The following is a 57671-nucleotide window of genomic DNA, read 5'->3' as shown; positions in this document are numbered from 1 at the left end:
GTAACAGTATCATGATTGATATTGTGAATGATTTGCTTGATCTATCTCGAATCGAAGCTAATAAAATGGAAATCCACAATCATCCTTTTAATATTAGGGATTCTATTACCGCTGCGGAAAATATAGTTAAGCCTATTTTTACTACCAAAAATATTCAGTTAAACATCGAGGTAAGTGAAGATGTTCCGGAAATCATTATCACTGATGAAATTAGATATAAGCAAATCATCATAAACATTTTGAGTAATGCCATTAAATTTACCGATCGCGGCTGTGTAACGCTCTCGGTAAAATACTTGATAATTGACGGCAAAACCAATCTTGTGAGTGCCATTAAAGATACTGGGATCGGAATTGCCAATGATGATATGGAAAAACTTTTCCAGCCTTTTTCGCAGATAAACCCTTCTGCTACGCGAAAAGTGGGCGGTGTAGGTTTAGGTTTGGTTATCTGCAGAAAACTTGCTGAAATGATGAATGGGAACATCTCTGCGGTAAGCGAATACCATAGTGGCACCGAATTTACTTTTAATGTTCCGGTAGAGCCATACTTTTCGAATGTGATAGATAAAGAAAAAAGTTTTGTCCATCCGCAGACAGCCTTACCTGTGGCTGGAATGAATATTTTAGTTGCTGAAGATAATGTGTTCAATCAAATCATCACCTCCAAGATGTTGCAAAAATCCGGATATAAGAATACGATAGCAAATGATGGTATTGAAGCTTTCCAGAAAGCCAAGGAACAACATTTCAATATTATTCTAATGGATATGCAAATGCCTCAAATGGATGGCGTAACTGCTACAAAAGAAATTTTGTCTCTGTATACCGAAACGGATGTCATGCCCCCCATTATTATTGGTTGCAGCGCAAATGCGATGCAGAATGACAAAGATGAATGTCTGAAAGCTGGGATGAAAGATTTCCTGGCAAAACCCTTTACGCTTGATGATTTGCGTACCGTAATGATCAAATGGACAAAAAGTGCATCTTTCTCTTAATCAACTTTTGGTAAAAATTTAGGCATTTGTAAGCAAAGCTAACATACTGTTCTTTTATAGGTTACTTTTGCTGCTAACGGGTTAGTGATTTCAAATGAAAAGAAAACTAAATTTATTGCCATTCCTCTTTGTAACTTTAATATTTTTTGCTTTAAATGCTTACGTAATTTCTGGGCTCCAACTGGTTGCACCTGTTCATGGTTTCGTTAAGGCATTTTGGCTCGGTATTAACTTGCTCACCGGCGCTTTAATTTATGCCATATTCGGCACAAAATCAAGAACCAATCTTTTTTTTGTAATTGTAGCTCACGCTTTCTTAATTGTATTGGTTGGCGAAATTGTTTTTGCTTCTTTCTTACTCATAGGCGATGTGTACCGAATGCTCATCTCACTTATTACAATTTTTGGCGCTACAGGATATGAACTACCGGCACGGAGTTTCTATTGGGTAAATTTCGCATTTATAATGTTTTGCCTCACTTTAGCCGTATTTATTTTCGGAATCATCAAAGGTAAATATGCATACCGTACAATAAAACATACCTTGTACTTTGATGATCTACCAACCAATTTTGATGGTTTCACGCTAACCCAGATCTCTGATGTGCATGCAGGTAGTTTTACTAAACCTAAGTTAGTACAAAAAGGTATTGACCTGATTAATGAGCAAAAAAGCGATTTGTTTGTTTTTACCGGTGACCTCGTTAACAACGAAGCGAAGGAGATTGTTCCGTATATCAATCACTTCTCGCAGATTAATGCCAGGTTTGGTAAGTATTCAATACTGGGAAATCATGATTATGGCGACTATATCAAATGGCCGAGTGATGGGGCAAAAATTGAAAATTTGAACAAACTCAAAGCATATCATCATCAGCTAGGATTTAGGTTGCTACTAGATGAACATGTAGAAATAGAGAAAGATGGACAAAAAATTATTCTAGCCGGAATTGAAAATTGGGGCCTCGGTTTTGGTGAACGTGGCGATCTCGCGAAAGCTTTGAGTGGGACTGCTATAGACGATTTTAAAATTTTATTGTCGCATGATCCATCTCATTGGGAAGCACAAGTAAAAAATCACCCAAATAAGGTACATCTCTCATTGGCAGGTCATACCCATGGCATGCAGTTTGGAATTGAAGCTTTTGGTATTAAATGGAGTCCGGTAAAGTATAGATACAAGCACTGGGCGGGTATAAAAATGGAAAATGGCAGATACCTTAACGTAAACAGGGGATTTGGATTCATAGGTTTTTCTGGGAGGATTGGGATTTGGCCAGAGATTACTGTGATCGAACTAAAAAAAAGCATTAAACCTTAGTTTTTCAAATACTCGTCGGTTGATATTGAAAAATTAACTGTGATCAAACATAAAAAATGCTAAACAGATTTAAATTTATTGCATTGGTGGTGCATTCGTCTTGCCTTACAACTATTCGCAGCAAAATGCACACATTTTCTACGATAAGAGTGCTATTTAATCTCAAATATTTAGTTTAAATTCTTTGGAAATTTTGAGTTTTGGAAAGCAATGATGATAGTGATATATTCGTTTAAGGAGCGTTAATTTAGAATCGGGGAAAAGCCGCAAGGTTATTCCCCGTTCTTCAATTAAAGAGGCAACAAACCAATCTCCACTAACCCTACCCTGCATCCGCAGAAATTGAACAACCTTAATAACTATCGCAGGCGCTCTATATAACAATTGCAAAATTCACAACAACCAAATGTCGTAATTCTAAGCAAGTACGCTTTATACTGATGAATTTTCTTCGATGCAGTTTCCGCATCTGGAATGGCTTTACCGCATGTAGTTCACAAAAAATAGAATCTAGATCTGCTTATTATACAGCTGTTCATAATTGTGCGCATTATACAGGTAAAGCACCTCAATTTATACACTTATCAAATTAGAAAACTATTTCTTAATTAAAGAAATGATTTTCTTTACGCCCATAATAAGTCCTACCATGATTAAACCAGCAACTAAACCCAATCCGAATTCCTTAATTGTTGACGGTACGCTCGGAAAGAGATGATGAACGTATTCAATATTATGCGAGAATATGCCGCCAGAAACCAATATTAAAGCTACAGTACCTGCTATACTAAGAATCTTGATAATTACAGGAAGCGATTTAATTAACAGGTGGCCTATCTTAGCAAAAAAACCTTTATCTTTTGTACCTTTTATCAGTTTATATCCAGCATCATCCATCCTAACAATTAGTGCTACAATTCCATAGACGCCTATGGTGGCTAGAATGGCAACTATCGAAACTGTGAAAATTTGTAATGCTAATGTTTCGTCCAATACCGTTCCCAAAGCGATTATTACAATTTCTACAGAAAGAATAAAATCTGTAGTGATTGCTGATTTTATCTTTGCTTTTTCCGCATCTTCATCGCTTTGCACAACTGCCTGACCAGTGGTTTCGTGTGCCGGATGGGGGAAAAAATATTCTACAATCTTCTCTACTCCTTCATAGGCCAAATAGAGCCCGCCCAAAATTAGCACGAATTTTATAGCAACGGGAAAGAAAGCATTCAATAGAAGGGCAATCGGAACTATAATAATCTTATTGATTAAAGAGCCTTTTGTAATGGCCCACAATACCGGTAGCTCTCTCGAAGAAAGGAAGCCAGTCGCTTTTTCTGCATTAACAGCTAAATCATCACCTAAAATACCAGCAGTTTTCTTTGTGGCCAACTTAGCGGTAACAGCCACATCATCCATTAAGGCACCTATATCATCTAAAATCGCAAAAAAACCTGAAGCCATATATTCTTATTAAAAGGAATGCAAAATATAAATTCAAATTCAAAGATCAGCTAAAAATTTAAACAACTGCATATGTGAATTTAGTGGATTCAGACAGGTTTTATCTAGTTCACACAACATCAGGCTTTAAAATATTCTATAAAAGAGTGTTATAAATCGATTTAGGAAAACCCGAACCTTTAGTTTTTGCGTTTATTATCTAAACGAAGGGTAAAACCTCAACAGAAGAAGCTGAAAATCTATAACAGAGTAGGCAACATTTAAAACTTGAAATTATGAAAATGCAAGAATTGAATTTAAACGAAATGAAAGAAATTAACGGTGGTGGAATTTTTGGTAACAATGATTCTGCAAGCTCTGGTGGTTTGGGCGGTGCGCTGAATATTGGCAATCTGTTATCATTCTCTAATTCTTCACAGGATGGAGATGAGTCCAGCAGTACCTCGTTCTCATTAGGAAATAACATTGGTGGCAGCTTAGCTGGTATCTTTGATAGCCTAAGATCATAATTGCCTAGCAATTAAGTTCAAAAAAAATAGCACCCCAACCAGGGTGCTATTTTTTTTTGTATTCCTTTCAAGTTAGGCTTTATAGCTGGGTGAGGATGTTACTAATCGATGCTCTTTTCTTATAATTAGGATCAAAGTAAACAAATTTAATTTTTCCCGATCTATCAATAATATAGGTAGCAGGCACTGGAAGTGTATGTCTGGTGTTCCCATTATTCATTTCCAGATCTACGCCGAAGCCTTTATATTTAGCAAATGTAGCGTCATCCATCATAAAATTTACGCCATAGGCCTTCATAATCTCATCATCCTTATCTTGGATGATGGAAAAACCTGCTTTTGTTTTTTTAATAGTCTTAGCAATATTATCGGCAGTTTCTGGTGTAACACCAATTACATAGGCATTTTTAGCTGTTAGTAATTGTAACGAATCTTGCAACTCCTTTATCTGCTTATTACAATAAGGACACCATTGTCCACGGTAAAAAAATAACACAACAGATTGGTGCTTTTTAAGGATGTTTTGTAAGTCGATCTTGTTACCATTTTGATCTACGCCCATGAATGTTGGTGCCTTTGCTCCGGCAGCAAGGCCTTTCTGAGCGCTAACATTTAATCCTAAGATGCTTGTTAATACCAGGATAATTAAAATTTGCTTCATTGCTTTTTAAATTTTTAAAGTTAATTTGTTGTACTAAGGTGATTTAAGACGCCAGAACTGGCACGTTTTTCATTTAGTCGGGCAAAGTATAAAATCCTTACATCTTTTTTTAAATTAATATTCAAGCGCTATATAAAGTAGCGTATTTTTCTATTGTGCGCTATTCAGTTCATTAGGTGGCTGTTTTATCACACATCATATAATCTAATTTCGAAGTTTAGCTATGAAATGGCCTTATCAGTTATATTGGCTTCAAGAAATAGACTTTGGTATTCATTTTGATAAGAAATTAGAAATACTAAAACAAACTTCTATGACTCAATCTGAATTTAGCCAGCAAGCATCAGCTCTTACTCCATTACTTCGCCAATTTGCTATGCGATATACCAATGACAACGAGGATGCTAATGATTTGATTCAGGATACGATGATGAAGGCAATCAAGTATTACGCACAATTCGAACCTGGCAGTAATCTTAAAGCATGGCTTTTCACTATTCTCAAAAACACTTTCATTAATAATTATAGAAAGAAAACTAAAGCAAATGCGCTCATTACCCAGAATGATGAAATAAGTTCTGTAGATTTAAGTTACAGTGCTAGCCGCAATGAGGCTGAAGGAACGTTCATCATGAAGGATATCAGGAAAGCGATAGACACTTTGCCAGAAAGTTACGCTAAACCCTTTATCAGTTTTTTCGAAGGATATAAATACCACGAGATTGCGGAAGAACTTAATATCCCCATCGGCACTGTAAAAACGCGTATTCACGTTGCTAGAACCCTGCTTAAAGACTATCTTAAAAGCTACGCTAAATATAATTACAAAACCGGCGTAGCATAAAATCATATTTTAAGAACCTACACGCCTAACTTATTTACACATGCAACAGGTTCTTTTTTATCTGGGTATTTTCCTTATTGCTACTACTCTAATTCCGTTTATCAGGCACGATTTCTGGATTTTCAGGGTATTCGAATATCCACGGTTACAAAAGCTTTTCTTAAACCTAACTCTCGGTATTGCAATAGCTTTTTTTTATTTTCCGGCTACCCTTCCAGATCAGATTTTATTTGCAGCGTTGTTAATTAATTTGATCTACCTATCCTATTTAATATTTCCATATACCATCTTTAGCAGGAAACAAATTGTAACCAGTAATAATTTACAGGGAGACAATAACCTGAAATTGTTAATCGCCAATGTTTATCAGGAGAATAGGCGCTACAAAGATTACCTAAAAGTTATAGCAGAATGTAAACCTGATGTTATTTTACTTGTAGAGACCGACAATTGGTGGCAAAAAAAAATCGACATTATTGGCACTGATTATCCTCATCAATTAAAGGCACCGCTAGACAATACCTATGGCATGTTGCTCTATAGCAGGCTAAAGCTCGATGGCGAAATAAAGTTTTTAGTCGAAAAGGATATTCCATCTATTGAAGCAGAAGTAACATTACCATCTGGCACGCTAGTAAAAATTTTCTGCCTCCACCCACAACCACCTGTACCTCAAGAAAACCCCAGATCTACTGAAAGAGACAAAGAGATTTTAATGATTGGAGAGAAGGCCAAAGAGAGTAAAATACCGGTTATTGTAATGGGCGACTTAAATGATGTGGCCTGGAGTTACACCACCGATTTGTTTGGAAAAATAAGCGGATTGCTGGACCCACGCCGTGGAAGAGGGTTTTTTAACAGCTTTAATGCCAAATATTTTTTCCTACGCTTTCCGCTTGATCATATTTTTTGTTCCAGAGATTTTGCACTTAGTTCCATCAAAAGGTTAAATAGCTGTGGTTCAGATCACTTTCCTATGTGTGTAGATTTGGTTTATGCTCCGCAAATAAAAAATCAAAACGAGGTATTACAACCTACCGAAGCGGAAAAAGAACTGGCTGAAGAAAAGATAAATGCTTAAGAGATTGTTGTCCTACAATAGGTTGTTCTGTCTGTATTATTTGTTCATAATACATAACGCAAGGAGTTAATGGCTCTAGCGTTAGCGGATTGATGGCGTGCCGAATGGGGAAACAGCAAAACTTCTCACACTTGCTCCATTAGAAAAATAAATTATCAGTATTTTCGCCTACCAAACACAATATGCTAAAACTTATTTTCAACACCTATAAAGCCGCTTTTAGCGGTTTAAGCAAAGAAACCTGGCTCTTAAGTTTGGTAATGATGTTTAATAGGTTTGGAAGTATGGCGGTCCCCTTTATGGGATTATACGTTACCCAAAGCCTGCATAGGTCAGACATCGAAGCAGGATTCATCATAGCCCTGTTCGGCGTCGGATCTATTTTCGGATCGGCGACAGGTGGCCAATTGACGGATATTATCGGGTTCAGACCTGTTCAAATCCTATCTTCAATAATCGGCGGCTTATTTTTTATTTTATTTTCCACCATCACGCATTTTCCAACGCTGTGTATATTGGCCGTAGTAATCAGTTTCTTCTCAGAGGCATTTCGCCCAGCAAATTTTACTGCGGTAGCACATTATGCCAAAGAAGGTACACTAACCCGTTCCTATTCATTAAATAGATTAGCGGTTAACATCGGGTGGTCTGCCGGCATTAGCGTAGCAGGTATAATTGCCTCGATTAATTACCCGCTGCTATTTATCGTAGAAGGCTCTGTAAGTATTTTGGTAGGCATGGCTATTCTATTGCTCCTTCCGCAAGTGAAAAATTTCGGTAGAAATGACATTCAACTCAAACGCACCATGGTGGTCTCAAAACCCTGGCAAGATGCTTTCTACATGAAATTTATTCTTTTAACCACCCTTTTCATCACTTGTGCGTTTTTAATGTTTAGAGTAGTACCTGTATTTTTCAAAAAAGAGTGGCATATAAATGAATATGCCATAGGGTTAATTATTGGTATTAATGGCGCCATTATCGCACTGTTTGAAATGATTTTGGTAAATAAGTTAGAACACCGGAAATCGCCAATGTTTTACATCATTGTTGGCTCAGCCTTTTTCGCTGTTTCTTACCTATTGCTAAGTGCTCCATTTTCATTTCACATCATTATGGCGGTTTTCACAATCGTTATCTTCACCATTGGGGAAATGTTTGTGCTTCCCTTCATCAATACAATCGTAATAAGTAGAAGTAACGAGCACAATAGAGGTTTGTATGCGGCAGGCTATACCATAAGCTGGAGCTGCGCACAATTAATTGGGCCATTAGCTGGTTTTTTTATTGCCGAACAGGTTGGTTACAATTGGCTTTGGTTTGGTTTAGCCTGTATGTTGCTCCTTTGTGCGTATGGTTTCAGCGTTCTTAACAAAGAAGAGCTAAGTCCCTAAAGCTAAATATTTCAGTTTTTGGCCACTTGCCAAAAACTGAAACAAAAATTTATTTTACTTTCTGGGCTTTAACACCTTCATTGGTAATTTTAACTGGCAGAATCATGCCATCAGCATCGAACTTCATCTCATCAATACAGGTAACACGGTGATTACCATCTGTTTCTGTTAAAGGCCTGCGGTGGTATACAATATAGTAAGCACCTTTCTTTTCATTAATAATAACCGAGTGATGACCAGCGCCAGTAGCAATCTTCGGATCTTGTTTCAAGATTTTCCCAACCCTTTTGAACGGACCAAAAGGCGAATCGCCAACAGCATAAGCTACCGAATAATCAGGTCCGGTCCAGCCACCTTCGCTCCACATAAAATAGTATTTACCGTCTCTAATAAACATATAAGGCCCTTCCACATAATTATCAGGGGTAATCTCTTTAAAAATCGTTCCGTCTTCAAATGGTACAAAGCCGCTAAAATCTTGGTTTAGTTTTGCAATATTACAATGCTTCCAGCCACCATAAATAAGGTAATACTGCCCGTCTTTATCTTTAAAAACAAATTGATCTATGGGTTGTGCACCATTATGAAATTTATCAACCAGTGGCTTCCCTAAATAATCTTTATATGGGCCTTCGGGTTTATCGGCTACTGCAACCCCAATGCCGCCAACTTCTTTGTCGCTTTGAATGTCATTAGCACCGAAAAACAAGTAATACTTCTTATCTTTTTGTACAATTGCCGGTGCCCACATGGCCTTATTTGCCCATTTTACTGCTGCAGTATCCAAAATATGGTCATGTTTCTTCCATTTCACCAAATCATCAGAAGAAAATGCATCTAAAAAAACCTGTTCGCGATACTTAGCAGAATAAGTTGGATAAACCCAATATTTATTGTTAAAAATAGCAGCATCAGGATCTGCATACCAACCCTGAAAGATCGGATTTCCAGATTCCTTAATCGTTTTAGTAGTTTGGCCAAAAGAACTAATTCCGGCCAAAAGCATAAGAGAAGATAATACATATTTCATGCCCCCAATTTATAAAAAATTATGATGCATTAGCCAGGCTGGGCGATTTTATTTTTTGGAAAGCACTACCCATGCAGCATCGCTTGCTGTGGCCCCGCCCCCGTTTCTGCTCCCGGCATGCAGTGCGGTATCGCAGTAACTGCTAAAGACGAAATAGCCACGAAAATGCCGGGGAGCATTTCACTAAGGTCGGGTTTAGTTGGCCAGGATATAGCATATAGCAACGGACCCCAGCGCCAAAAGCTTCGGTGTAAACTAAACACATCGCCGCTGTTTCAAACAAAAAAAGTCTCGATTTGGTTGAGCCAAATCGAGACAATGCATTTTTATCGTATTGGGTTGTTGCTTACTTGCTCAACTCTGCGAAATACTTATGAAACAAAGGCAGTGTTTCAATTCCTTTGTAATAGTTATATATGTCGTACTTTTCGTTTGGCGAGTGCAATGCATCGCTATCTAAACCGAAACCAAATAGCACGGATTTAATTCCCAATACATCTTCAAATAAGGCCACAATCGGAATGCTGCCTCCTCCACGTGTAGGAATCGCTTTTTTACCGAAACTGTCTTCAATTGCTTTTTCTGCCGCACGGTAAGCAATGCTATCAGTTGGGGTAACAACGGGCTCGCCACCATGGTGCGGGGTAACTTTCACCTTAACATTTTTAGGTGCTATACTTTCAAAGTGTTTGGTAAATATCTCTGCAATTTCTTCAGAGCTTTGATTTGGAACCAAGCGCATCGAAATTTTTGCATTTGCTTTGCTTGGCAACACAGTTTTAGCACCTTCTCCAATATAACCACTCCAAATACCATTTACTTCTAATGTTGGGCGGGTACCGGTGCGCTCTAGTGTAGAGTATCCTTTTTCTCCCCACACCTCATCAATTGCCAAATCATCTTTATAGGCTGCTTCATCGTAAGGAGCAGAATTAAGCGCTTTCTTCTCTTCATCAGAAAGCTCAATTACTTTATCGTAAAAAGCAGGAATAGTGATGTGATTATTCTCATCGTGTAATGATGCAATCATTTTACACAATATTGTGGCGGGGTTAGCCACCGCACCACCGTATACGCCAGAGTGCAGGTCTCTATTTGGGCCAACAACTTCAACTTCCATGTAAGCCAAACCACGCAAACCAGTTTCTATAGATGGATCTTCCATACTAATCATAGAAGTATCAGAAATGAGCACTACGTCGGCTTTCAATCGGGCTGCATTTTCTTTAACGAAAATGCCAAGGTTGGCAGAACCTACCTCCTCTTCACCTTCAATCATAAACTTAACGTTGCACGCTAAGGTATTGGTTTGCATCATCAATTCGAAAGCCTTAACGTGCATGTAAAACTGGCCTTTATCATCGCAAGCACCGCGGGCATAAATTTTTCCATCACGCACAGTTGGTTCAAATGGAGGTGTGTGCCATAACTCGAGCGGATCTGCAGGTTGCACATCATAATGACCATATATTAGCACAGTTGGTAAGGCACTATCTATAATTTTTTCACCGTATACTATAGGGTATCCTGCGGTTTCGCATATTTCTACCGCATCTGCACCAGCATCTCTCAATTTCTGAGCTACATAATCAGCAGTTTTTAAAACATCCTCTTTATATTTAGGGTCGGCACTAACCGAAGGAAACCGCAAAAGCGCAAATAACTCGTCTAAAAAGCGTTGTTTGTGCGTTTCTACATAATTTTTAATCTCTTGCATATCGAAATGAATTTAGGCAAATATAGGGTTTTACAGCTAACCAAATCAACTCAAAACAAGTGCGATGTTAATTATAACTAAACAAACGCGTAGTTAAAATCTCTAATTACTAGGTCACGGAACTGGTGCATAAACGCATTAAAATCTTTACAAACAAACCAATTTAGGCACCTGATATTAATTACTTTTTTTTGTAAATTGCGGAATTAAACTTATCGTACAGCTCAGACAGAATGATTATTAGCAATGAAATGTAGTGCTCTCTTAACGTATTTATTGCTAGTGCTTGGGTTTTCACTTTATTTTAGTCAGGCTGAAGCGCAAAACACACCAAGAATAAGTTGCCCTGAGGCTGCCCAATTTTATGCGAAGGATAGCATAAACATTGTTACCTTCGGCGCCAGTACTGTTGAGGGTGTAAACGGCCTTGGTTTCCAAACATTCTTAAAAAATAATTTTACCAATTGCTACATTAACAAATCTATTAACATCACCAACGAGGGTATAGGTGGGCAAACTACGTTGCAAGGCTTATTGAGAATAGAAAAAGCCATTAAAGATCGTACTGGTTTCATTGTAATTTCGATGGGGATAAATGACGCACTAGCCATAAATAATGGTAGAGGCAGTGTGGCAGAAACGGAAGCTAACATGCGCCGTTTAATTACTTTAAGTATTAGCCAGAAGCTTGTTCCGATTCTCTGTACGCTCCAAAATGCCGACGACAGGAATAATGCTAATTTTGTAGCGGTAAATGCGACGATTAGGATGATTAACGGTGTTTACCGACGATTAGCGAGCGAATATAAAATTTATCTTGCTGATGTAAATGCGGCAATGCGTAGAGATTTTTCACTATACCAAGATCCATTTCATCCTAATCAGCGAGGCTATAGGCTTATTAGTTATGTAATATTCGACGCTGTTAACAAAGCCATTTTCGACAAGTTTTTGATGTTCGTGGTGTCGCAAAACTACCCAAACCCTGCAGGTACGCAAACCTACCTCGATATTGTGTTACCAGAAACAGATCGAATTAATATTCAAATTTTTGATATGATGGGCAGGCTGGTAAAAACTGTTGTTAACGAATATTTGAATACCGGCAAACACACACTAGAGATCAATACTTCCACTTTCGTTCCCGGAATATACTTTTACAAGTTAACTTCAGATTCGGGCCAGTTTAACGCAGCAAAAAAGTTTATTGTAGCACGTTAGAATAAGTTAATGGTTTAGATTTTACAACACCATTATCCCCTTAATATTTCCGGCCTTTTTATAAATATCAATAACTTCATCGGCGTTTTGCATTTCTTTTTTTACGGTAATAGAAACGTATTTTCCGGTTTTTGATGCTTGCTCTAAAAATTCGTCGTTAGGCAAAACCTTTCTTAATTCATCAACTTTATCGAGGCCGCCTGTAATGATAAACTTAAAATGATAGATACCTGGAAACTGTTGTACGCTTTCTAGCTTATCCTTTAAATTTGCGTATATATCGGTACTTTCACCTTCTGGAATACTGGTAAATTCAATGTCCTTATTCAATTTTTTATCGTCCATAACAAAATGATATCAAATTCTATTCCTAAACCAATATGATGTTAATTTGGCAGAAACGATACCTAGAATGCGACTGAATGGTTTTTTTACCTAACCACTTTTTTAAAATGAAACCTGCTTTTGCTACACGTTTGGGATCTTGAACGTTAATAGTTGCACTGGCAAAATGTACTAAACCTTGGCGTAGCGGATACCGGCCTTAGCGCTTAAGGCCTGCAGGCGTATGAGCAAAGCAAAGGACTAAATAACCTATACGTTACAGGTTTTGCTTTTCAAATAATAGCAGGCTATTTCTCCACAAATTCAAAAAGAAACTTTGGAATTGTTATTTTTGAACCTCAAAAAAACAGGAATAGATTTGGATTATTTAGCAGGATTAAACCCACAACAAAGAGCAGCAGTAGAGAATACAAAAGGACCGGTGATGATTGTTGCGGGTGCTGGTTCGGGTAAAACACGTGTAATCACTTTTCGGGTGGCGCACCTTATTCAAACCGGTACTGATCCATTTAACATCCTGGTATTAACCTTTACCAATAAAGCGAGTAAAGATATGCGTGAGCGTATTTCGAAAGTGGTTGGCGCTGAGGCTAAAAACATTTGGATGGGTACTTTCCACTCGGTTTTTGCGAAAATTTTACGTGTAGAAGCCGAGAAAATTGGCTACCCTAACAACTTTACCATTTACGATACCGACGATAGTAAAAGTGTAATTCGTGCGATTTTAAAGGAAATGCAGCTGGATGATAAATTGTATGCAGCAAATTTTGTGTACGGTAGAATCTCATCGGCAAAAAACAATTTAATTTCTTGGGGAGAGTACCAAGCCAACGATCAAATACAGGCGGAAGACATTCAAAATAAACGCCCATTGTTGGGTCAGATTTATGAGCAATATGCCAAACGTTGCTTTAGAGCCGGGGCAATGGACTTTGACGATTTACTATTCAAGACCAATATTTTACTGAAAGAACATCCAGATGTATTGAATAAATACCAGCAAAAGTTTCGGTATTTAATGGTGGATGAGTATCAGGATACCAACTTTTCGCAATATACTATTGTACGGAAGCTTGCAGCTGCATACCAGAATATTTGCGTTGTGGGCGATGATGCACAAAGTATTTATGCTTTCCGTGGGGCCAACATTCAGAATATCTTAAATTTCGAACGCGATTACCCCGATTTAAAGGTATACAAGCTGGAACAAAATTATCGTTCTACACAGAACATAGTGGATGCTGCCAGCAGCATTATTGCGAACAATAAAAATCAACTGGAAAAAAATGTTTTTTCTGAAAATGTTGAGGGCGATAGAATAAAGGTTGCCAGGGCCTTTACAGATAATGAAGAAGGCAAATTAGTTGCCGAATCGATTATCCAGGAACGCAGTTTGAAAGGCTACCAATACCATGATTTTGCGATTTTATACCGAACCAATGCCCAAAGCAGGGCAATGGAAGAGGGTTTGCGCAAACTAAATGTGCCTTACAAAATTTATGGTGGTACTTCTTTTTATCAGCGAAAAGAGATTAAGGATTTAATTGCTTATTTCCGCCTAACCTTTAATCCGAAAGATGAAGAGGCTATAAAAAGGGTTATTAATTATCCAAAACGTGGTATCGGAGACACCTCTATTGATAAGATTATTGTTGCTGCCGACCAAAATGGCGTAACGATGTGGGAGGTGATTTCGCATGCACACCAATATGTCGACGGCCGTTTGGCTAATCAGTTAAACGACTTTGCAACGATGGTGCAGAGTTTCCAGGCAGAAGCAAAAAAGCTAGACGCCTATGACGCGGCTTTATTTATAGCTCAGCATGCAGGTATCTTAAAAGAATTGTATACAGATGATAGTGTTGAAGGTAGGGCGAGGTATGAAAACATTCAGGAGCTATTAAATGGTATTAAAGAGTTTGCGGAGCGTGAAGATATTGAGGAAAAAGGTCTTGATATTTTTATGCAGGATGTAGCGCTGCTAACGAATGATGATAAAGATGGCGATAAAAACAAGGATACGGTTTCTCTGATGACCATCCACTCGGCGAAAGGCCTAGAGTTTAAAAATGTTTTTATAGTAGGATTGGAAGAAAATCTCTTCCCATCTCAATTATCGGTAAATTCGAGATCTGATTTAGAGGAAGAACGTAGATTGTTTTACGTAGCCATTACCAGGGCTGAAGTGAAACTAACCATAACTTATGCTACTTCCCGTTACCGCTGGGGAACATTAACTAACTGCGAGCCCAGCCGATTTATTAATGAGATAAACCCAAAATATTTAGAACTGGATGTTCGGCCGGCCAAAAGCAATGTTTTTGAAGGTAATTTTGATGATGAGCGTAAAACATGGACCTCCCAACCACGTGACTTTTTTAGCAAACCCAAACCAGCAAGCAGCCCTTCTACCCCACCTGCTCGTCCAAAAACAACCACATTGTTGGCTAAGGCCCATGTTCCTAGTCCAGGATTTACGCCTTCGCTACCCCACGAGTTTCAGGTTGGAATGGAATTAGAGCACGAAAAATTTGGTTTCGGTAAGCTGATTAGTTTAGAAGGAACACTACCAGATGTGAAGGCAACCGTATTTTTCCAGGGGTTAGGAAACAAGCAATTATTGCTGAAATTTGCCAAGCTAATGATTGTGAGATAACAACGCCTTTAATGTGGCAACACACCCATTATTAGATGATCGATTACAAATTTACCAGGCTTACAATTGCTTGAAAGTTAACTCACTTTAACACCCATTGCATTCGATATTTCTATTGAGGTTGTATAATACTTTAAGGTTGAGCTAGAAGTGCTGTCCTTCACTTTCGATCTTGCTTAGTGTTTGAAATTTAAGCAAAATCCGCAGCTTGAAAAACATCAAAATATTCCTTAATATTGAGGCTAGTTCGCCAGAACCTTAACCATGCAACTTACTCGATTAGAAATTAAAGGATTTAAAAGCTTTGGAGACAAAGTAACCATCAACTTTAATGAAGGTGTTACGGCTATTGTAGGACCGAACGGTTGCGGAAAATCAAATGTAATTGATGCCATGCGTTGGGTGTTGGGCGAGCAAAGCACCAAGGCTCTACGCTCGGAAAAGATGGAAAACATCATCTTTAATGGTACAAAGAACCGCAAACAGGCACAGCTGGCAGAGGTATCGCTTAGCTTCGATAACACTAAAAACATATTGCCTACTGCGTACTCGCAAGTAACCGTTACACGCAAATTATACCGAAATGGCGACAGCGAATACCGCCTAAATGACGTACAATGCCGTTTAAAGGACATCACTGATTTATTTCTCGATACCGGAATTGGCTCAGACAGTTATTCTATTATTGAGCTTAAAATGGTTGATGAGATTATTACCAACAAGGAACACAGTCGCAGGTCTTTATTTGAAGAAGCATCGGGCATTTCTAAATACAAGCTGCGCAAGAAGCAAACGTTTAATAAGCTAAAAGATACCGAAGCAGACTTAGAACGCGTTGAAGATTTACTTTTCGAAATTGAAAAAAACCTTAAAACTTTAGAAAGCCAGGCACGAAAGGCAGAACGCTATTACAAGTTAAAGGAGCAATACCGCGAATGGAGCGTACAATTGGCAACACATAGAATTGCCTTTTTCCGTACCGATTTAGATGCCTTGGAAAAACAAGAGCAGCAACAGCAAGTCTTTCGTACCGGGTTAAGCACGGCAATAGACACCCAGGAAGCGGATCTTCAAAAATTGAAACTCGGCAGCATCAACCAGGAGAAAAATCTATCTGTACAACAAAAAGCCACCAACGAGCTGGTTTCGAAAATCAGGGCCTACGAAAGCGAGAAGAAAGTTAAGAATGAGCAGATGCGTTTCTTGCAGGAAAAAGAAGGACGTTTATCTGCGGAGCTGGAAAAAGACAAAAATCAGCTTAACCACATCAAATACAACATCAAGCGTTTAAATGAAGAGGTGCATACTGAAACGGAGGTCTTTAACCGTTTGGATAGTGATTTGAAAGAACTGAAAAAGACTTTAGATACCCTTAGAGAGCAACAGCAGATAGAGAAAAATCGGGTCGATAATTTAGTGAAATCGGTTAACGAAATCCAAAATCAGGTTTATCAATCGCAAAAGGAAATTGATATTTTAAATATACAAAAAGACGCTTTGATGCAGGAAAGCAACAGGAATGTTGACGATACCGAGACCAAAACCCTTGAGCTAAAAGCGTTCGACCATGCCTTGGCGGAACTAGACATTCAGATTTCAGAGAAACAAAACCAAATTAAACAACTTAAAGAGGCTGAGGAAATTTTAAAGCAAAAGCTCGCAGAAACTGAGCAAGATTTGGGAACAAACAAGGAAAAACTTACTGCTGAAAATCGTAAAAAAGACGCGAAACAAAACGAATATAACCTCACAAAATCGCTTGTAGATAGTCTGGAGGGTTTCCCGGAATCAATCCGTTTCCTAAAAAAGAACAATGCTTTTGCTAAAACGGCATTGCTTCTTTCTGATGTTCTCTTTTGTAATGAGGATTATCGCATTGCGATAGAGAACTACCTTGAACCTGTTATGAACCATTATGTGGTCGATCAATATGCAGACGCGGTGCAAGCCGTTAATTTATTAACTGATGCCAGCAGAGGCCGGGCAAATTTTTTTATTCTTGAAAATATCCCCGATAAAACTGTTGCAGTTTTAGAGCGGGCAGACCTAATACCTGCCCTATCAGTAGTAGAAGTTGATAAAAAATACCAACGCCTGTGCAATTTACTTCTTCAAAATGTGTATATCTCCGTTGGAGATCAAGAACATCTTTTCAAAGAAACACCATCCGAAAGTTTAACTATCCTGGCTAAAAACGGCAAATATGCACAAACCAGGTTTACCCTTGCCGGCGGATCTGTGGGATTATTTGAAGGTAAACGAATTGGTAGGGCGAAGAATTTAGAAAATCTTGCGAAAGAAATTAAAGCTGCAGATGCGTTGATAAACCAATATAATACAGCAATTAAGCATGCGGGGGATGAAATTTTTAGACTTAAAGACGCTTCTAGAGCCAACCATATTGCCGCAGTACAGCAGGAATTAAACCGTTTAAGTAACGAGCAGATTTCCGTTCAAACGCGTAGAGATCAATACCAGGAATTTATTACCACCAGCGAAAACCGCAAAACCGATATTGCTCAGAGGATTGTATCGATAGAAAAATCGTTATCCGAAAAGTTGCCCGCTTTGGTGGCACTGCAGCAACAACAACAGCAAGACCACATCAACCTTCAAGAACAACAACTAAATTACCAAGAGCTTGCAGATCAGGTTAATGATTTGGCAGGGAAATATAATCAAGATAATCTCCGTTACCACCAGCAGCAAAACAAACGTTCTGGTTTAGAAAAGGATTTAGATTATCGCTTTGTACAAGAAGAAGCGCTAAACAAACGCATTGCCGAAAACGACAAAGAACTCCAGGAAACCCTAGCACAGATTACCGCAACCCTGCAACATACCGATTTAAGTGATGATACACTTTTAGAAATGTATCGGCAGCGAGAGGAAATGGAAAATGGCTTAGCCGAAGCCGAAAAAGATTATTTTGAAAGCAAAGGGAATATCAACGAGGTAGAGAACAAGCTTACCAGCACCCGCAAAACCAGGGAAGAAACAGACTATCTGCTTACAGAAATAAAAGACAAAAAGAATACGCTCAAAATAGATTTAAATTCGCTAAAGGAAAGATTGGCCGTAGAGTTTAATATAGATATTAATGACTTGCTTGAAACGGAAACGGAGGTCGATGGTCTGGAAAGTGAATTTGAAATTAGGCAGAAGGTAGAGAAAATGAAACGGCAGTTAGATGAGTTTGGCGCCATCAACTCTATGGCTATGGAGGCTTTTAAGGAAATGGAAGAGCGCTATGTCTTCATCCAAAACCAGAAAAAAGACTTAAACGCTGCCAAAACCGATCTTTTACAAACCATTAAAGAAATAGACGATACGGCAAAAGATAAATTTATGCAGGCATTTACACAGGCCCGCGAACATTTTATTGTCGTTTTTCGCTCCTTATTTAATGATGAAGACAGTTGTGATTTAATCCTATCTGATATAAATAACCCCTTAGAGGCAGATATCGACATCATTGCCCGACCAAAGGGTAAGCGCCCACTCTCAATTAATCAACTTTCAGGCGGGGAGAAAACACTAACTGCTACAGCCCTATTATTTTCACTTTACCTTTTAAAACCGGCACCATTCTGTATTTTCGACGAGGTAGATGCACCACTCGATGATACCAACATCGATAAATTTAATAACATTATAAGAAAATTTTCAGATCAATCTCAATTCATTATCGTATCGCACAACAAGCGCACCATAGCCAGCACCGATATTATTTACGGCGTAACCATGGTTGAGCAGGGCGTATCGAGGGTTGTAGCAGTCGATTTAAGAGAAGTAGCTGCATAAACATTGTATAAGCGTAACTCAAACACTGAAGTGCAAATAAATAGCCATTCTCGGTAGATGCCCTACCAAGTTGAAATGAAGCAGGAAGTTAATGCCTTAACATTTGGCTGTCTTCAGCCCTGCTATACATTCCAATCTTTTTATGTTATTGTGCTCCTTCGGAGGTTTTGGGAAATAAAAAGTATTTTCATTTCTATCAGGCTTACAAACGCAATACTGTAACCATTTACAACGTTTTCCTTGCGATATCCCAATAATTAATATCTTTAAGCAATTTATAAAACTTCGCCCTAAAATTGCTTAGCGCCTTGCAATAATTAAATAAATAAAAAATGAAAATTTCATATATCATCCCCTTAGCCATGATGCTAAGCTGCTGTTCTTCAGTTAAAAATCAATCTTCAACCGGTTCTGGCATAGTAGATACGCAGCTTTTAAAAGATGTAGAAGTGCTTTCGTCAGATGCGTATGAAGGCCGAAGAACCGGAACCAAAGGAGCTGAAATGGCAAGGGCTTATATTATTGATCGTTTCGAGAAGCTCGGCTTAAAATCCTATCCACAATACGTTAACTATGCGCAGGAATTTACCTTTAATTTACGGGCTGGGGCGAAAGCAAATGGTACAAACGTTATTGGTTACATTCCTGGCAAAAGCGCCAATGTAATTGTTGTTTCTGCCCATTACGATCACCTGGGTATTATAAAGGACCAAGTTTACAATGGAGCAGATGATAATGCTTCCGGTTCGGCGGGGTTGCTTAAAATTGCCGCCTATTTTGCTAAAAACAAACCAAATAATACCATCATATTTGCAGCATTTGATGCTGAAGAAATGGGTTTACAAGGCGCAAAGGCATTTGTTGCTAATCCTCCTGTTAGTATTAACACTATTGCCGTTAACTTAAATATGGATATGATTGGCCACAGCGAAAAAAATGAATTATATGTTTGCGGCACTTTTAAATATCCCAATTTGAAAAAATACATCGACACCACCAGGACAGACTTGAAAGTTAGGTTAGGACACGATGATCCAAAACTGGGTCACGACGATTGGACAAACCAAAGCGACCAAGGTGCATTTAATGCGAAAAACATTCCCTTTTTATACTTCGGTGTAGAAGATCACAAGGATTACCACCAGGAAAGTGATGAGTATGCTACACTTACCAAGCAATTTTTTAGCGATGCAGCCAATGCGGTACTCGACGTGGTAAAGCGCATTGATAAACAAAGTGGACTACAGCAATCGCTGAAAGATAAAATGATTATGAAAAACTAGTAAACTCGCGAGAAAGCTACCTTACTGTGGTACATAAACCACATATTTAGTTTCAAAAAAATCTTCATCAAAATAAGCTGAGAGCGGGTATAGTTCTGCTTTCAGCTTAGATTCTTTAATTTCCTCGGCCAAATCACCTCCCTTTAAATATAATATTCCATTAGGGATGGCATTTATAGAATCTTTTTTAAACTTACCTTGAATCCAAGGATAGAATTCGCCCAATCGGGTTACTGCTCTGGATATTATAAAATTAAATTTCTCTTTAATCTGCTCCGCACGAAGATGATCTGCTTTCAAATTTTCCAGGCCAAGGGCCGCTGCAACTTCTTTTACTACCTTAATTTTCTTACCGATAGAATCTACCAGGTAGAACTGCGTTTCGGGAAATAATATAGCAAGTGGAATACCCGGAAAGCCGCCGCCAGTTCCTACATCTAGTACGGTTTCCCCAGCCCTGAATGTACAAACCTTGGCTATGCCTAAAGAATGTAAAACATGGCGTTCGTATAATTCTTCAATGTCTTTCCTAGAAATTACATTAATCTGAGCATTCCAGTGGCTATATAAATCAAATAGTTGCGAGAACTGTGCAAGCTGCTTCGCTGACAATTCCGGAAAATATTTCAAAACGATATCGGGTTTTACTTCACTCATAAGTACTGCTATAAACTATAATCTATTTCCACGCCACCTTTTTCTTACCGAACATGGCTAAGAAACCATTTAAAGATAGAAACAGAAACAAAAGTATATCTAATATTGGGAACCACCAAAGCAAATCGGGATAGTTCAAACGTTTTAATAATTTAGGATAAACAAAACAGCGGATAATAATGCTCAAAAGTAATATTGCAGCAGCAGCATATTGCAGGTTTCTACTGAAAAAAAAGCATGCTATTAAGAAACCGTAAAAGAAAAACTGGGCCATGATTTGCAAGCTTAAAATAAACTTATGCTTCGCTTTATAGAGCCTTCCTGCACCAAAATGGCGTTTCTTTTGTCTAAGATATCCCGCCCAGGTTCGGTTAGGCTCACTCCAAACATGCCCGTCTTGATTTACCCTAACCTGGGTGTTAACTCGGTTTGCATGGGCATTTACGAAAAGATCATCATCACCCGAAGGAATATGCATGTGCGCTGCAAATCCTTTATGCTTAAAAAATAACGACTTTTTGTAAGCCATGTTGCGCCCAACGCCCATATACGGCATCCCTTTCAATGCAAAGCCTAAATAATTAACTGCTGTAAAAAAGGTTTCGAAACGAATAAGGGCGTTAAGCAAACCTCTCCGTTTTAAGTAAGGCGAATATCCTAAAAGAATTTCGATAGCTTCATCATCTGGTTGCTGCATTTCAAGTAACCACTTATCAGTAGCTGGATAGCAATCTGCATCTGTAAAAACCAACCAATCGTACTTTGCGGCTTTAATGCCCATGGTTGCGGCGAACTTCTTACCAGCTAAAAATTTTTCATTATCTAAAATTTTTACCACTCTTAAATTACTGTACCGTTTAGCCATATCATCCAGAAGCTCCTCAGTACCATCCCAAGAGCGGTCGTTCACCACTACCACTTCATACTCTGGATAGTTTTGAGTCATTAATAAGGGAAGGAAGGTACTTAAGTTGTCAGCTTCGTTACGTGCACATACCACAACACTCAAAGGCCTTGTAGCTTGGGCATAGCTATGGATTACAGCTACATTCCGCAAACGTAAATGCACAAAAAGTACATAGTAGAGCTGAATAAGCATACACAAAATCAATATTGAAAGCAGTATAATTTCGATGGTTGATAAAATCACGGTTATGAAATAAATAGGCGCAAATTTCTGATTTTTAATCTGTAATATGCTTTTATGTTGATAAAAAATTAAACAAAAATATGCCCCCGATTTTTGCTATTTTTGGCTGATTTTTGACGAGAATAAGCACTTATGAAATTTAGTTTACAGGCGAAGGATTCACAATCTAAAGCCAGAGCCGGAACAGTTACCACTGCACATGGTGAAATACAAACCCCTATTTTTATGCCGGTGGGCACTGCAGGAACGGTAAAGGCAGTTCATCAGCGGGAGCTTAAAGAAGATATAGATGCCCAAATTATTCTCGGAAATACCTATCACCTCTACCTCCGACCCGGCCTCGAGATCTTAGAAACTGCAGGTGGGCTGCATAAATTCATTGGCTGGGACAGGCCTATACTTACTGATAGTGGTGGCTACCAGGTTTATTCACTTAGTAAAGTACGTAAAATTAAGGAAGAAGGGGTAACTTTCCATTCGCACATTGATGGATCGAAACATTTGTTTACGCCAGAGTATGCAATGGATATTCAGCGTACCATCGGTGCAGATATCATCATGGCTTTCGATGAATGTACACCCTACCCATGCGATTATACTTATGCGGCAGAATCGGTTAAAATGACTCACCGATGGTTAAAGCGTTGTTGTACCCATTTCGACAATACGAACCCTAAGTATGGCTTCGAACAAACGCTTTTTCCAATTGTACAAGGTTCTGTCTATAAAGATTTAAGGGTAAAATCGGCCGAATTCATCGCCAGTATGAATCGAGATGGAAATGCAATTGGCGGTTTATCTGTAGGAGAACCTGCTGAAGAAATGTATGCCATGACAGAAGTGGTTTGCGATATCTTGCCATACGACAAACCTCGATATTTAATGGGTGTAGGCACACCGATTAACATTCTAGAGAATATCGCCTTGGGTGTAGACATGTTTGATTGTGTAATGCCTACACGCAACGCCCGCAACGGCATGCTTTTCACGCGAAATGGAATCATTAACATTCGGAACAAAAAGTGGGAGAATGACTTCTCTCCATTAGATGCCGAAAGTGATTTGCATGTAGATTTAGTAACCAGTAAAGCTTATTTGCGACATCTAGTGCACAGTAAAGAAATGCTTGGCGCACAAATTGCTACCTTGCATAACCTGCACTTCTATCTTTGGTTGGTAAACCAAGCACGCGAAAAAATAATTTCGGAAGAGTTTTACGAATGGAAAAACAAGATGGTAAAGGTTTTAGGTAATAAACTATAACATGAATTTGCTAAAGGGAAGAATTAAAATCATCGATCAACACATTATTGGGAAGTACCTGGGAACCTTTGTTTACACCCTTGCTATTTTCGTAATCATTATTGTGGTATTCGACTTATCAGAAAAGATGGATGATTTTATGAAAAGCGGGCTTAGCTTCTGGGGTATTTTAACTAATTATTACGCTGGTTCTATCCCGTTTTACGTGAACATGCTTTCCCCGCTAATTAACTTTATTGCGGTAATCTTTTTTACGGCGAAAATGGCCGACCAGACAGAAATTGTACCCATTTTAAGTGGAGGAGTAAGCTTTAATAGGTTTCTTTTTCCGTATTTTATTTCTGCCACGGTTATCTTCTCTGCGAATTTGGTTTCTAACCTGTACATCCTCCCCTATACCAACACGCTTAAAAATAGTTTCGAAAACACTTTTGTAAAACGTAATGACCCGTCAACAAAGTCTAATATTCACATGAAATTAGACAACAAAACCTACATTTACATAGAAAGTTTCGATAATAAGACCAATTATGGCTATCGGTTCTCGCTTGATAACTTCAATGGCGATGTATTGGTTAAAAAGATTGTTGCCGATAATATTAAATGGGACTCGCTAAAGCGTAAATGGCAGTTAAGCAATTACTCCATCAGAAAGATTGATGGAATGAAAGAATCGATGATTTACGGTAATGGTAAGCTTAAAGATACCATCCTGGACATGCGTCCCGATGATTTCTCTGCTTACGACAACGTAGTGCAAAACCTATCTACAAAGGAACTGGCAGAAAAAATCCGGAAAGAAAAAATCCGGGGAACAGGTATCATGAACGACCTGCAATTTGAGCAGTATAAGCGTTATTTTCATCCACTATCTGCGTTTGTATTAACTCTCATTGGTGTAGCGCTTTCTTCTCGAAAAGTGCGTGGTGGTGTAGGCGTATCACTTGGTATCGGAATCTTTATAAGCTTCGCCTATATTGTGTTCAACCAGTTTACTCAAATGTTCTCTACAAAAGGCAACTTACCTCCATTGTTGGCGGTAATAATGCCTACAATCTTCTTTACATTATTGGGATTGTATTTACTAAAAAAGGCTCCAAAATAACAATGGAAATCAATAAAAAAAACCTGTTAGTACTTCATCTTACAGTATTAATTTGGGGTTTCACAGGTGTACTTGGAAAAGTAATTTCTATTGATGCTGTTCCCATGGTTTGGTATCGGGTGCTCATCGCAACCACTACGCTTTTTGCTTGGTTCCTACTTACAAAAAAGAATATTACAATTTCACGCAAACAATTTTTTCAGTTCTTTTTTACCGGCGCAATCGTTGCCATCCACTGGATATTTTTTTTCCACGCAATCAAGGTTTCCACTGTATCGGTAACTCTTGTTTGCCTCTCATCCTTCACGCTATTTACTGCTATATTAGAACCTGTTATTAAAAAACAACCAATCCATCTCGGCGATGTATTTATTGGCTGCCTAATTATTATAGGGATCTACATGATTTTTAAATTTGAAAGTCAATATACACTTGGAATTATCTTTGGCCTTTTAGCTGCCTTGGCTTCGAGTTTGTTCTCTACAATAAACTCTACATTGGTACAAAAAAGTGAACCCGCCATTATCGGTTTTTACGAACTTATCGGAGGTTTATTTTGGATAACCCTCTATCGTTTTTATGATGGATCGTTGTTAAATATGCACTTTAATTTGAACCTAAACGATTGGTTTTACTTAACCATTTTAGGTACGCTTTGTACTTCGGTTGCTTATGTTGCAGGCGTATCTGTGATGCGTACACTTTCCGCATTTCGAGTAGCTTTAGTTACAAATTTGGAACCGGTTTATGGGATTATTTTGGCCTTTATTTTCTTTAAAGATAAAGAGCAAATGACAGGCGGATTTTACCTTGGAGCGGCCATTGTTTTAGCATCAGTTTTTCTATATCCCATATACAAAAGACGATACAATAAAAGCTAATAAAGTGAAGAGAATTTCTATTCATTATTGTAGGTTTTTATGGTCATTTCACTGAGAAAAATCATCACGTTCAGGGCTAGCAAATCGGCTTCAAAAAGCTGCTATTCTTCCAGAAAATAATCGTACATAATGTGCTGTACTTTTGGGGCAATTGAGCAGGTAAGATTGAGTGATATGCTCAACAAATGAAGAACCAAAATGCATGACGACGAAGCCAAAAATTCATCTTATATAATTCTGGGAAGACCATAAAACGTTAACATTAAATGTTTGACATAGTCGAAATTGGACAATATACGGGTAGTTTCTATTGAGAAACGATGCAATCTACTTTATTAACTCAAATCAAACAGAATCATGAAATACACTTTCAAGGTTCTAATAATCAGCTATTTAAGCACCCATAAATTCTTATAAAGAATTTTTTATCAAATGATCTCTTGGCTGCAAATATCGTCAGGATTTGCCATTATCGACCTTAAAAAACCCTTATTTACATTCAAACTTAAATGAAAAACATACAAAATGGGAGTTATACAGTTTAAATTATAATCGAACATTGAAACGCGTTGATTTAATTTTCTCCGATTTTGTACTCCAAGATGTCTAACGCTCACAACTTATAAGCGCTCAAAAACCCAGCAGTTTTTAATCCAATAAACATTAATATTCCTTGGCCAGATGCACATACCTGCTAGCAAGAAACTAAAATAGGTGACAATTAGTCAGCACCTGTAACAAACACAATTTGCTGCTTCAAAGTTTTTTACCACCCCATTCGCCATTTACATTGGGGTTATAGGGTAATTGTTTCCAGTATAAAAATCGATTCGACAAGAGATACCAAGTTTGAATAAGAACTGTTATTGAAATTAAAGATTAATTATTAACTGTTATACCAATATCGGTTAGTTAATCTTTTTGATAAGGAGACTTTTTAAAAAACTAAATAGCCCAAATTCTCCGTATACAATATTAGCATAGCATCAAAAAAATGCCTTTAAAATCGATTAATAAGTGTAATTTAAGAGAAAATTGTTTGAAGGACAGTGTGATCTAATATTTTTCACAATCCTTCAGATATAAAGGCATTATTTTACCTAAAATCGGAAAATGTAGAAATTATACAAATATCATATTATACAATATATCAACTACTTAACTTTGTCTATATCTATAAATAATTAAAATATCTATTCATTATAAAAAACTGAAAAACTAATTATTTTAGCAAATTGAATTATCTATGAAATTAATTATACATAAACGCTTGATAATCAAGTCAATTATAATATTTACATTAAGTATTTTTTCATGTAGTGCTTCAGGGCAGATATTTAGTACTGCCCAAAACCCACTTAGTGTAAAATGGAGTTATATTTACTCAGGAGGGTTTAAAATAATATTTCCAAGTGAACTGGAATTGGAAGCGCAAAGAATGGCCAATACACTGCCATCTATTTATCCAGAGGTTGGGTCTGGGTTAAAGCAAATGAAAACGGGCATTCCCCTCCTATTGCAAAACCGTGGCACTGTCGCAAATGGATTTGTACAGCTAGGCCCGAGGAAATCGGAATTCTATACTACACCTCCTCAATATTTCGATAGCCAAGACTGGCTTAACAACCTTGCTGTACATGAGCTCAGGCACATTGCACAATTTGACAAGTTGACAGGAAAGCAAAAACACCCATTCCCAGAGCTTGTATACTTTGCTTATTTCGGGGCAGCTATACCCATCTGGTTCTTCGAGGGTGATGCGGTAGTAAACGAAACAGCACTTACCGAGTCTGGACGTGGCAGGCAACCCAATTGGATTATGCCTTACAGAGCTTCCATTTTGTCGGGTAAAAAGTTTTCATACAGCAAGGCTTATTTCGGATCCAATAAAGATGTTACTCCTGGCTATTACCAATTGGGATATTTGATGGCCACAGCCATGAGGGAAAAATATGGAAGGTTTGTGAGTGATAGTTTATTATCTGATATTAAAAAAAGACCATTACGATTATATCCATTTTCTCAAAGCTTAAAGAAAATTAGCCAGCAAAATACCAATCAATATTTCAAAAATACCCAGCTCAAACTAACAGAAAAATGGAGCGATCAGGACAAAATTATTGCATCTAAAAATTACAATATTATAAATCACGAAACGCGATTGGCAACCAATTATTTTCTACCTGTAAAACTGAATCAAAATCAGGTTTTGGTCCTCAAAGAAAGTAAGCAGAAAACAAGCGAATTCGTCATCATCAACGACGATAAAACAGAACAGGTTTTATTTGGAATTGGTTACCAGGAGCAACCGTGGTTTAGCCTTAAAAATAACATATTGGTGTGGGATGAAATCCGTACTGACCCTCGCTATAAGCAAAGGAGTTATAGCGTAATTTGCAGTTACAACCTTAACACTAAAAGGTTCAAAAAAATCAGCAGCAAAAGCAGACTCTTCTCCCCTAGCCTATCATCCGATGGGAAGCAAGTCATCGCTGTGAAAGTTAATCTCGACAACCAATTTAATTTAGTCGTATTGGATGTAAACACTGGTCAGTTAATTAAAACAATTCCCAACCTGGAGAAGCATATTTTGCAAACACCAAGTTTCGATTACACGGGAAATAAAATTGCATATATCAGCGTAAGCGAGCGAGGCAAAAATTTATGGCTTATTGATGGCGATAAAAAAACAAACCTAATTTCCGACAGTAGACAGCAACTGAGTAGGCCAATTTTCATTAACGGAAAAATCGCATTTAATGCGCATTTTAATGGCATCGATAACATTTACAATATCGATATCGAAAGCAAGAAAATAAATGCGCTAACCCAGTCGAGATTTGGCGCTTTTAACCCGAGTCAAATCGATAGCACTCAAATCATCTTTAACGATTACAAACTTAATGGGTACGAAATTGCCAGTGCGGGATTTTCCGAGACAACAGTTGGTGAAAACACTTTCGTAGATTTTTCTGCCGCAGCCACAAAACAGGAAAATACCGGCAATGTTTTTAGCAACATTCCAGACAGCACCTTTCAAGTTCGGCGTTTTCGCCAGGGGCTAAACCTCTTCAATTTCCACAGTGTTATTCCCGTAATTGATAACCAGTATTTATTTGGACTGGAGCTGCAATCCAATAATTTATTGAACACCCTAGATGTTTATACCGGGGTAAAATACCATCGAGATCTAAAACGCTTTGAGTATACCGCAGATATTAGTTATAAAGCCCTCTATCCAATTTTTAGTGTACTGTATCGAGATCGACCGAAAAGAACTTTCTATCGCACTAAAAACACCACTCAGCAGGGCGATTGGCGTGAGCACTATGTGAAGTTGAACGCATCCGTACCCATATCATTTAACGCCAGGAACCAAAACTATGCAATTACGCTAAATGCCGCTACCAGTTATACCCAACGGTACATGGCCGAAAACCTGCCTAGTAACTTTATAAAGGAGCTTAAATTCCCATTAGAGTATAGCGCAACTTTTAACCATAGCGTACGCACAACAGAAAGAGACATTGCCCCAAGGTGGGCTCAAATTTTCCGGGCAACATACAACCATCAGCCCTTCGATAAAAACTTAGGTGGAGAAATATTAGCACTCGAAAGTTTTTTCTATTTCCCCGGAATGGCAAAGAATCACTCTTTTCTGGCTAGTTTCAACTACCAGAAAGCAACTGGCGTAAATCAATATGCTACAGAAATATCAACTGTTTATGGATACAATAATATTTTGGCCAAGAGTAAACTCCAAAACTCCATGCTCTTTAATTATAGATTTCCGTTCGCATTTCCCGATTGGGAGATTGCCTCATTGGCATACATCAGAAACTTCAGGGCTAGCATTTTTAGTCACTACGAGAACATTGGGAAAGAAACTAACATTAGCCAACCGAAAACTTATGGCGTAGAAATTAATAGTAGCTTAAACATTTTAAGGTACCAACCTGTTATAGATGTTGGTGCAAGGTTGGTTTTCGTTAATAAGATTTACAATCAAAATCCGATATTAGAGTTTTCATTTAATTATAGCTTTTAACCCATGAGCGGAAAAACCATCTTCATTATCATCCTAACAGCACTTTTGACTGTATTTCTAATGGTAAATACCGATCCGGTAGACTTCAATTTTCTGGTAACAACCGTAGCTGTTTCAAAATTGCTTGTTATCGGCATTTGTATCATTATTGGCTTCATCATAGGTTTTATAGCTGGCAGACCGCGTAAAACGGTTAGCAGTTACGATGATGAAGTTGCCAAAGGCCAGGCGAATGAGAACAAAAAAGATTTGAGCGACGAGGATCGTGCATACATCAGCTAAATTTTAGCTTTATTTTTTTAGAAAAGCAAAGCCCGGCTAACTATTAATGTAAGTCGGGCTTTCCGCTAAATCTTTCAAAATATACCCTTTTGTGCTTCTCCTGGCGTATCGTTTTCAAATGTTATAATTGTAGTGCAACCAAATTGAGGAAATTTTAAAAGGATACCGCTGCAATCCCGTTTAAAATGCAACGTCTTTGCCGAAATTAAAGCCAGCTTTGCAACTAGCCTAAAGCAACCATAATTTCACCGTATAGCAAGCCACTACCACCGCCATAATGCTGTATAATCTTCAAATCAGGTTTCAGGGCTTTTAGCCGCCCTTTCAGGTCTTCTTCCTCATCTGGCGCAATTCCATTGCCCAGCAATACTAAATCAACCACCTGGGTTTTGCAAACTTCAAGCGCCTGTTCATCGGCACAAACACAAATGCCTTTCCATTCTGGCCTGGCGTTTAGCAGTCGGTTCATTACAACGGTAATTTCTGTATCCCTGCCAACGTACAATATGGTAGTTTGCTTCATTTTCTTTTAAATTAAAGTTAAATCCCTCGGCACTTAGTACAATTACAGCTAAATAGAGAAATCGACCAGTTGCGCAACTGCTACAATTTCCCCATTTACTTAAAGTAAAACAACCAATGCTTTCTTAAAATATTAATTCAGCTCCATCGGAACATCCATTAACAACACTTCTGCGTTGGCAGTGTTTGCCACAAAAGTAAGACTATCGGTATCCCAAACCCCTAGGCCATCCCTCTCACTAAGTTCCTGACCATTGATAGTTACCTCTCCGCTAATCACGAAAGCATAAACACCATTTCCTGCTTTTTTAATTTTGTATTCAGTCTCAAAACCAGCATCAAACTTACCTAACGAAAACCAGGCATCCTGATAAATCCAAACACCATCATCTTCTGCGTTTGGCGACAAAATCTGTTGGAAATTGTTGTGGCGAGCCGATACATCTAAAGCCATTTGATCATACCTTGGCGTAACGTTCTTTTGGTTAGGGAATAACCAAATTTGTAACAAACTTAATTTCTCGTCTTCCAATGCATTAAATTCGCTATGGCTTACGCCTGTGCCAGCACTCATCACTTGTATCTCGCCAGTTTTAATTACGGCCGAATTTCCCATACTATCTTTGTGGGCAATTGCACCAGCTAGTGGGATAGTAATAATTTCCATATTATCATGCGGATGACTACCGAAGCCCATTCCACCGTCAATTAAATCGTCATTCAAAACACGAAGAACCCCAAAATGCATCCTACTCGGATTATAATAGTTGGCAAAACTAAATGAATGGTGTGCATTTAACCAGCCATGGTTAGCATGGCCTCTGGTGTACGATTTGTGCAAAATAAACTGTGACATAAATTTCCTTTCTTGTTTATGAAACAAATTTACGGCAACAGCCCAACCTATGCATTGATGTAGGGTAAGAAACGTTAAGAACAGATTGAAGTTCTACTTCAGCCTTAATCTTCGCAACACGGCATCGCTATTGAGCTCCCGTAAAGCATCCAAAGCTACCCAGTTAGCATTTTTATTTTGCTGCGCTAAAATCCGTTGTGCAGTCTGCAATGCCTCCGCATGCAACAAAGCGTTCCGTTTCCCAATTTGTCTCAACGCCCAATTAACAACCTTCTTAACAAAATTCCGCTGATCTGCTGCCGCCATTTCAATAAGTGGAAAATATTCCAGGAAAGTTTCATTAGGGGCTTTTTTAAGGTGTACCGCTAAGGCAGCCATCAGTACGAAGCCAGCACGCTTTACGAATTCACCATCATCTTTGGCAAATTCAAATACTTTCTTGCTCACAAATGGAGTTTTAACAAATAGCGTGGCACAAGCCTGATCGCAAATATCCCAAGAATTAAAATCTCTGGTCCAGGCACTTATTTGTGCTTCATCAACTAATTTGTAGTCGCCAATAAAACTAGCCAGTAGCCTTGCCTCGTGAAAACCAGTTGCCCACAACCGCAGCGAAAGTGACTGGTTTTTACCAACAACTTTTGCCAAAGCTCTAATTTTAGGAACCCGAATACCGAATGCCCTGGAGACATCGATGCCAAAATGGGCCATTTTTTTAACGTAATTCGGTTCGCTGAGCGCTCTAAGTTCCGAAAGAAGCTGATCAACATCATCGAGATCCATTGAAGTTAACTTGGCGTTATTTTGGTCGCCACGTGCTACAATTGCTTTCATTTCGCTTGCTGTATCCAAATCCTGGTGCATCTCAAAAAAGCTTCATAGTTAATCCGTTTTCTGATAACGGTGTAACAGCCTTAGCATATTATAAAAGGGATAAGGCTTGCTCAATATCCGCTAAAATATCATCAATGTGTTCTAAGCCGATAGACAGCCTGATAGATCCTTGCTCAATTCCTACCTCATTGCGTTGTTCTTCTGTAAGTTTGCTATGTGTACTGGTAGCCGGATGGGTGGCAATAGAGCGAGTATCGGCGAGGTTGGCAGAAATTGAAAACATTTTCAATCCGTCCATAAACTGTCGGGCACCATTTATTCCTCCTTCAACCACAATGGTTACAATTCCGCCACCTTGTTTCATCTGCTTTTTTGCAATCTTATACTGTGGATGCGAAGGCAAGAAAGGATACTTTACTAATTTAACCTTTGGATGTTTCTCCAAATATTCGGCAACTCTCAATGCATTTTCGCAATGCCTATCCATCCTAATGGCTAGAGTTTCTAAACTCTTTGATAACACCCAGGCATTAAAAGGTGATAATGCAGGTCCACTATGGCGGGCAAAAGCTACAACCTCTTCAATCAAAGCTTTGCTTCCAAGCACAATACCACCCAAAACCCTGCCCTGCCCATCTATGTATTTCGTGGCAGAATGGATGGAAATATGTGCACCCAATTTAATCGGTTGTTGTAGGTATGGTGTAGCAAAACAATTATCTACCACAAGCAACTGATTATGTTTCTTTGCCAGATTGCCCAAAAACTCCAAATCGATGATATCGATACCCGGGTTTGATGGCGTCTCTACAAAAATCATTTTAGTATTGGGCTTAATAAGTCCTTCCCAATCCTGAGGCTTATCTAAATCAGCATAATCAAAGGTAACGCCCCATTTAGAAAAAACGTTGGTTAATAATTGGTGCGTAGAACCAAAAACAGAGCGACTAGATACAATGTGATCGCCCGCCTTTAAGAAAGCGCCAAAGGTTGTAAAAATAGCAGCCATACCAGTTGCGGTTGCGAAACCATCTTCTGCACCTTCTAAAAGGCACATTTTTTCGATGAACTCTGAAGTATTTGGGTTCGAATACCTGCTGTATACATTGCCTTCTTTTTCATTGGCAAATAATGCCCGCATTTCTTCCGCATCATCGAATTTATAGCTGGAAGTAAGGTATATTGGTGCAGAATGTTCTTTATGCCCGCTTCGCTCTGTTTGAGTCCGTATAGCGAGGGTTTCAAAATTTTCAGATTTCATCTTGTTATGGTATCAGGATTCAAGTATCAAATATTTGGCAAGATTGGCATCTAGCCAAATACTATTGACTCTAATTTATTTTGTAAGTAAAATTTATTGTTGCAGAACGACCTAAAATGTTCGACACCGAACAGTATTTATCGAAAGTCATGCCTAAAGCACGTTCTACTTTAGTTGGGGTTAAATCGCCAAATAAATCGAAATGAATATTAATCACATCAAAAATTGGAGGCATCTCCTCATCTTTACGTGTAGCATTAATAGATATCTTTATATCTTCAAGAGGCTCTTTTTGTTTAGTAAGAACATTTACCATATCTATTCCGCTGCAACCACCCAAACCCACTAGAAGCATTTCCATTGGTCTAAACCCTTTTCCTTCACCACCTATTGCAGCTTTCGCATCTAGCTCTACCTTAAAACCACTTTCGTTTTCGGCCTCAAAATTAAATTTTCCGCTTTTGCGGATCAGATTTATGTTCATATTGTTAGTATCAAGTATTAATTTGTCGAAATCTGGCAGCAAAAACCTTCAACATTCATATTTCGCTTTAACTTTCAAGCGCTCCTAAATATCGTAATAAACTAAATTGTCTTTTTCCAGTTCGGCGAGTTTAACGGGTTGGTTAAACATTGCAAAAACAGATGAGCCACTACCACTCATTAAAGCGAATGTAGCGCCTGCATCGTATAAACTGGTTTTTATTTGATGAATTTGGGGATACTTAGCGAATACCGATGTTTCGAAATCGTTAACTACCTTACTTTTCCATGTTGTTGGCGACAAATGTATGATTTCTTTTAAGGATTGCAAAGGTCTTTGAGGTTTTACCAACGCATAGGCGTCTGCGGTACTTACATGCACGGGTGGTTTTACCAAAACTTTAAACCAGGCCGACAAATCTACAGCACACTTCTCAAATTCATCTCCTTTATTAAAAGCATAAACTGGTTCATTCTGTATAAAAAAAGCACAATCTGCACCTAGCTTTCGAGCGTAGTCTTCCATATGGTTAATGGACATACCTAAACTAAACTTTTGGTTAATCAGTTTGATAACAAAAGCGCAATCTGCCGAACCGCCACCTAAACCTGCACCAACAGGAATGTTTTTCAACAAACTAATTTGTTGTGGCGGAATATCATAATCGGCGTGAATTAAATGGTAGGCCTTTAAGCAGAGATTATCATTGGAATCGCCAGGGATATCAATGCCGTGTATTTTGCAGGAGGTTTCTTTTGCATCGCTCAGCTCCACCGCGTCATTGATCTTTATTGGATAAAATACGGTCTCGAGATTGTGGTAGCCATCCAAGCGCTTCTCGGTAATATTAAGACCTAAATTTATTTTTGCGTTTGGAAAAGCTAACATAAAAACACCCGATTATTTAATTTATACTTTGTAATTTCTTCTAGCAGTTAAACTGATGGTGATGCAAACATACAAAAGTAAGCCTTGTTTAAAAATGAGTTAATGTAGAAAACTAAAAGATTTGGGAACAGAGATTTTTTACATATTTGTAAACGATTAACTATTTACATTTAAGGGCCTCTGCCGAGGTTAGGTTTATGAAACAATATTTAGATTTAATGCAGCACGTGCTGGATAATGGCGCACAAAAGCATGACCGTACCGGAACTGGTACCATAAGCGTTTTTGGCTATCAAATGCGTTTTAACCTGCAAGAGGGTTTCCCAATGGTAACCACAAAAAAATTGCACTTAAAATCTATTATTCACGAACTAATTTGGTTTTTAACCGGCGATACCAATATTAAATACCTTAAAGATAATGGTGTAAGAATCTGGGATGAATGGGCAGATGAAAATGGAAACCTTGGACCTGTTTATGGTTCGCAATGGAGAAGCTGGCCTACTCCTGATGGCCAACATATTGACCAGATTACCAACATCATCAATACCATTAAAAACAATCCCGATTCTAGAAGAATTATCGTTTCGGCGTGGAACGTAGCAGAAATAGAAAATATGGCCTTACCTCCTTGTCATGCTTTCTTTCAGTTTTATGTAGCGGATGGAAAGCTGAGCTGCCAACTGTATCAACGCAGTGCCGATATATTCTTAGGCGTGCCTTTTAACATCGCCTCTTACGCATTGCTTACCATGATGGTTGCACAAGTTTGTGGTTTAGAAGCCGGAGATTTCATTCATACCCTTGGCGATGCACACCTGTACAACAACCATATCGAACAGGCGCATTTGCAACTCAGCAGAGATCCAAAACCACTGCCAATAATGAAGATTAATCCTGACGTTAAGAGCATCTTTGATTTCAAGTTTGAGGATTTCGCTTTGGAAAATTACGAAGCGCATCCGCATATTAAAGGTATTGTAGCGGTTTAGGTTGGTTGGTTCATTGGTTTGATTTTCTTATTTAGTAAGAAAATTAGAAAAATATACCTGCTTGAAATATAATAGCGAAGCTGTTTGGTAAATCACCAGCATCTCCTAATACAAGCAATAATTGGGAATGAATAGGCGAATTATGCGACAAATGAACCAGTGAGCCATGAACAGTACACGAATAAGCGAATCTCTAATGACTAAAACTATAACTACCCCTTCCCTTTCCATAGCGGTTGCCGTAGGCGAAAATTTTGCAATAGGTAAAAACAATCAATTGTTGTGGCACATGCCAGCCGATTTAAAATTCTTTAAAAAAACAACTACTGGCCATACTGTTGTAATGGGGAGAAAAACATTTGATTCTGTTGGCCGGCCTTTACCAAACCGTAGAAATATCGTGATTACGAGAGCGGCTTCGTTAAAAATAGAAGGCGCCGAAGTAGTTAATAGTTTAGATGAAGCCCTGGAAATTACCAAAAACGAAGAAAAACCAGTCTTTATAGTGGGTGGAGCAGAAATTTACCGCCAAGCATTGCCTTTAGTCAATACTTTATATTTAACAACGATCCATCATACTTTTGATGCCGACACATTTTTCCCCGAAATAGACAGAACTGAGTGGCAAGTGATGAGTGTTGAGCACCACAAGGCAGATGAGAAAAACATATACGACTACACCTTCGAGCTATTAGAACGAATATAAGGTAAGATTACCATAATTCTTAACGCTTTGCTTCCAGCTTGGCCACCCAATCAATCCTGGTAGTTGTTACCGTGCCACCTAAACCCGATATTCGCGAATGCCGGGTTCGGTAAATTCGGGATTTCCGGCAGCAGCATTAGCGGGACCGAACCTATAATATTTATTGCTGACAGTGCTTTCCAAAAAAAATAGAATGGAAGGGCTTGTTGATTTTTACACCCCACTATTCTAACGGGATTATTCTACCTTAAAAATTAATGTTAATAAATTATCAATTAAGGGGTTCTATAATTTAAAAATTTAATTAGATTTGCCGACTTGTTAAAAAACAGCGAAAGACAAATTATTTTAAACAAACAATGCAAGGAAAAGGTTTTATTAAGTTTATAGCGATAGTATTGGCTATCGTTTGTGCGTATGCACTTTCTTTTACTTTGGTAGCAAACAAAGTAGAAAAAGACGCAAAAAACTATGCGAAAGGTGATGTAGCCAAAGAGAAGGCTTATTTAGATTCGATGAGCACCGAGAAAGTATATCCGGTTGTTGGATTTACTTACGGCGAGGTTAAATCTAAAGAGATTAATTTAGGTTTAGACTTAAAGGGCGGTATGAACGTAACGATGGAGATATCGTTAGCAGAATTGGTTAAATCTTTAGCGGGAAACCCTACAGATGCAAACTTTAACAAAGCTGTTCAAAATGCACAAATCCAACTGAATGCTGGTGGTAAAGATTACATCAAAATTTTTGTTGATGAATTTGAGAAGATAAGTCCGAACGTAAAATTGGCAGATTACTTTTCAAACCAAGACAATGCATCGCAATTAAAACCAAGCGCAACCAATAGCCAGGTAGAATCTTATTTAGAAAAAGAAGCTACAAGTGCAATCGATCGTTCTTTTACTGTTCTACGTTCTCGTATTGATGGTTTCGGAGTTGTGAGTCCGAACATGCAAAAACAGGAAGGTAGCAACCGTATCTTAATCGAAATGCCAGGCGTACAAGATAAAGAGCGTATTGCTAAATTGCTTCAGGGTTCTGCCGAATTACAATTTTGGCAAGTGTACCAGGTAAATGAGGTTGTGCCTTTATTAGAAAACATTAATAAAACCTTAGCAGCCACTTTAAAATCTAATGAACCTGCTAAAGATACTACTGCTGCACCTGCTACTGGCGGAAAGCTAGCGGGTTTAGAAAAAGCAAACGCGACAGATAGTGCTGCAAAAGGTGGTAAACTTGCAGGTTTGGGAAAGAAGGATTCTACAGCTGTAAGAGCCGAATTAGCAAAATCTAACCCATTATACGCAGTATTAAACTTACCTATTTACCAGGGCGAAAATGGCCAGCAGCAACTTATTCCAGGTGCCGTTGTGGGTATGTCGTTGCAAAAAGATACTGCGAAAGTTAACGATTACTTTAGAATGCCCGAGGTAGCCGCAGCAATTCCATCTACGATGAAATTTATGTGGAGCGTTAAACCGAGAGAAGGTTCTAAAATTTTCGAATTATATGCCATTAAAGTTGTTAGCGCTGATGGTAAACCAGATTTAGGTGGCGAAGCAATAAGCGATTCCCGTGCAGATTTTGACCAGAAAGGTAAGCCTGAGGTAACCATGTACATGACGAGTGAAGGCGCTGCAAAATGGAAAAAGATAACTGCAGAAGCTGCAGCCGATGCAAACAATAAAAAATCTATTGCCATTGTGCTAGATAACATGGTGTACTCTGCACCTACCGTTCAAAATGAAATTGCTGGCGGTGTATCATCCATCACAGGTAACTTTACCCAAGCAGATACCAAAGATTTATCAAACATTTTAAAAGCTGGTAAATTACCTGCTCCTGCTCGTATTGCAGGTAGCTACGTTGTTGGTCCTACGTTGGGCGCACAAGCCATTCACGATGGTTTAATCTCATTTGTAATTGCTTTTATCGTGATCTTAATCTTCATGGCGTTGTATTATCACCGTGCAGGTTGGGTTGCAAACTTTGCTTTGTTGGTTAACTTATTCTTCATCATTGGCATCTTGGTATCGCTTGGTGCAGTATTAACATTACCAGGTATTGCGGGTATCGTTTTAACCATTGGTTTATCGGTAGATGCTAATATCCTAATCTTCGAGCGTGTGCGTGAGGAGCTGGCACTGGGGAAAAACACGCCAACAGCTATTAAAGAAGGATTTAAACATGCTATGCCATCTATTTTAGATGCCAACATTACCGTATTTATTTTAGGTGCTATCCTTTATGCGTTTGGTAGCGGCCCGGTACAAGGTTTCGCTACAACGTTATGTATAGGTATCCTTTCATCACTATTTGCGGCTGTTGCAATCTCAAGAGTAGTGTTCGAGGGTATGTTAGATCGTAAAATGGAAATCAGTTTCGATAACAACTTTACACGTAATGCCTTTAAAAACCTTGCCTTTAACTTCGTAGGTCGTCGTAAAATCTACTACATTATCTCAACTGTAATTATTCTTGCAGGTATTGGTATGTATTTCAAAAATGGCGGCTTAAACTTAGGTGTAGATTTTAAGGGTGGTAGAACATATTTAGTACACTTCGATAAAGCGGTAAACACCGAAGACATCAAAGCGAAATTAACACCGGTTTTTGGCAACGAAACACCTGAGGTTAAAACAGCTGGCGAAGATAGTAATGTTAAAATTACGACTACTTTCCATATCGAAGATCAAGATATTAAAACCGATAAGGTAGTAGAAGATGCCTTGAAAAAAGGTTTAACTGGCGATACTTACAAAATCGAGAGCTCGCAGAAGGTAACCCCAATCATCGCTAGCGATATTGTAAATGGTGCTTTCTACGCGGTATTAATCTCGTGTATCTTTATGTTCATCTATATCGTAGTACGTTTCAAAAAATGGCAGTATGGCTTAGGAGCCGTTTTAGCCTTGTTCCACGATGTATTGATGGTACTTTCTTTCTACACCATTTTAGATGGCGTTTTACCTTTCTCTTTAGAAATTGGTCAAGATTTTATCGCGGCAATTTTAACAGTAATGGGTTACACCATGACAGAAACCGTAGTTGTGTTCGACCGTATTCGTGAGCGCTTAAAAGAAGCAGGAAAAGAAGATTTACATGGTGAAGAACGTAATCAATTAATTAATTTCGCATTAAACAGTACCTTGAGTCGTACAATTTTAACATCGTTAACCGTATTTTTCGTGTTATTGGTTATCTTCATCTTCGGTGGCGATAGCATCCGCGGATTTATCTTCGCGTTGTTAATTGGTCGTATTATTGGTACCTATTCATCATTGTGCATCTCTACTCCTATTGTAATCGATTTGGGTAGTTCAGCAGAAAAGAAAAAGTAAGGCTTAAGCACCTTTAACCATATTTAAACGCCTCGATAGTATCGGGGCGTTTTTTTTTGTTGTTGGCAGAAAAACAGCATCGGCTTTACATTTAAATGGGCTAGCGCTGAAACTCTATTTTTCTGGAAAGCAAAACCTGTAGCCATGAGGAAAATGTAGGCCCGCTGTACACTTTACTTCGTTGCACTTCGTGTTCGTTGCCATCGGGTTTAAGCACAGCGGCTATTGCAAGAAACTTTCCCTCATTATGCATATCATAAAATCAATCTGATTTTTAAACCATGGAATATGACGCTGCATTCACTTAGCTTTTAAACCATTTGGCTATATTTTTGTTAGTTTAGTTTAAGATAATACACATCGTATGGATTTACAATTACCCAAAAGTAATCACCCAAGAGTAGTAATAGTTGGCGGCGGATTTGGTGGCATCGAATTAGCTAAACGATTAGATAAGAAACCCTTCCAAGTAGTTATGCTCGATAAACATAACTATCATACTTTTCAACCATTGCTTTACCAAGTGGCCACGGGAGGCTTAGAAGCAGATTCCATTGCATTTCCGTTGAGAAAAATCTTCAAGGGTCAAAAGAATCTTACGTTTAGGGTAACCAAAGTTACTGAGGTAAATGCCGCAGAAAACTGTTTGGTTACAGATATTGGAAAAGTTAGTTACGATTATCTGGTATTGGCAACTGGTTCTACAAGTAATTTCTTTGGAAACAAGGAAATAGAGGCGAATTCCATGCCGATGAAATCTATTCCAGAAGCACTAGATTTAAGGAGTTTAATTCTTCAAAACTTTGAGAAATCGCTTATTGAGAAAGAGATCAATCAGAAACGAGCACTATTAAATTTTGTTGTTGTTGGTGGTGGGCCAACTGGTGTAGAAACCGCTGGCGCCATTGCCGAGCTTAAAAAGCACGTTATCCCCAACGATTATCCAGAAATGGATCTTCAAAATGTTAACATTTACCTTATTGAAAATTCGACCGAGCTCTTAGGACCAATGTCTCCCCAAGCGCAGCAAAAATCCAAAGAATTTTTATTGGAAATGGGTGTACAGGTAATGAATGAGACCAGGGTATTGGGCTACGACGGACAAACACTTACGCTTCAAGATAAGGCGCCGATTTTAAGTTCAACCGTAATCTGGAGTGCAGGTGTAAAAGGCGTAGTGTTGCCAGGGCTAGATCGGGCCGAAGTGGTTCGGGGTGGCCGCCTTAAAACAGACACACAGAACCTGATTGTTGGCTATCAAAACATCTACGCAATTGGAGATGTTGCGGCGATAATTGATGAGGAAACACCGAACGGCCATCCTGGTGTTGCTCCGGCAGCCATACAACAGGGTCACCATTTGGCCAAAAATTTTATTAATATCAGCGAGAACAAACCACTTGAGAAGTTTAAATATTTCGATAAAGGTTCTATGGCTACAGTCGGCAGAAATAAGGCCGTTGTGGATATTGGGAAAATTCGTTTCCAGGGTGTCTTTGCCTGGTTCACCTGGATGTTTGTACACCTGATGACTTTGGTGGGTTTTAGAAATAAAATTATTGTATTTGTAAACTGGGTATGGAGTTACTTCAGCTATGATAGAGGAACCAGGTTAATTATAAGAACCTTCGCCAAAGATAGAAGTATTGATTATCGAAAAGAAACACCTGTAGTTAACGAGGAAATTAAAACGGTCTAGTTATCTCCGCTGAACATAGTTGAAACTTTGTTTACGTTTAATCCTCTTTGAATATTTGCGAATAAGAAAATTTATCATTGCACTAACCTTCTAGCTTCTAAATGATTGCAAATAATTATTTGAGCAGTTGCATCTTATATGTTCTTATATGACTTATATGGTTCAAAAATATATAAAAACCCCTAACACTTTCCCTGTAACAACCTAGAACAACTTGCGTTTAGAACTAGTAGCATCCGCAGCTTATATGTTCTTATATGACTTATATGGTTCAAAATATATAAAAACCCCGATTGCTTTCCCTGTAACAACCTAGAACAACTTGCGTTTAGAACTAGTAGCATCCGCAACTTATATGTTCTTATATGACTTATATGGTTCAAAATATATAAAAACCCCGATTGCTTTCCCTGTAACAACCTAGAACAACTTGCGTTTAGAAACTTTTAGCATCCGCAGCTTATATGTTCTTATATGACTTATGTGGGTCAAAAATATATAAAAACCCCGATTGCTTTCCCTGTAACAACCTAGAACAACTTGAGTTTAGAAACTTTTAGCATCCGCAGCTTACATGTTCTTATATGACTTATATGGTTCAAAAATATATAAAAACCCCAATTGCTTTCCCTGTAACAACCTAGAATAACTTTCGTTTAGAAACTATTAGCATCCGCAGCTTATATGTTCTTATATGACTTATATGGTTCAAAATATATAAAAACCCCGGTTGCTTTCCCTGTAACAACCTAGAACAACTTGAGTTTAGAAACTTTTAGCATCCGCAGCTTACATGTTCTTATATGACTTATATGGTTCAAAAAACCACGCAAAACCTTCCTATTCTATTCACTCTAGTAACTCTAAACAATTTGCATTTAAATCAACAAGCACCTGCAGATTTAATGGTCAAAAAAAATCAAGCTTATATAAAAACTTCCTCATGCTTCCCTTTGCCGAAAACTTTGCGCAATTTGCATCTACTAACTACTTCTTATGAATAAAAGCAAAATGAAATTGGTAGAGTGCCCGCGAGATGCCATGCAAGGACTACATGAATTTATCCCAACAGATTTAAAGGCAACCTACCTAAACCTATTGCTGCAGGTTGGTTTCGAAACCCTAGATTTTGGCAGCTTTGTATCACCCAAAGCCATACCCCAAATGGCAGATACCAAAGAAGTACTTGCTAACCTAGACCTTGGTAAATCCAGCACAAAACTACTGGCTATTGTTGCTAATTTAAGGGGTGTAGAGCAAGCCGTACTCGAAACACCGATCCATTACCTCGGCTTTCCATTCTCCATTTCAGAAACTTTTCAACAGCGGAATACCAATGCTAGCATTTCACAATCCCTGGTAACGGTAGATAAAATGCTAAATATGTGCGTACAGCATCACAAAAAAGCAGTGGTATACCTCTCTATGGGCTTTGGAAACCCCTATGGCGACGAGTGGAACTATGACATTGTTGAGGCGTGGAGTGACAAGCTCACGGAAATGGGTGCAGAAATTATTTCACTTGCCGATACAGTAGGAATTTCCACCCCCGAAAAGATCAAAACCATTTTACCTAGACTTATTGCCAAGTATCCCCAAACAGAAATTGGCATACACCTGCATGCCACACCTGCAGATAGACAAGAAAAGATAGCAGCCGCTTACGATGCAGGCGCTAAGCGAATAGATAGTGCATTAAAAGGCTTTGGTGGGTGTCCAATGGCAGCAGACGATCTAACAGGGAATATTGCTACAGAAGACGTAATTGCTTATTTGAGCAACAAAGGCGAGGTTTTAGATTTAGATATGGATAAATGGGAAGAAGCCATAATACTTTCAGAAAAAATTTTCAGATAATTTCACTGGTAGTTATTGAAACATAATGTCGTTACAAATGACACAAAATATAATGCATATTGCAATATTGGTGAACGATTATGATGAAGCAATAGCGTTTTACACAAAAAAGCTACACTTCGATCTAATTGAAGATACCATGGTAAGTCATTCGAAACGTTGGGTTTTAGTTAGACCAAAGGGAGCAACAGAATGTGCGCTGCTACTAGCAAAAGCAACAAACGATAAGCAAATAAGTTCAATAGGCAATCAATCTGGCGGCCGTGTCTTCTTATTTTTAAGGACTAATGATTTCGATCGGGATTACGAAAACCTAATTCGAAATAACATAAAAGTAGTTAGGCCACCTGCTCTAGAAAACTATGGCAAGGTGGCTGTCTTTGCAGATTTATATGGCAATCTTTGGGATTTAATTCAATCACCCGCTCCATAAATTTTTGGACGCAGTAAACCAAGTCAAAGTCAGCATTTAGCCAATTAAACCTTCTTAACCATTTTAAAATGCTGTATGCCGGCTTCTTCAAACTGCTCTCCTTGTGCAACGAAACCAAATTTAGCATATAAACTCATAGCATTTAATTGAGAATTAAGGTAAATATAATGTGCATCTTCGGGCAAATCAGAAAGCGTTTCAGCTATTAAAGCACGACCAACACCCATTCCACGAAAGTCTTTTAATACGGCAAACCGCTCTAATTTGTAGCCTAGATCTGTTTTGCGCCACCTGCAAGCACCACAAGGTTGCCCATTATGACTGGCTAAAAAATGTATGGATTCATCTTCATGTTCCCATTCTAGCTCTGGCGGACAATTTTGTTCGTCTACGAATACAATTTTACGGATAGCAAATACCTTGTCTAAATCTTCAGGATGGATGACTTTTTGAACCAGTAGACTCATATTATTTTTTTTTAAAATGTTTGTTAGTGGTTAATTTCGATTCATTTAATTCTTTCGCAACATCAATAGAATGTGAGCAGTGAATATCGGCCTCTTTTTTCGCAAGAGCGGCAATCGTAACATAAAATTTATGTAACTGATCTAATTCCTGCTCGCTTAGGTCTTCGATGTCTACCATTCTATTGCTCGCCCCCTGTTGTGCAGCTATGAGCTCATTAAGTTTGAGCTGTATTGCCTTGCCATCTTTATTTTGTGCCTTTTGAATTAAGAACACCATTAAGAAAGTGATAATTGTGGTACCTGTGTTAATTACAAGTTGCCAGGTTTCAGAATAATGAAACAAAGGACCTGTAATTCCCCATACCAAAACGATGCCGGCAGCAATAATAAAAGCCAAGGAACTTCCGGTAAACTTAGTCGCTGCGTTAGCAAACTTTTCGAAAAAGTTATTCTTTTTTGGCTCGTTTTTAGATTTTTTCATCACCTATATGTTTGGTTAAATATAATCATAAAACAAACAAAAGCGCCACAAGTTTTCAACCTGGTGGCGCTTAATTATTCACTAATTTTAGCGTTTATCATACCCAGAAAGAATGTTTCAGGCTATGAAAACCAATTTACTTACAACTTATCGTTGGCGTTGATACAGTTTAAATCCTCAAAAGCTAATGTTAAACGTTTAACAAAAGTTTCTTCTGCTTTGCGTAACCAAACGCGAGGGTCGTAATATTTTTTGTTAGGCTTATCATCTCCATCAGGATTACCAATTTGGCCTTGAAGATAGGCTTCGTTCTTTTTATAGTATTCTAAAATACCTTCCCAAAATGCCCATTGCATATCAGTATCAATATTCATTTTGATTGCACCATAAGAGATCGCTTCTCTAATTTCTTCCTGAGAGGACCCAGAACCACCATGAAAAACAAAATTGATCGGCTTTTCCGCGGTTAAACTAAATTTCTCTTTTACAAAATCTTGAGAGTTTTTTAAAATCACAGGCTGTAACTTAACATTTCCTGGCTTGTAAACGCCATGTACATTACCAAAAGCAGCAGCAACGGTAAAACGAGGCGAAACTTTGCTAAGTTCTTCGTAAGCATAAGCAACTTCACTTGGCTGAGTGTATAATTTAGAACTATCTACATCGCTATTATCTACACCATCTTCCTCACCACCTGTAACGCCAAGCTCAATCTCAATGGTCATATTCATTTTTGCCATGCGGGCTAAATACTTTGCAGAAATTTCCATATTTTCTTCGATAGATTCTTCAGATAAATCTAGCATATGCGAAGAGAATAAAGGTTTTCCAGTTTCAGCAAAAAACTTTTCTCCATGGTCTAAAAGGCCATCAATCCAAGGCAATAATTTTTTTGCGGCATGGTCTGTATGTAGAACCACAGCAACACCGTAATGCTCTGCCAATAAATGTACATGCTTAGCTGCCGATACTGCACCTAATATACATGCTTGCAATTTTTCATTATCTAACGATTTGCCAGCATAGAACTGCGCTCCACCATTAGATAATTGAATCATAACAGGCGAATTTACTGCCTTTGCAGTTTCCAATACCGCATTAACGGTATTTGTACCCGTTACATTTACTGCTGGTAAAGCAAACTGATGTTTTTTAGCCTGCTCAAACAATTCTTGAACGGCATCTCCGTAAATTACGCCTTTGTAGCCTTTTAAACTCATTTCTTGTTAATTTTATTAAGTCCGAAGTTATAAAAAAAAATAACATTTCAAGCTTTTATCCAAACAGAATTATTTGCTTAACAATCAAATAAGGCCTATTTAGTGTTAAAAACACATTATCCTTAGTGTAGAAATAACACACCTACAAACATATCTTCAAAAAATACTTATATGCTAAGGCTAAAGAGATTTACCTGCAATTTATCTAAAGTACTTTAAATGCTATGAAAATCGGTTTAGCAAGTAGCGATGGCCTTATCCGTAGTCACATCGTTTACAACTATCTTTATTGGAATTTGCATAACGGGAATTCTTTATCTTAATTATATTTTTCGTTTCTTTGCAATCCAATTCTTTAAAAAATTATATGGCTTGGTTTAAAAGAGAAAATAAAGGTATCATCACCACAACAGAAGAGAAGAAAGAGGCACCAGATGGCGTGTGGAATAAGTGTCCGAACTGTAAAAAACCATTACATCAGGCAGAGCTGCAAGAAAATAAATACGTTTGCCACTATTGCAGCTACCACCTCAGGGTTGGATCAAAAGAATATTTTGAGGTATTGTTTGATGACAACGAATATGAAGAACTTTTTGCCAACCTAACTTCTGGCGATCCACTTAACTTTAACGATAATAAACCTTATACCGAAAGAATTCTGGAGAGCCAGGCTAAAACCGGCTTAAAAGATGCGATCAGGGCTGGAGTTGGTAAAATAGAAGGCCAAAATTTAGTTATCGCCTGTATGGATTTTGCTTTCATTGGCGGATCTATGGGATCTGTTGTTGGCGAGAAAATTGCCCGGTCTATTGATTATAGCATCAAACACAAAATTCCCTTTTTAATGATCTCTAAATCGGGTGGCGCAAGAATGATGGAAGCAGCATTTTCGTTAATGCAAATGGCGAAAACATCTGCGAAGCTAGCACTTCTCAGTCAAGCAAAAATACCTTACATATCTTTACTCACCGACCCAACAACCGGCGGTGTAACAGCATCTTATGCCATGCTTGGCGATATCAATATTGCAGAACCAGGTGCACTTATCGGTTTCGCCGGACCAAGAGTTATCAAAGAAACCATTAAAAAAGATCTACCAAAAGGATTTCAAACTTCAGAGTTTGTTTTAGAACATGGATTTTTGGATTTTATTGTAGATAGAAGAGGTATGAAAGCTAAGTTGGGTGCTTTTATTAAAATGATGAATAACTAAATGGATGTTCTGCTATAGGCGAAAATAACCCCATCAGTAAATAAAAATAATAAGAAAAGCAGGGCTTGAAAAACTTCGGTTAATTCAGTCCTGCTTTTTGCTTGTAGTCCCAATTAGAAAAAATTGGGAGCTACCGCGGCAATCAGGTTTAAAATGGCGAGGCTTGCAACGCTTTTTAAAGTCAGTTCCTGGCAAGAGTTCAAATCATCCCTACAAAGCGGCTCCATCGTAGAAGAATAATAACATTATTTTTATTATTTTTAGTTTAACCAAAACAAAATAAATGAAAACGATCTCGCTATTTATCCTCGTGCTATCTGCCGCCATCATGGTTAGTGCACAGGAGAAAAAAAGTAAAGTACCTTACAATGCTGCTTTAGCTAAAAAACTAGGGGCAGATGATTATGGAATGAAAATGTATGTGCTGGTAATTCTCAAAACCGGACCTAATACCAAAGAAACTAAAGCAAAAACAGATAGTTTATTTGCCGGTCACATGACTAATATAGGTTTAATGGTTAAGATGCAAAGACTCGTTGTTGCTGGTCCGATAGATAAAAACGATAAAAATTACCGTGGCATTTTTATTTTGAATACAAAATCAATCGAAGAGGCAAAACAGTTGTTAGAAAGTGACCCTGCAATTAAAGCTAAACTTTTGGAAACAGAACTGTATAACTGGTACGGCTCTGCAGCCCTTTCAGCCTATTTACCCTTTCACGATAAGATTCAGAAAAATAGTTTTTAGGAAAAAAATGAAGAAGCATGTGAAAGCTGGATGTACAGCCAATTAGCTAGATCAGCTCCTTTATACCATCTATGTATTTTTCTCCAGGAAAAAAAACCATGTTAAATAAGATAGAATGTATTGCATTAAACATGCATAGATGGCCCACCTATCTTACGATTCTTGCAACATTTCCATTAACATCACTCAATCTCAATCCTCATTTCATAAATTAGCACATCAAACAATCAAACCTAACTATTATCATGAATAAAAAACTACTCTTACCTACCCTATTGCTTTTTACATCGTCTTTTGCTTTTGCACAAGACAAAAAGTTAATCGATAATATTGTTAAAGAAGTAAATGAAAATTCTCAGCTTGAGAAGTTGGCGCATGAACTGCTAGATGTAGTTGGACCACGTTTAGTTGGATCACCTCAAATGAAACAAGCCAATGATTGGGCCGTAAAAAAATATGCTGATTGGGGAATTAAAGCTAATAATGAAAAATGGGGCGAATGGCGTGGATGGGAAAGAGGCATTACCCATATAGATTTGCTTAGTCCTCGTTTGAGAACTTTAGAAGGAACACAATTGGCCTGGAGCCCATCAACTAAGGGAAAACCGATTCAGGCAGAAGCTATTGTACTCCCTGCAGTTACAGATTCTGCCTCATTTCAAAAATGGTTACCAAATGTTAAAGGTAAGATTGTTTTAATTTCAATGAACCAGTTGTCTGGCAGGCCAGAGAAAAATTGGGAGGAGTTTGCAACCAAAGAATTGTTCGAAATGTTCAAGAAAGAGAAATTAGATGCCACACGTGCATTTATGGCAAATATGGCTAAAACCGGTTTAAATGCAAAAAATCTAGCTTTAGCTATTGAGAATGCCGGTGCAGCTGCTATCGTAATCAATAATTGGTCGCAGGGTTTCGGTGTAGATAAGATTTTTGGTGCCAACACCACCAAAATTCCAACATTAGACCTATCGGTTGAAGATTATGGCCTGGTTTACCGTTTGGCAACAAGTGGGAACAAACCGATGCTTAAAATTACCTCAGAATCTAAGGAAAATGGCGTTGTACCTACATTCAACACCATCGCAGAAATTAAAGGAAAAGAAAAGCCAAACGAATATGTGATGCTATCTGCACATTTTGACTCGTGGGATGGCGCAAGTGGCGCAACTGATAATGGTTCAGGAACTATAATGATGATGGAAGCAATGAGAATCCTTAAAAAGTTCTATCCTAACCCTAAACGTACCATCTTGGTGGGGCATTGGGGAAGTGAGGAACAGGGTTTAAATGGTTCAAGAGCTTTTGTAGAAGACCATCCTGAGATTGTAAACAATTTACAGGCTTTATTTAATCAAGATAATGGTACCGGTAGGGTGGTTAATATCGGCGGGCAAGGTTTTGCGAATTCCAAAGAATACATTACCCGCTGGTTAGCGCCAGTTCCAGATACGATTAAAAATCAAATCAAAACCAGTTTTCCTGGCACACCAGGCGCTGGCGGTTCCGATTTTGCCTCTTTCGTAGCCGCCGGAGCGCTAGGCTATTCGTTAAGCGCAACTAGCTGGGATTACGGAACGTATACCTGGCATACCAATCGAGACAGTTATGATAAATTAGTTTTTGATGAAATTCGAAGTAATGTAATTCTAGCTGCAATTATGGTTTACATGGCTTGCGAAGACCCTGAAAAAACATCGACCGCTAAGGCGACGAATCTACCTGTAAACGAGCGCACAGGAAAGCCTGCAAGCTGGCCCGAACAGCGTAAAGCAACCAGGAAAGGCGGTTTATAGAAGATAATAACACTTATAAAAAACTGGAGCAGCTATTTTCGGCTGTTCCTTTTTTATGCATTTTAGGTTCAAAATAATCTTAATTTATTGCTTGCCTTCTTCAATCGCTATTGCCGAGCATCGAATTATGTGCTAGCTAGATTTTAGTGAAATAAAAAGCGCTGGCACCTTCCAAAGCAGATAACACCTCAAGAATGAAGAAATTTGAGCATTAAACAATTAGCATTTAAAACTTTATGCGTTGAAACTATTATTGCATACTTAATTATCATTTTTATCTTTGCTAAAATTTATTAAACAATAATGGAAAGAAGAACCTTTAAAACCTTTGGTTTATTTGCATCTGCGGCATTAATTACGGCCTTTTCTGCATGTCAAAACAAAGACGCTAAAACAACTGAAACTAAAAAAACAGATAGCACCACTACAGCAGTAGCGCCAAGTGAGAAAATTGTTTATGTTAACTCTGATTCTTTGCTCACGAAATACGAGTATTTTAAAGATTTGAAAGTAAAATTTGAAGGTAAAACCAAAAGCGCACAAGCAGATATGCAAGCAAAAGGCCAGGCTTTCCAAAGAGAATTGGCTCAATACCAACAATCTGCACAAACTTTATCTGCCGATCAACGCAAATCTACTGAAGAGCGTTTAGGCCGTAAACAACAAGAATTGCAAGCTTACCAACAGAATGCTGGCGCTGCATTGCAAAATGAGCAAGCTACCGAAAACGAAAAATTGTACGATAAGGTTGCAGATTACTTAAAAGGTTATGCTAAAGAAAAAGGTTATAAAATGGTGCTTACTTATTCTAAAGGTAATAGCGCTATTCTATTTGCCGATGAAACTTTAGATGTAACTTCTGAAGTAATTAAAGGATTAAATGCCGAGTATAGCAAAAAATAATTTTGATGTAACATTTTAAGAATGCCCCGACGTTAATCGGGGCATTTTTTTTTGTGCTCGTCATTAACAATAAAAAAAACAAGTAGACATATCAGCTTTTTGCAGAGTGCCATAGAACATGCTATTAACAAATGTTGCCCAAAACATTGGAAGCCTATTTTGGCTGTGATTGTGAAAGACGGGTTTGTGATGGCTGAATCCGCAAATAAAGTTGCCCTCCTCAACGACCATACAGTCATGCACAAGTTTCAGTAATTAGGCTGGCATGCAATAAATTAGCTACCTCCGACTTGTCTGGTTGTGTAATTTATACCAGCTGCTAACCATCCCCTATGCAATTTATTGGGCAAAAATCGAAATGATTTACTATACCAATACAGATGCTTAAGCCATAGGATTTAGAGACAAGTTTATCTATCAGGAGCTAAAGAAAACACAGAACGAGAGGTTACTGACCGCCAAACAGATCAGGGGCAAAAAGGCATTGAAAGCTTTTGAACTTTCTGAAAAATCATCCTTAAGAAATCTATAATAACTTATCCTGAAACAAAGGCACAGGCTTAAGCGTCTAACCTTAAAAATACTGCATGACCTACGAAGAAAAAATTGCTAGTGAGCTGGAGTTTTGGAAGTATAAAATTTTAGAAAAACCTTCGCTATTGAATAAAGTTACTGATGGGGTTCAGAAAAAAATTAATAGTTATATTCCAGATAAAGTGCATGATGGTATTACTGTTGCCATAAAACAAATGGTTAAAGCAGTTTTATTCGGATCTACCTTTACCACTTCGAACCCTGTTGCAGACTTAACCTTCATGCACCGAGAGGCTCTTATTAAACAAAAAATAAATAGTTATAAGAAAACTGGTGCCGCGGAAGGTGGCATTACTGGTGCTGGTGGATTCTTAATGAGCTTGGCAGACTTCCCATTGCTATTAACCATTAAAATGAAAATGTTATTTGATATTGCAGCAATATATGGCTATAACGTAAAAGATTACCGTGAACGCTTATACCTGTTGCATATCTTTCAGTTGGCTTTCTCTGGCAAACAGGAAAGTAAGAATGCTTTTATGAAGCTGAAAGAATGGGATGAGCAGGCGCACAAGCTACCAGCAAATATAGATGGATTCGACTGGTTAACGTTCCAGCAGCAATACCGTGATTATATAGATTTGGCAAAGTTAGCTCAAATGCTACCATTTGTTGGTGCGGCAGTTGGCGCTGTAGCTAATTATAAATTGATAGAGCGATTAGGGAAGACCGCGATGATGAGCTACCGAATGCGGCATTTTAGCATACAAAAGGGTGTAGTGGGTGGAGAGGGGATTATTGGGCTTACCTAATTTTCATCCTCGAACATCCCGCTGATCAAATCATCTGTTTCTCTACGATCTTTCTTGGTTGGCCTACCGGTTCCACGATCTCGTTTTAAGCTTGGTGCATGAAAAGCAGATTTAAACGCATGAGTTTCTTCTACTGGTGTTAAATCCTTGTACTTTGTAAGCGCCGTTGGCGAATCGGTGCGGTTGTAAGAATACTCAACTACTTCAATAACCTTTTTCTCTATCCCCTTAGAAACCTGATAAACATCGCCAATTTTCACAATGGCCGAAGGTTTTATGTTTTGTCCTTTTAATTTAACCCGACCAGCTTTACAGGCATCAGTTGCCAAACTGCGGGTTTTAAATAACCTAATTGCCCAAAGATATTTATCAATTCTTAGTTTCTCATGCTCTGCCATAACATCCAAAATTAAGGTTATTTTGGTTTATTTTAATTGAAACGTCGATAAATTGTATCAGCTGATAGCAATAAATAGCGCAAAAATAGGAATAACAATGGCGTTGGAACGTATTTTAAAAAACTAACTCTTCGGTTATAGATAAATTTGATTTATTTTGCGTAAAATTTAACATCATCATGTATTCAGATTTAAAGAAATTAATTGAAGCCGCTTGGGAAGATAGAACCCTTTTACAATATAGCAACTATTGCGAAGCCATTGAAACTGTAATTCAGGGATTAGACAAAGGTGAAATTCGCGTTGCAGAACCGGTTTTAAATTCCTGGGGAATAAACGAATGGGTAAAAAAAGCTGTAATCCTTTATTTTCCTATCCGCGAGATGAAAGAAATTAAAAGTGGTCCTTTTGTTTATCACGACAAGATGGAACTTAAGACTGATTACAAAGCCACTGGCGTTCGCGTGGTGCCAATGGCAAGTGCCCGCTATGGTTCTTATTTGGCTAAAGGCGTAATCATGATGCCATCTTATGTAAATATCGGCGCATACGTAGACGAAGGCACCATGGTTGATACCTGGGCAACCGTAGGTTCTTGTGCTCAAATTGGCAAGCGTGTACACTTGAGTGGTGGCGTTGGTATTGGGGGGGTGTTAGAACCTGTTCAAGCAGCTCCGGTAATTATAGAAGATGATGCATTTCTTGGTTCAAGAGCAATTGTAGTAGAAGGTGTTAAGGTAGAAAAAGAAGCTGTTCTGGGTGCAAACGTAGTATTAACCGCATCAACTAAAATTATTGATGTCACTGGTCCTACTCCAGTTGAATATAAAGGAGTCGTACCAGCTCGTTCTGTAGTAATTCCCGGTAGTTACACCAAAACCTTCCCCGCAGGCGAATACCAGGTTCCATGTGCACTCATCATCGGTAAACGTAAAGAAAGTACAGATAAGAAAACATCGCTTAACGATGCTTTAAGAGAAAATAATGTAGCTGTTTAAAACCAAAAGTTGGATACAGAAAACAAAAAACTAATTCATGAAGCCGAAAGCACGAAACTTGTTGACCCAAGCTTAAGTCTTTCGGCTTTAAGTTATAACCTCAAATTAGGTTTTGATGGTAAACGTGCTGTGAATAACCTAACAGGCTTAGGGAATTACAGTCGCTTCGTTATTGGGGCACTGGCCAAGCAGTTTCCTAACCATCAATACCTGGTGTATGCTAAAAAAATAAAAACGTCGAAACAAATCGATCAATTTTCAGGAAATGAAAACATTGAGTTGCATTTCCCTAAAAACGGGCCTTTTTTATGGAGAAGTTTAAATATCATTAAAGACTTAGCGACTGATGGAGTTAGCATCTTCCATGGTTTAAGTCAGGAAATTCCATTGGCCATCGAGTATACCAAAATTAAATCGGCAGTTACCATACACGATCTGATTTTTCTGAGATACCCACAGTATTACAAATTTATTGATCGTAAAATCTACGAATGGAAAAGCAGATCTGCATGTAGAAGGGCTGATCAAATCATCGCCATAAGTGAGAAAACGAAAGCTGATATCGTATTTTTCTACGGGATTGATCCAGCTAAAATAAAGGTGATCTATCAAAGTTGCGATGATAGTTTCAAAATACTTCACCCAGAGGCTAGCTTAACCCGCATCAAAGCCACCTACAAGCTACCTGAACACTATATTTTAAGCGTGGGTACCATTGAAGAACGCAAGAACCTTAATCTATTGGTAAAAGCATTAAAAAATGTAGATGAAAAATATAAACTGGTAGTCATTGGAAAGCAAACAAATTATTTTAAAACCATAGAAAGTGAGATGGAAAAACTTGGTTTGGCCAAGCGAATACTTTTTTTAAAAAACATCCCATTCGCTGACTTACCAGGAATTTACCAAATGGCGAAGTTATTTGTATACCCATCTTTTTACGAGGGTTTTGGAATCCCGATTATAGAGGCCTTATATAGCTCGGTACCAGTTATAGCAGCCACTGGTTCCTGTTTGGAAGAAGCCGGCGGACCAAATAGTATTTATGTATCTCCAGTTAATGTTGATGAACTTACTACTGCAATAAATGAAGTACTGTCTGATAATGATTTACAACAAGAGATGAAAACAAAAGGGCTGGAATTTGTTCAAAAATTCGACAGCCCTATTGTTACCGAGCAACTTATGGATTGCTATAGACAGATGTTAAGTTAATGCTATTTGCTTGCAAGCGCATTTGGGGGATATTGAGATAGAATTTCGCGGACACCTGTATACAAACGTTCTTCTCTTTTATTAAAGCTATCCAAATTGAATCCGCTACCCCTTCCATGCCAAAATAGTATTTTTTGATTTGGATCTAGGAAATCTATGATGATGGTACCCTCCATATATTGGTTAACATAACTTCCGCCACCCCAAAACGGCGATCCCCAACCGCCTCTCCAGCCCCAGCCCCATCCACCATAATAGCCTGGGCCATAAATGTCAGTTTTCTCTCTTGCCACAACTACTAAGTTCACTAACATATCCGGATTCTCAGATTTAGTAAATCCCTTGGCATTCATTTCACTTTCTACAGCAGCCATTAGCCTTCTTTTATCAAGGTTGTTAAGCCTGACTCTCTCCATCCCCTTAGCATAAAAATTGTAAGTTTTGTACTTGCCAAAATCAGCGTTTTTGTCGAAATCGGAAGCTGTTCTTAATGTAGAGCAGGCCGATAATGCTACCACTACCGTAAGTAGCATTAATAAGTTTTTAATTGTTTTCATATGCGTTGTTGTATGTTAATAACCTAACATTAAATATAACGAATTTTAATAGCATAATGTGGGGATCGCCCGCTTTTTTTACACTAAAATTGATAATGTAAAAACGTAATGAAAGTGATAAAGTTTTTGGTAGCTGCCTTAATAATAGCATTTTAGAAATCTTTAACATTTCAACTAAAAAACTACCTTTGCATCATGTTAAGAGATGAAATTAATAAGGCACTGGAAGTAATTAAGAGTGGTGGCGTAATTTTATACCCAACGGATACGATTTGGGGCTTAGGATGCGATGCAACTAATCCAGAAGCGGTAGATAAAGTGTTGCGGATTAAAAATCGACCGGCAGAGAAAAGCTTAATTGTACTGTTGGATGTAGATAGCAAACTCCAAAGCTATGTAGCAGAAATTCCTGAAGTTGCCTACGATTTAATTGAGTATGCCGAAAATCCCTTAACTATTATTTTTTCCGGAGCCAAGAATCTTGCACCAAACGTCGTTAATGCTGATGGAAGCGTCGGAATTCGCATTGCCAAGCATGATTTCTGTACACCACTTATCCAACGGTTTCGCAAACCAATAGTATCTACATCCGCTAACTTAAGCGGCAAGCCATCACCAAAATTCTTTGACGATGTAGATCCGGTGATTATTGATGCGGTAGATTATGTGGTGGATTTTGAACAAGAAAACAGGACCGAAAAAAAGCCATCTACAATTATGAAACTAAGTGCAGGCGGGCAGTTTCAGTTTATCAGGAAATAAAACATGATGTTGTAAAAGAGCGATAGGTTGATTACGCTTTAGCAACTAAATGTTTTTCTTATTTTTGCCCCTTTATTACCTGTATATGAAATCTAATTCAAGCGATGGAAGTGAAATGTCCTATGATGAGGACCTGAGAGTTCATTTACAAAACCCTGTATTTAAAACACTATCTACTATTGCAGACCAGGCCGGTACTGAAGCCTATGTTGTTGGTGGATTCGTAAGAGATTTGTTTCTAAACCGTCCATCTAAAGATATTGATGTTGTAGTTGTTGGAAGTGGTATTAAATATGCACAAGCAGTAGGCAGTGCATTGAATACCAAAGTTGCCGTGTTTAAAAATTTTGGAACGGCCAATATCCGTTATCAAGATCTAGAGATTGAATTTGTAGGCGCCAGAAAGGAATCTTATCGGTTAGAATCTCGTAAACCCATTGTGGAAGATGGAACACTTGCAGATGATCAGCTAAGAAGAGATTTCACCATTAATGCTTTAGCCATTAATCTGAATCAAGATAATTTTGGCGTGTTGTTAGATCCATTTGATGGATTGATGGATTTGAGAAGTAAACTTATCCGTACACCGCTCGATCCGGAAGTCACATTTTCCGATGATCCGTTAAGAATGATGCGTGCTATCCGTTTTGCAACAGAACTTGAATTTAAAATTGATCCAGCGGCACTCAATGCTATTAAAATGCAAAAGGATCGAATTGGCATTGTTTCTAAGGAGCGCATAACCGATGAACTTAATAAAATTATTTTATCACCTAAACCTTCCATAGGGTTTAATCATCTTTTTAATACTGGGTTGCTCCAACTGGTTTTTCCTCAAATGGCGCATTTATTTGGTGTTGATGTAATTAAGGGAAAGGGACATAAAGATAATTTCTACCACACATTAGAAGTTTTAGATAACATTTGCGGCACCACTAATGACCTTTGGTTGCGTTGGGCTGCTATCCTTCACGATATCGCCAAACCAGCCACTAAACGCTTTGAAGAAGGACACGGGTGGACTTTCCATGGCCATGAAGATCGTGGAGCGAGAATGGTTCCGAAGATATTTGCGCAGCTAAAACTACCTTTGAATGAAAAGATGAAGTATGTACAGAAATTGGTGCAACTTCATTTACGCCCAATTGTGTTGGCTCAAGAAACAGTAACCGACTCTGCGGTGAGGAGATTACTCTTTGATGCTGGTGAAGAAATTGAAAGTCTGATGCTTTTATGCAATGCAGACATCACTACCAAAAACGAGTATAAAAAGGCAAAATACAGAAACAATTTCGAACTGGTAAAACAGAAGCTAAAAGATGTGGAGGAACGAGATAAGATTAGAAATTGGCAGCCCCCCATTACCGGAAATGATATCATGGAAACCTTTAACCTGGATGCAGGTAAAGAGGTGGGCCTCATAAAAAATGCTATTAGAGAGGCTATACTAGAGGGCGAAATCAAAAACGACTACAAAGAGGCATTTAATTTTATGCTTCAACAAGCGAAACAAATGGGATTAATTCCTGTTGTTAAATAATTTATTAGTTAAAAAAGCACTTTTGCGCAACCTTTTCTTCGCAATTGATGTTTGTTGTTAATACTAATTAACTTTATTTTTACGGTTCCAAAATACAATAATGGCAATTTATAAATTTAGAATTACGTTCGAAGATTTTGATGATGTTGTGAGAGAGATCGACATAAAATCAAATCAAACATTCGAAGATTTACACAAGGCAATACACAAATCAACAGGATATAATCCAGAAAAATCTTCTTCATTCTACGTAAGCACCGACAATTGGTTAAAGGGTGATGAGATAGCCTTTCTACCGAGTGAAAGAAAAAAAGACAGGGTGGTTTTAATGGAGAATTCTAAACTGAGTGGATTCATCGAAGACCCGCACCAGAAGTTTTACTACATATACAACTTCGATCGTCCTTACGATTTTCATGTAGAATTGGTAAAGATTGTATTAG

49 protein-coding genes (2 of these 49 running past the window's edge) are annotated in these 57671 nt (G+C 38.2%); 31 read left to right on the top strand and 18 right to left on the bottom strand.

Annotation, left to right across the window (positions count from 1 at the left end; all coding sequences use genetic code 11):
- A protein-coding gene (locus OQ268_RS09570; protein WP_265855896.1) for an ATP-binding protein crosses the window boundary here: on the top strand, positions 1–1001 show its 3' portion. The gene continues 781 nt to the left of window position 1, outside the view; 1001 of the gene's 1782 nt are visible here — the last part of the coding sequence; the start codon falls outside the window, past its left edge; the stop codon is at positions 999–1001.
- 94 nt (positions 1002–1095) lie between these two features.
- Positions 1096–2322, top strand: a complete 1227-nt coding sequence (locus tag OQ268_RS09565; protein WP_265855895.1) for a metallophosphoesterase — start codon at positions 1096–1098, stop codon at positions 2320–2322.
- Between the two features lie 597 nt (positions 2323–2919).
- On the opposite strand, the gene OQ268_RS09560 is transcribed toward OQ268_RS09565, so the two are convergent.
- Positions 2920–3783, bottom strand: coding sequence for a DUF808 domain-containing protein (locus OQ268_RS09560; protein ID WP_265855894.1), 864 nt, complete (start codon positions 3781–3783; stop codon positions 2920–2922).
- 275 nt (positions 3784–4058) lie between these two features.
- Here OQ268_RS09560 and OQ268_RS09555 point away from each other — a divergent pair, with 275 nt between their 5' ends.
- Positions 4059–4292 carry a hypothetical protein gene (locus OQ268_RS09555; RefSeq protein WP_265855893.1) on the top strand — a complete coding sequence of 78 codons (234 nt, stop codon included), beginning with the start codon at positions 4059–4061 and terminating at the stop codon, positions 4290–4292.
- A gap of 79 nt (positions 4293–4371) precedes the next feature.
- Here the strand turns inward: OQ268_RS09555 and OQ268_RS09550 are convergent, their stop codons facing one another.
- Positions 4372–4953, bottom strand: a complete 582-nt coding sequence (locus OQ268_RS09550) for a peroxiredoxin-like family protein (RefSeq protein WP_265855892.1) — start codon at positions 4951–4953, stop codon at positions 4372–4374.
- A gap of 313 nt (positions 4954–5266) precedes the next feature.
- Here OQ268_RS09550 and OQ268_RS09545 point away from each other — a divergent pair, with 313 nt between their 5' ends.
- From OQ268_RS09545 to OQ268_RS09535, 3 genes are all read left to right on the top strand, one after another.
- Positions 5267–5797 carry an RNA polymerase sigma factor gene (locus tag OQ268_RS09545; RefSeq protein WP_265855891.1) on the top strand — a complete coding sequence of 177 codons (531 nt, stop codon included), beginning with the start codon at positions 5267–5269 and terminating at the stop codon, positions 5795–5797.
- Positions 5798–5837: 40 nt separating this feature from the next.
- The gene (locus OQ268_RS09540; RefSeq protein ID WP_265855890.1) at positions 5838–6878 is read left to right on the top strand and encodes an endonuclease/exonuclease/phosphatase family protein; all 1041 of its coding nucleotides are present in this window, start codon (positions 5838–5840) and stop codon (positions 6876–6878) included.
- 182 nt (positions 6879–7060) lie between these two features.
- Positions 7061–8272, top strand: a complete 1212-nt coding sequence (locus OQ268_RS09535; protein WP_265855889.1) for an MFS transporter — start codon at positions 7061–7063, stop codon at positions 8270–8272.
- A gap of 49 nt (positions 8273–8321) precedes the next feature.
- Here OQ268_RS09535 and OQ268_RS09530 read toward each other — a convergent pair whose 3' ends face one another.
- A complete protein-coding gene (locus OQ268_RS09530; protein WP_265855888.1) occupies positions 8322–9302 on the bottom strand; it encodes a glycoside hydrolase family 43 protein in 981 nt (326 codons plus the stop codon).
- A 346-nt stretch (positions 9303–9648) separates the two neighbouring features.
- Positions 9649–11019, bottom strand: coding sequence for a dipeptidase (locus tag OQ268_RS09525; protein WP_265855887.1), 1371 nt, complete (start codon positions 11017–11019; stop codon positions 9649–9651).
- 246 nt (positions 11020–11265) lie between these two features.
- On the opposite strand from OQ268_RS09525, the gene OQ268_RS09520 reads away from it, so the two are divergent.
- On the top strand, positions 11266–12240 hold the full coding sequence (locus tag OQ268_RS09520) for an SGNH/GDSL hydrolase family protein (protein WP_265855886.1): 975 nt from the start codon (positions 11266–11268) through the stop codon (positions 12238–12240).
- A 21-nt stretch (positions 12241–12261) separates the two neighbouring features.
- On the opposite strand, the gene OQ268_RS09515 is transcribed toward OQ268_RS09520, so the two are convergent.
- Positions 12262–12585 (bottom strand): DUF493 family protein, encoded by a 324-nt coding sequence (locus tag OQ268_RS09515; RefSeq protein WP_265855885.1) that lies wholly within the window; start codon positions 12583–12585, stop codon positions 12262–12264.
- A 358-nt stretch (positions 12586–12943) separates the two neighbouring features.
- On the opposite strand from OQ268_RS09515, the gene OQ268_RS09510 reads away from it, so the two are divergent.
- From OQ268_RS09510 to OQ268_RS09500, 3 genes are all read left to right on the top strand, one after another.
- Positions 12944–15241 carry an ATP-dependent helicase gene (locus tag OQ268_RS09510; protein ID WP_265856248.1) on the top strand — a complete coding sequence of 766 codons (2298 nt, stop codon included), beginning with the start codon at positions 12944–12946 and terminating at the stop codon, positions 15239–15241.
- 264 nt (positions 15242–15505) lie between these two features.
- Positions 15506–19045 (top strand): chromosome segregation protein SMC, encoded by a 3540-nt coding sequence (smc, locus tag OQ268_RS09505; protein WP_265855884.1) that lies wholly within the window; start codon positions 15506–15508, stop codon positions 19043–19045.
- Positions 19046–19377: 332 nt separating this feature from the next.
- Positions 19378–20328, top strand: coding sequence for a M28 family peptidase (locus tag OQ268_RS09500; RefSeq protein WP_265855883.1), 951 nt, complete (start codon positions 19378–19380; stop codon positions 20326–20328).
- Between the two features lie 21 nt (positions 20329–20349).
- Here the strand turns inward: OQ268_RS09500 and rsmG are convergent, their stop codons facing one another.
- Both rsmG and OQ268_RS09490 read right to left on the bottom strand, forming a co-directional pair.
- On the bottom strand, positions 20350–20985 hold the full coding sequence (gene rsmG / locus OQ268_RS09495) for a 16S rRNA (guanine(527)-N(7))-methyltransferase RsmG (protein ID WP_265855882.1): 636 nt from the start codon (positions 20983–20985) through the stop codon (positions 20350–20352).
- Between the two features lie 22 nt (positions 20986–21007).
- Positions 21008–22084, bottom strand: a complete 1077-nt coding sequence (locus tag OQ268_RS09490) for a glycosyltransferase (protein ID WP_265855881.1) — start codon at positions 22082–22084, stop codon at positions 21008–21010.
- 183 nt (positions 22085–22267) lie between these two features.
- Here OQ268_RS09490 and tgt point away from each other — a divergent pair, with 183 nt between their 5' ends.
- From tgt to OQ268_RS09465, 5 genes are all read left to right on the top strand, one after another.
- A complete protein-coding gene (gene tgt / locus OQ268_RS09485; protein WP_265855880.1) occupies positions 22268–23398 on the top strand; it encodes a tRNA guanosine(34) transglycosylase Tgt in 1131 nt (376 codons plus the stop codon).
- A 1-nt stretch (position 23399) separates the two neighbouring features.
- A complete protein-coding gene (locus OQ268_RS09480; RefSeq protein ID WP_265855879.1) occupies positions 23400–24503 on the top strand; it encodes an LptF/LptG family permease in 1104 nt (367 codons plus the stop codon).
- Between the two features lie 2 nt (positions 24504–24505).
- On the top strand, positions 24506–25384 hold the full coding sequence (locus OQ268_RS09475; protein ID WP_265855878.1) for a DMT family transporter: 879 nt from the start codon (positions 24506–24508) through the stop codon (positions 25382–25384).
- A 1246-nt stretch (positions 25385–26630) separates the two neighbouring features.
- Positions 26631–29432, top strand: a complete 2802-nt coding sequence (locus OQ268_RS09470) for a TolB family protein (protein WP_265855877.1) — start codon at positions 26631–26633, stop codon at positions 29430–29432.
- A 3-nt stretch (positions 29433–29435) separates the two neighbouring features.
- Positions 29436–29714 carry a lipopolysaccharide assembly protein LapA domain-containing protein gene (locus OQ268_RS09465; protein ID WP_265855876.1) on the top strand — a complete coding sequence of 93 codons (279 nt, stop codon included), beginning with the start codon at positions 29436–29438 and terminating at the stop codon, positions 29712–29714.
- 223 nt (positions 29715–29937) lie between these two features.
- On the opposite strand, the gene OQ268_RS09460 is transcribed toward OQ268_RS09465, so the two are convergent.
- From OQ268_RS09460 to ispE, 6 genes are all read right to left on the bottom strand, one after another.
- Complete coding sequence (locus OQ268_RS09460) at positions 29938–30237, bottom strand: hypothetical protein (RefSeq protein ID WP_265855875.1); 300 nt, start codon at positions 30235–30237, stop codon at positions 29938–29940.
- Between the two features lie 132 nt (positions 30238–30369).
- Entirely contained in the window at positions 30370–31092 is a 723-nt protein-coding gene (locus OQ268_RS09455; protein WP_265855874.1) for a pirin family protein, read from the bottom strand.
- Positions 31093–31185: 93 nt separating this feature from the next.
- On the bottom strand, positions 31186–31926 hold the full coding sequence (locus OQ268_RS09450) for a DNA alkylation repair protein (RefSeq protein ID WP_265855873.1): 741 nt from the start codon (positions 31924–31926) through the stop codon (positions 31186–31188).
- 88 nt (positions 31927–32014) lie between these two features.
- Positions 32015–33187 (bottom strand): O-succinylhomoserine sulfhydrylase, encoded by a 1173-nt coding sequence (locus tag OQ268_RS09445; protein WP_265855872.1) that lies wholly within the window; start codon positions 33185–33187, stop codon positions 32015–32017.
- 70 nt (positions 33188–33257) lie between these two features.
- Positions 33258–33671 carry an OsmC family protein gene (locus OQ268_RS09440; RefSeq protein ID WP_265855871.1) on the bottom strand — a complete coding sequence of 138 codons (414 nt, stop codon included), beginning with the start codon at positions 33669–33671 and terminating at the stop codon, positions 33258–33260.
- Positions 33672–33755: 84 nt separating this feature from the next.
- The gene (ispE, locus tag OQ268_RS09435) at positions 33756–34559 is read right to left on the bottom strand and encodes a 4-(cytidine 5'-diphospho)-2-C-methyl-D-erythritol kinase (RefSeq protein WP_265855870.1); all 804 of its coding nucleotides are present in this window, start codon (positions 34557–34559) and stop codon (positions 33756–33758) included.
- 197 nt (positions 34560–34756) lie between these two features.
- On the opposite strand from ispE, the gene OQ268_RS09430 reads away from it, so the two are divergent.
- The 6 genes from OQ268_RS09430 (at position 34757) to OQ268_RS09405 (ending at position 43587) form a co-directional block, all read left to right on the top strand.
- Positions 34757–35551: a thymidylate synthase gene (locus OQ268_RS09430; RefSeq protein WP_265855869.1), complete on the top strand. Its 795-nt coding sequence runs from the start codon at positions 34757–34759 to the stop codon at positions 35549–35551.
- 196 nt (positions 35552–35747) lie between these two features.
- Positions 35748–36257: a dihydrofolate reductase gene (locus OQ268_RS09425; protein ID WP_265855868.1), complete on the top strand. Its 510-nt coding sequence runs from the start codon at positions 35748–35750 to the stop codon at positions 36255–36257.
- 359 nt (positions 36258–36616) lie between these two features.
- Positions 36617–39598 (top strand): protein translocase subunit SecDF, encoded by a 2982-nt coding sequence (gene secDF / locus OQ268_RS09420; RefSeq protein WP_265855867.1) that lies wholly within the window; start codon positions 36617–36619, stop codon positions 39596–39598.
- Positions 39599–39962: 364 nt separating this feature from the next.
- A complete protein-coding gene (locus OQ268_RS09415) occupies positions 39963–41297 on the top strand; it encodes an NAD(P)/FAD-dependent oxidoreductase (protein WP_265855866.1) in 1335 nt (444 codons plus the stop codon).
- A gap of 996 nt (positions 41298–42293) precedes the next feature.
- Positions 42294–43154 (top strand): hydroxymethylglutaryl-CoA lyase, encoded by an 861-nt coding sequence (locus tag OQ268_RS09410; protein WP_265855865.1) that lies wholly within the window; start codon positions 42294–42296, stop codon positions 43152–43154.
- Positions 43155–43191: 37 nt separating this feature from the next.
- On the top strand, positions 43192–43587 hold the full coding sequence (locus tag OQ268_RS09405) for a VOC family protein (protein ID WP_265855864.1): 396 nt from the start codon (positions 43192–43194) through the stop codon (positions 43585–43587).
- A gap of 44 nt (positions 43588–43631) precedes the next feature.
- Here the strand turns inward: OQ268_RS09405 and OQ268_RS09400 are convergent, their stop codons facing one another.
- The 3 genes from OQ268_RS09400 to fbaA form a co-directional block, all read right to left on the bottom strand.
- Positions 43632–44054 carry a GNAT family N-acetyltransferase gene (locus OQ268_RS09400; protein WP_265855863.1) on the bottom strand — a complete coding sequence of 141 codons (423 nt, stop codon included), beginning with the start codon at positions 44052–44054 and terminating at the stop codon, positions 43632–43634.
- 1 nt (position 44055) lies between these two features.
- Positions 44056–44535 (bottom strand): low affinity iron permease family protein, encoded by a 480-nt coding sequence (locus tag OQ268_RS09395; RefSeq protein WP_265855862.1) that lies wholly within the window; start codon positions 44533–44535, stop codon positions 44056–44058.
- A gap of 140 nt (positions 44536–44675) precedes the next feature.
- Positions 44676–45755, bottom strand: a complete 1080-nt coding sequence (gene fbaA / locus OQ268_RS09390; RefSeq protein WP_265855861.1) for a class II fructose-bisphosphate aldolase — start codon at positions 45753–45755, stop codon at positions 44676–44678.
- 367 nt (positions 45756–46122) lie between these two features.
- Between fbaA and accD the strand changes: the two genes are divergently transcribed.
- The 5 genes from accD to OQ268_RS09365 all read left to right on the top strand — a co-directional run bounded on the left by accD (position 46123) and on the right by OQ268_RS09365 (position 51758).
- The gene (accD, locus tag OQ268_RS09385) at positions 46123–46968 is read left to right on the top strand and encodes an acetyl-CoA carboxylase, carboxyltransferase subunit beta (protein ID WP_265855860.1); all 846 of its coding nucleotides are present in this window, start codon (positions 46123–46125) and stop codon (positions 46966–46968) included.
- 283 nt (positions 46969–47251) lie between these two features.
- A complete protein-coding gene (locus tag OQ268_RS09380; RefSeq protein ID WP_265855859.1) occupies positions 47252–47716 on the top strand; it encodes a YciI family protein in 465 nt (154 codons plus the stop codon).
- A 245-nt stretch (positions 47717–47961) separates the two neighbouring features.
- The gene (locus tag OQ268_RS09375; protein WP_265855858.1) at positions 47962–49509 is read left to right on the top strand and encodes a M20/M25/M40 family metallo-hydrolase; all 1548 of its coding nucleotides are present in this window, start codon (positions 47962–47964) and stop codon (positions 49507–49509) included.
- A 303-nt stretch (positions 49510–49812) separates the two neighbouring features.
- Entirely contained in the window at positions 49813–50412 is a 600-nt protein-coding gene (locus OQ268_RS09370; RefSeq protein ID WP_265855857.1) for an OmpH family outer membrane protein, read from the top strand.
- 587 nt (positions 50413–50999) lie between these two features.
- A complete protein-coding gene (locus tag OQ268_RS09365) occupies positions 51000–51758 on the top strand; it encodes an EcsC family protein (protein WP_265855856.1) in 759 nt (252 codons plus the stop codon).
- Here OQ268_RS09365 and OQ268_RS09360 read toward each other — a convergent pair.
- Positions 51755–52156, bottom strand: coding sequence for an RNA-binding S4 domain-containing protein (locus OQ268_RS09360; protein ID WP_265855855.1), 402 nt, complete (start codon positions 52154–52156; stop codon positions 51755–51757). The genes OQ268_RS09365 and OQ268_RS09360 overlap by 4 nt on opposite strands.
- A 179-nt stretch (positions 52157–52335) precedes the next feature.
- Here OQ268_RS09360 and OQ268_RS09355 point away from each other — a divergent pair, with 179 nt between their 5' ends.
- Both OQ268_RS09355 and OQ268_RS09350 read left to right on the top strand, forming a co-directional pair.
- On the top strand, positions 52336–53154 hold the full coding sequence (locus OQ268_RS09355) for a 2,3,4,5-tetrahydropyridine-2,6-dicarboxylate N-succinyltransferase (protein WP_265855854.1): 819 nt from the start codon (positions 52336–52338) through the stop codon (positions 53152–53154).
- Between the two features lie 9 nt (positions 53155–53163).
- The gene (locus OQ268_RS09350) at positions 53164–54369 is read left to right on the top strand and encodes a glycosyltransferase family 4 protein (protein WP_265855853.1); all 1206 of its coding nucleotides are present in this window, start codon (positions 53164–53166) and stop codon (positions 54367–54369) included.
- A gap of 2 nt (positions 54370–54371) precedes the next feature.
- On the opposite strand, the gene OQ268_RS09345 is transcribed toward OQ268_RS09350, so the two are convergent.
- Positions 54372–54926: a DUF4136 domain-containing protein gene (locus tag OQ268_RS09345; RefSeq protein ID WP_265855852.1), complete on the bottom strand. Its 555-nt coding sequence runs from the start codon at positions 54924–54926 to the stop codon at positions 54372–54374.
- A gap of 195 nt (positions 54927–55121) precedes the next feature.
- Between OQ268_RS09345 and OQ268_RS09340 the strand changes: the two genes are divergently transcribed.
- The 3 genes from OQ268_RS09340 to OQ268_RS09330 all read left to right on the top strand — a co-directional run.
- Entirely contained in the window at positions 55122–55688 is a 567-nt protein-coding gene (locus OQ268_RS09340; protein WP_265855851.1) for an L-threonylcarbamoyladenylate synthase, read from the top strand.
- Between the two features lie 133 nt (positions 55689–55821).
- Positions 55822–57228, top strand: coding sequence for a CCA tRNA nucleotidyltransferase (locus tag OQ268_RS09335; protein WP_265856246.1), 1407 nt, complete (start codon positions 55822–55824; stop codon positions 57226–57228).
- A gap of 100 nt (positions 57229–57328) precedes the next feature.
- Positions 57329–57671: the 5' portion of an IS1096 element passenger TnpR family protein gene (locus OQ268_RS09330; RefSeq protein WP_265855850.1), read on the top strand. Its footprint extends 302 nt past the window's final position; the window shows 343 of its 645 coding nt (coding positions 1–343); its start codon is at positions 57329–57331; the stop codon falls past the right edge of the window.

Source organism: Pedobacter sandarakinus (assembly GCF_026240095.1).
Lineage (GTDB): Bacteria > Bacteroidota > Bacteroidia > Sphingobacteriales > Sphingobacteriaceae > Pedobacter > Pedobacter sandarakinus.
The sequence above is the reverse complement of the archived record's forward strand: the minus strand, read 5'-3'. Positions and strand labels throughout refer to the sequence as shown.

What these genes read in the sequence shown, in the direction of transcription:
- OQ268_RS09565 (WP_265855895.1), top strand. Translation starts at nt 1,096, where the DNA reads ATGAAAAGAAAACTAAATTTATTGCCATTCCTCTTTGTAACTTTAATA.
- OQ268_RS09560 (WP_265855894.1), bottom strand. Translation starts at nt 3,783, where the DNA reads ATGGCTTCAGGTTTTTTTGCGATTTTAGATGATATAGGTGCCTTAATG.
- OQ268_RS09555 (WP_265855893.1), top strand. Translation starts at nt 4,059, where the DNA reads ATGAAAATGCAAGAATTGAATTTAAACGAAATGAAAGAAATTAACGGT.
- OQ268_RS09550 (WP_265855892.1), bottom strand. Translation starts at nt 4,953, where the DNA reads ATGAAGCAAATTTTAATTATCCTGGTATTAACAAGCATCTTAGGATTA.
- OQ268_RS09545 (WP_265855891.1), top strand. Translation starts at nt 5,267, where the DNA reads ATGACTCAATCTGAATTTAGCCAGCAAGCATCAGCTCTTACTCCATTA.
- OQ268_RS09540 (WP_265855890.1), top strand. Translation starts at nt 5,838, where the DNA reads ATGCAACAGGTTCTTTTTTATCTGGGTATTTTCCTTATTGCTACTACT.
- OQ268_RS09535 (WP_265855889.1), top strand. Translation starts at nt 7,061, where the DNA reads ATGCTAAAACTTATTTTCAACACCTATAAAGCCGCTTTTAGCGGTTTA.
- OQ268_RS09530 (WP_265855888.1), bottom strand. Translation starts at nt 9,302, where the DNA reads ATGAAATATGTATTATCTTCTCTTATGCTTTTGGCCGGAATTAGTTCT.
- OQ268_RS09525 (WP_265855887.1), bottom strand. Translation starts at nt 11,019, where the DNA reads ATGCAAGAGATTAAAAATTATGTAGAAACGCACAAACAACGCTTTTTA.
- OQ268_RS09520 (WP_265855886.1), top strand. Translation starts at nt 11,266, where the DNA reads ATGAAATGTAGTGCTCTCTTAACGTATTTATTGCTAGTGCTTGGGTTT.
- OQ268_RS09515 (WP_265855885.1), bottom strand. Translation starts at nt 12,585, where the DNA reads ATGGACGATAAAAAATTGAATAAGGACATTGAATTTACCAGTATTCCA.
- smc (WP_265855884.1), top strand. Translation starts at nt 15,506, where the DNA reads ATGCAACTTACTCGATTAGAAATTAAAGGATTTAAAAGCTTTGGAGAC.
- OQ268_RS09500 (WP_265855883.1), top strand. Translation starts at nt 19,378, where the DNA reads ATGAAAATTTCATATATCATCCCCTTAGCCATGATGCTAAGCTGCTGT.
- rsmG (WP_265855882.1), bottom strand. Translation starts at nt 20,985, where the DNA reads ATGAGTGAAGTAAAACCCGATATCGTTTTGAAATATTTTCCGGAATTG.
- OQ268_RS09490 (WP_265855881.1), bottom strand. Translation starts at nt 22,084, where the DNA reads ATGCTTATTCAGCTCTACTATGTACTTTTTGTGCATTTACGTTTGCGG.
- tgt (WP_265855880.1), top strand. Translation starts at nt 22,268, where the DNA reads ATGAAATTTAGTTTACAGGCGAAGGATTCACAATCTAAAGCCAGAGCC.
- OQ268_RS09480 (WP_265855879.1), top strand. Translation starts at nt 23,400, where the DNA reads ATGAATTTGCTAAAGGGAAGAATTAAAATCATCGATCAACACATTATT.
- OQ268_RS09475 (WP_265855878.1), top strand. Translation starts at nt 24,506, where the DNA reads ATGGAAATCAATAAAAAAAACCTGTTAGTACTTCATCTTACAGTATTA.
- OQ268_RS09470 (WP_265855877.1), top strand. Translation starts at nt 26,631, where the DNA reads ATGAAATTAATTATACATAAACGCTTGATAATCAAGTCAATTATAATA.
- OQ268_RS09465 (WP_265855876.1), top strand. Translation starts at nt 29,436, where the DNA reads ATGAGCGGAAAAACCATCTTCATTATCATCCTAACAGCACTTTTGACT.
- OQ268_RS09460 (WP_265855875.1), bottom strand. Translation starts at nt 30,237, where the DNA reads ATGAAGCAAACTACCATATTGTACGTTGGCAGGGATACAGAAATTACC.
- OQ268_RS09455 (WP_265855874.1), bottom strand. Translation starts at nt 31,092, where the DNA reads ATGTCACAGTTTATTTTGCACAAATCGTACACCAGAGGCCATGCTAAC.
- OQ268_RS09450 (WP_265855873.1), bottom strand. Translation starts at nt 31,926, where the DNA reads ATGAAAGCAATTGTAGCACGTGGCGACCAAAATAACGCCAAGTTAACT.
- OQ268_RS09445 (WP_265855872.1), bottom strand. Translation starts at nt 33,187, where the DNA reads ATGAAATCTGAAAATTTTGAAACCCTCGCTATACGGACTCAAACAGAG.
- OQ268_RS09440 (WP_265855871.1), bottom strand. Translation starts at nt 33,671, where the DNA reads ATGAACATAAATCTGATCCGCAAAAGCGGAAAATTTAATTTTGAGGCC.
- ispE (WP_265855870.1), bottom strand. Translation starts at nt 34,559, where the DNA reads ATGTTAGCTTTTCCAAACGCAAAAATAAATTTAGGTCTTAATATTACC.
- OQ268_RS09430 (WP_265855869.1), top strand. Translation starts at nt 34,757, where the DNA reads ATGAAACAATATTTAGATTTAATGCAGCACGTGCTGGATAATGGCGCA.
- OQ268_RS09425 (WP_265855868.1), top strand. Translation starts at nt 35,748, where the DNA reads ATGACTAAAACTATAACTACCCCTTCCCTTTCCATAGCGGTTGCCGTA.
- secDF (WP_265855867.1), top strand. Translation starts at nt 36,617, where the DNA reads ATGCAAGGAAAAGGTTTTATTAAGTTTATAGCGATAGTATTGGCTATC.
- OQ268_RS09415 (WP_265855866.1), top strand. Translation starts at nt 39,963, where the DNA reads ATGGATTTACAATTACCCAAAAGTAATCACCCAAGAGTAGTAATAGTT.
- OQ268_RS09410 (WP_265855865.1), top strand. Translation starts at nt 42,294, where the DNA reads ATGAATAAAAGCAAAATGAAATTGGTAGAGTGCCCGCGAGATGCCATG.
- OQ268_RS09405 (WP_265855864.1), top strand. Translation starts at nt 43,192, where the DNA reads ATGACACAAAATATAATGCATATTGCAATATTGGTGAACGATTATGAT.
- OQ268_RS09400 (WP_265855863.1), bottom strand. Translation starts at nt 44,054, where the DNA reads ATGAGTCTACTGGTTCAAAAAGTCATCCATCCTGAAGATTTAGACAAG.
- OQ268_RS09395 (WP_265855862.1), bottom strand. Translation starts at nt 44,535, where the DNA reads ATGAAAAAATCTAAAAACGAGCCAAAAAAGAATAACTTTTTCGAAAAG.
- fbaA (WP_265855861.1), bottom strand. Translation starts at nt 45,755, where the DNA reads ATGAGTTTAAAAGGCTACAAAGGCGTAATTTACGGAGATGCCGTTCAA.
- accD (WP_265855860.1), top strand. Translation starts at nt 46,123, where the DNA reads ATGGCTTGGTTTAAAAGAGAAAATAAAGGTATCATCACCACAACAGAA.
- OQ268_RS09380 (WP_265855859.1), top strand. Translation starts at nt 47,252, where the DNA reads ATGAAAACGATCTCGCTATTTATCCTCGTGCTATCTGCCGCCATCATG.
- OQ268_RS09375 (WP_265855858.1), top strand. Translation starts at nt 47,962, where the DNA reads ATGAATAAAAAACTACTCTTACCTACCCTATTGCTTTTTACATCGTCT.
- OQ268_RS09370 (WP_265855857.1), top strand. Translation starts at nt 49,813, where the DNA reads ATGGAAAGAAGAACCTTTAAAACCTTTGGTTTATTTGCATCTGCGGCA.
- OQ268_RS09365 (WP_265855856.1), top strand. Translation starts at nt 51,000, where the DNA reads ATGACCTACGAAGAAAAAATTGCTAGTGAGCTGGAGTTTTGGAAGTAT.
- OQ268_RS09360 (WP_265855855.1), bottom strand. Translation starts at nt 52,156, where the DNA reads ATGGCAGAGCATGAGAAACTAAGAATTGATAAATATCTTTGGGCAATT.
- OQ268_RS09355 (WP_265855854.1), top strand. Translation starts at nt 52,336, where the DNA reads ATGTATTCAGATTTAAAGAAATTAATTGAAGCCGCTTGGGAAGATAGA.
- OQ268_RS09345 (WP_265855852.1), bottom strand. Translation starts at nt 54,926, where the DNA reads ATGAAAACAATTAAAAACTTATTAATGCTACTTACGGTAGTGGTAGCA.
- OQ268_RS09340 (WP_265855851.1), top strand. Translation starts at nt 55,122, where the DNA reads ATGTTAAGAGATGAAATTAATAAGGCACTGGAAGTAATTAAGAGTGGT.